The organism is Streptosporangium oxazolinicum (assembly GCF_039537505.1).
Lineage (GTDB): Bacteria > Actinomycetota > Actinomycetes > Streptosporangiales > Streptosporangiaceae > Streptosporangium > Streptosporangium oxazolinicum.
Genome location: NZ_BAABAQ010000014.1, coordinates 229,668 through 287,090, shown reverse-complemented (window position 1 = coordinate 287,090; position 57,423 = coordinate 229,668). Strand labels below are relative to the sequence as shown.

The window sequence follows — 57,423 nt, the reverse complement described above, 5'->3', positions numbered from 1 at the left end:
GTCGCACCTGGGCCGGTTGATCGTCGCGCGAGCCACGTGGGAACAGCATCTGGCCGAGGCCGCCGCCCTGGCAGGCGACCGATATCTGTTTCGGCCCCGGCGTACTACCGCCTATGCAAGACGTGGAGCACCCGTCACAGACCGACCAGCGGCCTGCCGACACTGTCTGCCCGCAGGCTTCGCGCCAGCTGGATCGTGGAACTGCTCAGTGATCCCATCGATCGGCCGTGGTAGCCGCCGCAGCCGGCCTCATCCCGCCCGCGCTGGCCCGCTATCAGCATTTCGTACCTCCCCTGGATGAGGAGACCGCTACCGCGCTACTGCGCGGCCGCCCGTTCCCCGCGCCCTGCCTCAGGCATCATCCTTTGAGGTGTACTGGAGGCATTCGCCGGTGAAGACGGCGGCGAGCTCGGAATCTATGATGGACGCCGCCACGTCGGCCGCGGACACGCCGTTCACGTAGGCGAAGTCCCGGTAGACCTGCATCGAGAGCCCTTCGGTGACGGCGGCGAGGCGGACGGCGGCCGGCCATGGGTCCAGGTCCGCCGCGACCTCCCCGCATTCCTTGCCGTTGTGGACGGCTTGGGCGATGTCACCTCGCAGCACCTGGGCTGCTCGGGCGTCGACGTCGGCCAGGGCGGGGACGTCCAGGGAACGACCGGCGAACACCCTGGAGACACGGAACTCGGTGCGTCGTGTCTCGTCCATGGGGATGAGCTCGGCCATCGCCCCCGCCAGGACCCGGGAGATGGGCCGCCGGTGCTCGACGCCCCCGCTTATCCGCTCCTCGATCCGGCTTCGGATGCGTGCGCTGACGTGCTCGAAGGCGTGCAGGAGCATCCCGTCCTTGGTGGGGAAGTAGTGCTGGACCAACCCGACCGAGATCCCGGCACTCTCGGCGGTGCGGGCGACGGTGACGGCGTCGAGCCCGCCTTCGGAGATGAGCTCGCAGACGGCCACGGCGATCTGACGGCGGCGTCCTTCATGGTCGGCTGTCCTGGGCACTTGATAACCATATCATCATACGGTAATAATCGTATGGCCATACGGTTATTGGTGGCGTCTCGACGAAACACGAGGTCTCTCCCTGTGCGCGTTCTCCTCCGGCATGCCGCCGCGAGCATGGCGGTTCTGTCGTTCTGCATGCTGTTCGGCGCCCCTGTCGCCCCTGTCGCCTCTGCCTCCGCCGAGTCCGACGCACCCGCCGGCGCGAACCGGTACGCCGCGATCGACTCCTACATTCAGGACCGGATGAAGGCCACGCGCGTCCCGGGGCTCTCCTACGCCGTGGTCGGTCTCGACGGCCCGATCCACCAGCGATCGTGGGGCACCGACGGGCACGGAGAGCGGGTCACGGCCGACACCCCGTTCCTGTGGGGGTCGGTCGCCAAACCCGTCGCGGCGACCGGCGTGATGACCCTCGTCCAGTCCGGACGGCTCAGCCTCGACGACCGGGTCGTCGAGCACCTGCCCGCCTTCCGCTTCGGCGGCGCGGCGCACGCGTCCAAGGTCACCGTCCGGCACCTGCTCGACCAGACCGCCGGCATACCCGAGTCGGCCACCTTCAAGGTCACCGACTGCCTGAGCCCGGGCTGCCCCCGACCGGCCGAACGCCTCAGCGCCCTGAACGACCTGAAGCCACTCGGCCCGCCCGGCACCGTATACGTCTACACCAGCGCCAACTACCTGGTGCTGACCGCCGTGGCCGAGGCGGTCACCGGACGCCCGTTCGCCGACCACCTACGCCGGACCGTCCTCGACCCGGCGGGCATGGACGACGCCATCGCCGACGCCGCATCGGCCGGGAAACGCGACCTGCCGCCGGGACACCAGCTTCTGTGGGGCATCCCCGCCGCGGTCGCGGACGGCGTCGACGACCACGGCGCAGGTTACGGCTACCTCGGCGGTGACCTCAACGACCTGGCCGCCTTCGCCTCACTCCACCTCCGCGGGGGAAAGACCACCGACGGCGGCACCGTCCTGACCCCCGAATCGGTGAAGCTCATGCGCCAAGAGGGCAGGCTCCCCGCGGGGACCGGCACCGGCTACGGGCTGGGCTGGCGGATCGGCGGCCTGGACGCGCCGCTCGACGACGCCGTCTGGCATACCGGCGCGACCTTCGGCTACTCGTCGATGTTGTTCCTGCTGCCCGAACGCAACGTTGCCCTGGTCCTGCAACAGAACCTGCACGGGCTGCTGCACGACGGCGCGATTCTGCAGGTCGGCTTTGGAGCCGTCCGGCTCCTCGCCGGCGACCGCGCGCCCGCCGGTACGTCCGCGTCCACCTACCACGTCACCATCTGGGGCATCACGGCCCTGGCCCTGGCGCTGATCCTGGCGGCCGGACGCTCAGCCCTCCTGCTCCGCCACCCCGTCACCCCGCGGCGCCGTACCACCGTGACCGCGGCCTGGATCCTGTTCGGTGTCCTGCCTGGAATCGCCGCGGCATGGCTCATCGCCGAACTGGGCCTGCACCCGCTGAGGAACTGGCTGCCGGACGTGTTCGTCGCCCTGTGCGTCGCAGTCGCCGCCGGCGCCGTCACCGTAGCCCTGCGTCTGGCTCTCGCCCTCCGCGCAGGAGAACTCAAACTTCGACATGGTGATCATCATCGCACCTGAACCGATAGCCACTCGGCAACGCAGAAGGCCGCTCCCGATCTCTCGGAAACGGTCTCCGACCTGGGGGGAGATGAGGGGATTCGAACCCCTGCCCCCTTCGATTTCGATGCGAACCCCGGTGGGGCGTACCGCTTCCGATCAACGGATGCCGTTCGGTGCCGTCAGGTGCCGCGACAGCGACGTCGTTGACCTCTGCCGCGCTCCTGTGTCAGCGAGTCCGCTGACTTTTCGCTGACTCCGCCCAGCCGCCCGACCAGAGGCGACCATGGCTACGGGAAGTTGTGTTTCCCACGGTCTGCCCGAATTTGTCAGTCTTGTACGGCATGATCAGCGCTCGTATTAATACATCCTCCCCGGGAGCGCCATGGCCGTCACCGACAGAGCCGGATAGTCCGGCATGGGCTGGAACGGCTGGACACATCTCGCTCTACTCCATGCCCAGCTCGACGCGGGCGCCGACCCGAATTCGGGAACAGACTTCCGTGGACACCCCCTCCACCAAGCAGCCGAGCGCGGCTCGCCTGAAGCGGCTCTCGCGGTGACTGCCGGGTCAGCCATGATCCAGAGCTCTGTGAACAGCTCAACACGACCGCACACCGCATCAACCTTCCTATACCGATCTCCCGACTCTCGACGAGAACGTCATGACCGCCACGTACAGGAGGCAAGCGTGAAGCTTCTTCTCACTTCCGCCGGCGTCAAGAACCCGAGCATCCACAGCGCGCTGGTCGACTTACTGGGCAAACCGATCGCCGACTCCAACGCCCTCTGTATCCCCACCGCCAGCTACGGGCACCCCCAGGGCAATCCCGGTGGGGCATGGCGTTTCATCAGCGGCCGGTCCTCCACCCCCATGTGCGAGCTGGGGTGGAAGTCTTTGGGAGTGCTGGAACTCACCGCGCTGCCCAGCATCGACAAAGAACGCTGGGTCTCCTGGGTCCGAGAGACAGACGTCCTGCTGGTGAATGGCGGCGACCCCCTGTACCTGTGCCATTGGATGCGGCAGTCGGGGCTGACGGATCTTCTGCCGTCGCTGCGCGAGACGGTCTGGGTGGGACTGAGCGCCGGAAGCATGGTGATGACCCCCCGCATCGGAGCGGACTTCGTCGGTTGGAAACCGCCCGCCGGGGGCGACAGCACACTGGGCATCGTCGACTTCTCTATCTTCCCGCACCTGGATCACGAGCTCCTGCCGGAGAACACCATGGCCTACGCGGAAAGATGGGCGGCCGGAATCCCGGGGCCGGCGTACGCGATCGACGACGAGACCGCCATCAAAGTGACCGAGGGCACCGTCGACGTCGTGTCCGAGGGGCACTGGAGGCTGTTCTCCTGACACCGACAGGGCTCGCACGGTGGTCGCCGACTTTTCGCCGATCCCGGTCCGCGAAGGTCTTAACGAAGCGACCTCATAGCTTCTGAGCAGCAAAAAGGCCCGGTTCCATGATCTGGAATCGGGCCTTTTACCTTGTGGGGTGTTCACGAGTAGGTCTGACCTGGGACGCGAGAGGGGTTGCGAAGATCGCTTCCCGCGCCCAGGGAGATCGCTTCCCGCCAAGAGGGCTTAACAAAATGAGCTCGGCTGTGTTTTGGTCTCTCGCTGTGAACGACTTCGTGGTCTCGCCGTATCGACGTGCTCAGGGTGAGGACGTGGTCGTCCCTCTCGCAGAGGCAGAGGTCTCCGTTCTAGGAGCCGGACTCTTTCGGTGACCGCCTCGGTCAGACGAACATCCAGCAGTAGAGCAGTTGGTCGTGTTCCTTCGCGCGGCGAGCCAGCCCGACAAAATCCTTGACCAGGGACAGCAGGTATTCCCCGTCGTCCGAGGAGTGGGGAGAGAACTCCTCGATCCTCGCCCAGCGTTCCGCCACCGCGGGCAGGGATGAGTCGTCCGCGCCGGCGAGGATGTCACGCGCGTTCACCGGCAACTCGTCGATGACCGCCCCACCCAGGTAGGGGGAGTCCTCGGGCAGGGCATCCCACTCCTCGTCGGTCTGCGGAGCCGGATCGGGATACGAGGGGTACAGGGGCACCGTATCGACCAGGCCGAGGAAGAAGTCGACATCGCCGATGAACGCCACGAGCTGGCCCAGGATCACCTGAGGGTCGACCCATTTGGTCTCCACGGCGTCGAACCCGGCGACTCCGTACTCAGGATCGTCGATCACACGGGAACGGTCCGGTTGGACGGTCGCCGCCGCACGATCCGCAGCCCGGTAGTACTCACAGAAGACGCTCATGCCAGCGATCCTGGTCCGACACGCACAGTAGGGCAACTCCTCAGACATGCCTGCCCGGTGACATGACCAACGCCTTAAAGTTGCTGACCTGCTGCAAACCATCGTCACCAGCCTGATCCTCGCCCCCGTCCGGGCCAAAGGTCGCCGCTATTTCAAGCACTACCAAGGTGACGTCGGCATCGACGCCACCGCCATCCCCACCTGGGCCAAACCACCTCGCGCCAACAGAGGTCTGGCCTCGACCGAGATCACCGCAGGCTGGCATCACAGCGCCGGCAACGACCGGCCCACCTTCGGCTACAGCGCCACCCTCGCCACCGCCACCCGAACCCGCAGCACCTTGGGCACCTACCCGCAACTCGTGCTCGGCCTGGTCATCGACACCCCACACAAACGCGTCGGCCAAAACGCGATCACCACTTTGCATGGCTTTGCCCCACTCGGCCTGCCCGTCGGCGCCCTGGCCGTCGACCGCGCCTACACCGACCAGGCCACCGAGCACTTCGCTCGCCCAGCCCGCGCCCTCGGATACCACCTGACACTCGACCACAAACAAGACCAGCGCGGTCTGCAGGGCAGCGCGCACGGCGCCCTGCTCATCGACGGGAACCTCGCCTGCCCGCTGATGCCCACGCCACTGATCCACGCCACCAAAGACCTGAACGACAAGACCGTCCGCACCCCACCCGAGCAACTGAACGAGCTGATCGCAGCGCGCGAGCCCTACTGGCTCAAGCTCAAACAGAGCGCCGACGCCCAAGGACGGAACGGATACGACTGCAATGTCCAGCCGCGGATCCTTCCCCCTCGGTGACCTGCCCGCGTCTCAACCGCACCCGCCCCACCCCACCTGCCTCGCCCACAGCAGTGGATCTGACCAACGCTCGTCAGCGCGCCGCCCACCTGGCCGCCAAACCCACGATCCAACTGCCCGACAGCGAGAGAAAACGACCCCTTCCTCTGGCCGAGCTGCCACGCATCTGCCAGAAGTCGACCATCACGCTGCGCCCCGACGACCTCTGCATCACAGGATCGGCGCTACCTGACCCCCACCTGGCAGGCCGCTTACAAGAGCATCCGAGCCATCGCCAAAGGCGTCAACGGCAGGATCAAGGGCCACCACATCGATATCGGCGACCCGATGAACCGGCTCGCGCACGGCCGCGTGGCCCAAACGCTGCTGACCGCGCTCATGGTCTTCCTGGGCAACCAGCACATCCTGCTCAGCTGGCGGCAAGTCCACGACCACACCGAGGAGCCCGCGCCTCAGGACACGCCAACGCCTGACGAGCACGACCCCGCCCCGCCCACGGCAGACAGCAGACCACCGCCTCGCGAGTGATCCGCCCCGCCACCAACCGCACAACACCACGACGACCGCTGGGTTTCGCACGCCCACCGGCCGGTCCCACACGCGCTCACAGCGGTCCACCGCCACCAGCGCCCTCCGCCAGGGCCACCGCACGAGCCGAAATCAGCCCGCCCAGCGGCCACAGAGCCTCGGAAACGAGAAAATCCCGCCCGATCAAGCGATCGGACGGGATCTCGTCAACCGTTCCTGAGCTAACTCAAGAACGGCCCCTGGTGGAGATGAGGGGATTCGAACCCCTGACCCCTTCGATGCGAACGAAGTGCGCTACCGGACTGCGCTACATCCCCAAGACGTGGACTAGATTAGCAAACTTCCGGGGGCGCTCGCGCCATCCCGGGCGCGGATCAGTCGCCGACCGCGCGGCGGGGTGTCTCCGCGTACTGGTCGAAGATCTCGTCGCGGTGCGCGGCCAAATCGATGATCTCTGCCACGGGGCGCTGGGCCTCCAGCAGGGCGGCGCGGCGGCGGGCGCGCTTGGCACGTTCCGCGCGAGCCTGGGCGATGGCTCTGCGTCGCTCGGCGTCGATCTGGACCGTGACCCTGAGAATGGACATGTAGCCGCCCAGGAGCACCACCGAGGGGGCCACGCCCCACCAGGGGATCACCTGGACGGCGGCCGTCACCACGGAGGCGAGCAGGAGCAGCACGCACCAGAATGTCAGGCGCCTGCGCTTGGCCACCTGCGTGGCCCGGCGGCGGAGCTCCGCACGGCGGCGCTCGGACGCGGTCCTGCGGGTGGCGGGCCTGCCGGTCGCGGGCTTCTCGGCCGGGGGCCGGGCGGGCGGGGCCTCGGTCCCGGTCTCGGGCGCGGCCTGGGCGCCCGGTGAGGCTTCCTCGGCGCCGGGCGAAGGAACGTCGTCTCCCTGCGGAGACGGCGAGGACGGGGCGGTGGAGGACACCGGCAGGGGCTCGACGAGGGTCTCGGCGGAGTCCTCGTCGATCGCCCGCTCGTCGTAGGCGTACGGCTCGGTGTCCTTGTGGGGCTCGGCGAGGGTGTTGCGGTCGCGGTGCAGCCACATGGGCACGAGCACGCACAGCCACATGACGACAATGGCCAGATAGAGAACGACACCGCTGCTCACGGCCACCTCCGGGCAGCATGAGGGCACGGGTGGTCTCCCGGCGTCCTCAATCTGCTCATGTCACGCACCGTAAGACCGCGTGTCACTGTTTGACGAGCATTCGATGCGGTGTGTCGCGAGATCTTCAAACCTCTTCGTGCGGAGTGCCACCATGGGCGGCCGCCTCACGGGCCCGTCGCCACCGCACGAGCAACCCTCTCGGCGCGTCTTCGACCGTGAGTGCGTAACAGATGTGGTCGCGCCAGGCACCGTCGATGTGCAAATGCCTACGTCTGATGCCCTCTTCCCTGAAACCAAGCTTTTCAACCACTCTGCGGCTCGCGTGATTCTCTGGGCGAATATTGGCCTCGACGCGGTGCAGGCCGGTGGTGAAGAAACAGTGGTCGACGGCCATCGCGACGGCGGTGGGGGTGATCCCGCGACCGGCCAGCGCGCCGTCCACCCAGTAGCCGATCTGGGCCGACCTGGCGGAGCCCCAGACGATGGCGCCCACGGTGAGCTGCCCGGCGAAGGCGCCCTCGTAGGTGACGACCCACGGCAGCGCGAGCCCCTGCCTGGCCTCCCTGCGGAGGGTCCCGGCCATGGAGATGTAGGGACCGAGACCGGTCCTGAAGAGAGGGGTTTCGGGGTTGCTCGGCTCCCAGGGGCGGAGCCAGTTCGCGTTGCGCAGCCGCGATTCCCGCCAGACGCGCACGTCTCGCAGCCGCAGCGGCCGAAGTCCTACCGGGCCTTCCGTCAAGGTCACCGGCCAGCCACGAAGTCGATCCACGCCTTCCATCATCCCCCCAACAGGGCCCGCCGTGCCATGGAAGCCGGGCAGGCGGGTCAGCGGGGGTGATCTCCTCCCCTGATCTGGTCCACGGCGTGCCTCAGCACGGGAGACAGCACGCCCATGCCGTCGCGTACCCCTCCCGAGGAACCCGGCAGGTTGACGATCAACGTGCCGCCTGCCTGCCCGGCGAGCCCGCGGGACAGGATCGAGGTGGGCACCCTGTCCCGGTTGACGTGGCGGATCGCCTCGGCGATGCCGGGGACCTCCCTGTCGATCACCCGCCGGGTCATCTCCGGGGTGAGGTCCATCGGGGTGAGGCCGGTGCCGCCGGTGGTGACGATCACGTCGTATCCCTCGGCGACCCCGGATCGCAGTGCCGCCTCGACCGGATCGCCGTCGGGGACCACCTCCGGGCCGTCCACGTCGCACCCGGCCGCCGCGAGCAGCTCGGCCAGCAGCTTTCCCGAGGTGTCCTCGTACGTCCCGGCGGCGGCGCGGTTGGACGCGGTGATCACCAGAGCTCTCATGGGATCATCCTTTCAGCCTGTCGGGGATCCGGCCTCTTGGAAAACCGTGGAAACGCCGGAAGAGAAGGTCAGGGGCGGGTCCAGATCCCCGTCTTGCCGCCGGTCTTCTCCTCGACGCGGACATCGGTGATCACGGCCGCCGGATCGACCGCCTTGACCATGTCGATCAGGGCGAGCGCGGCGACGGAGACCGCGGTCAGCGCCTCCATCTCGACGCCGGTACGGTCGGCGGTCTTGACCCGTGCCGTGATCTCCACCCCCTCGTCGGCCACGACCAGCTCGACCTTGACCCCGTGCAGCGCGATGGGGTGGCAGAGCGGGATCAGGTCGGGGGTCCGCTTGGCGCCCATGATCCCGGCGATCCGCGCGGTGCCGATCGCGTCGCCCTTGGGGACCTCACCCGACCGCAGCAGCGCCACGGCCCCGGCGGACAGCAGCACCCTGCCGGTGGCGGTCGCCGTACGGAGGGAGACGTCCTTGGACGAGACGTCCACCATGCGCGCGGCGCCGGTCTCGTCGAGGTGGGTGAATCCGGTGTCCCGTTCGTTCACAGGGGGATGACCTCCACGTCCGTACCCTCGGGAAGCTCGGTGACGTCCTCGGGCACCACGATCAGGGCGTTGGCCGAGGCCAGGGCGGCGAGCTGGTGGGAACCCTGCCTGCTCACCGGGCCGACCGTACCGCCGGGACCGAGCACGCCGCGCAGGTAGGAGCGCCTGCCCTCGGGCGAGTGGAGCGGGCCCGTGGTGAGCGCCCGCACGGTCGGCGTGGGCTCCTCGGGCAGGCCGCCCATCTTGCGCAACGCGGGCCGGACGAACAGGACGAACGATACGAACGACGAGACCGGGTTACCGGGCAACGCGAAGATCGGTATCTGGTCCTCGCCGACCACGCCGAAGCCCTGGGGCATGCCCGGCTGCATGGCGACCCGCTCGAAACGGACCGTGCCGAGCGGGCCGAGGGCCTCCTTGACGGGCTCGTACGCGCCCATCGAGACGCCACCGCTGGTGATCACCAGATCGGCCCGCAGGAGCTGCGCGTCGAGCTGGTCGAGGAACCCCGCGGCGTCGTCGCCGACGATTCCCGCCCGGTAGCCCTCGCCGCCCGCCTCGCGGACGGCGGCGACCAGGGCGAAGCTGTTGGACTCCCAGATCTGACCGGCCCCCAGGGGAAGTCCCGGCTCGACCAGCTCGGCTCCCGTGGATATCACGACCACCCTCGGGCGGGGCCGTACGAGAACCCGGCGACGGCCGAGACCCGCCAGCACCCCGAGCTGCGCGGGCCCGATCGGGGTGCCCGCGGGCAGGACGACGTCGCCCGCCCGCACGTCCTCGCCGGACCTGCGGATGGCGTTCCCCTCCCGCACCGGACGGCCGATCGCGACCTGCGCGGTGCCGCCGTCGGTCCACTCGACCGGGACCACCGCGTCGGCCCCGGCGGGCAGCGGGGCCCCGGTCATGATCCGCATGACCATGCCGGGGCCGATGGCCTGCAACCGGCCGTCTCCGGCCGCGATGTCGTCGATCACCGGGAGCGTCACCGGGGCGTCCGCGACGTCCTCGGCCCGCACGGCGTAGCCGTCCATCGCGGAGTTGTCGAACGGAGGCAGCGCGACCGGGGCCGTGACCTCCTCGGCCAGCGTGGTGCCCAGCGCCCGTTCCAGCTCCACTTCGAGCGGGGCGAGCACCCGCACGGTACGCAGGATGTCGGAGAGGTGGTCGTCGACCGATTTCATGGAGCTCATCGCGAGGCCAGGAACTCCTTCAGCCAGGGCATGAACTCGGGTGCCAGGTCGGGACGCTCGGCGGCGAACTGCACCACCGTACGCAGGTAGTCGAGCTTGTCGCCGGTGTCGTAGCGGCGTCCCTTGAACAGCACCCCGTGCACGGGGCCGCCCTCGTCGGCGCCGCGCCCGGCGAGGGTCCGCAGGGCGTCGGTCAGCTGGATCTCGTTGCCGCGTCCCGGCGGGGTGTTCTCCAGGACCTCGAAGACGGCCGGGTCGATCACGTACCGGCCGATGATGGCCCAGTTGGACGGGGCCTCGTCCGCGGGGGGCTTCTCCACGAGGTCGGTCACCCTGACCACGTCGTCCTCGGCGGTGGGCTCGATGGCGGCGCAGCCGTACAGGGAGACCTGCTCCCTGGGGACCTCCATCAGCGCGATGACGCTGCCGCCGTGCGTGCCGCGTACCTCGATCATGCGCTTGAGGAGCTCGTCGCGGTGGTCGATGAGGTCGTCGCCGAGCAGGCAGGCGAAGGGCTGGTCGCCCACGTGCTGCTTGGCGCACAGGACCGCGTGGCCGAGGCCGCGCGGCTTACCCTGCCGTACGTAGTGGAGGATGGCCAGGTCGGCGGGCTCCCGCACCTGGGAGAGGCGCGCGTCGTCGCCCTTGGCCTCCAGGATCTCCTCGAGTTCGAGGGCGCGGTCGAAGTGGTCCTCTATGGAGCGCTTGTTCTTTCCCGTGACCATGAGGACGTCGAGCAGCCCGGCGGAGACGGCCTCCTCGACGACATACTGGATCGCGGGCTTGTCGACGATGGGCAACATCTCCTTGGGGGTCGCCTTGGTCGCCGGAAGAAAACGGGTGCCCAGACCCGCTGCGGGAACGACGGCTTTCGTCACAGCTTCGAAGTCGGCCATAACCGAAACCTTAGTGGAGGGACCTGTGGACAAGCTGACGCTGCGTGCCACGATCGAGGCCGCACGCGCCTCGATCCCCGACGAGCAGCGGCACGCGGCCTCCGTCCGGATCAGGGAATCCCTGATGGAGCGGCCCTGGGTCCAGATGGCCGGGCTGGTCGCGTGCTACTGGTCGATCGGGACGGAACCGGCGACCCACGGGCTGGTCTTCGCCCTGTGGAAACACGGCGCGACCGTGATCCTGCCCGTGCTCCGCGACGACGACGATCTCGACTGGGCGGTGTACGACGGCCCCGACACCCTCGCCCCCGGCCGCTTCGGGATCATGGAACCGGTCGACACCCGGCGCGGGATCGACGCCGTCAGGACCGCCGCCCTGGTGATCGTGCCCGCGCTGGCGGTGGACAGGGCCACCGGGGTACGGCTGGGCCGGGGCGGCGGCTCCTACGACCGGGCGCTGGCGCGGGTCGGCCCGAACGTGCCGACGGTGGCGCTGCTCCACGACGGTGAGCTGCTCGACGGCGTGCCCGCCGAGCCCCACGACATCGCGGTCCGCTACGCGGCGACCCCCGAGGGGATCTTCAAAACCGCCGCTGCGGGGGTGTGACCGACCGGCGGGATCCCTGCCCGGCGCGGGACCGAAGGCGCCGGGACCGTGACAGGGAGTGCGCGCCACCCGTGCGTGGCGGCCCTTCCGAATGCGACACAATGGTCCCCGGAATCAGAGAGGGGACCAGATGGGACTGGACGTCTGGCTGCTTCTCGGTGCCGGAATCGTCATCGCGGCCATCGTCGCGGTGCGTGTCGCCCATCGGAGCGGGCTGCCCAGCCTCCTGATCTTCCTGGGCTTCGGGTTGCTCGTCGGCGAGTCCGGGCTCGGGCTGCAGTTCGAGAACCCGCAGCTCGCGCAGCAGATAGGCCTGATCGCGCTGGCGATCATCCTGGCCGAGGGCGGTCTGACCACTACCTGGAGCCACGTCAAGGGAGCCATCCCCACCGCCCTGGTGCTCGCCACGGTCGGGGTGGGAGTGAGCATCGCGGCCGTCGCGATCCCGGTGCACCTGATCCTCGACCTGGACTGGCGGACCTCGCTCCTGCTCGGCGCGATCCTCGCCTCCACCGACGCCGCCGCCGTCTTCTCCGTGCTGCGCCGCCTGCCCCTGCCGCCGCGCCTCGCGGGCATCCTGGAGGCCGAGTCGGGCCTCAACGACGCGCCCACGGTGATCGCCGTCATGCTGCTGAGCGCCGCGACCTCGCCCAGCCTGGGGGTGGCGCTGTTCGAGGTGCTCTTCGAGCTGGTGGTGGGCGCGGCCGTCGGCCTGGCGGTCGCCCCCCTCGGCGCGTACGCGCTGCGCCGCATCGCGCTGCCCGTCTCCGGCCTGTACCCCATCGCGGTGCTCGCGCTCGCGTTCGTCGCCTACGCGGGGGCGACGCTGCTCCACGGCAGCGGCTTCCTCGCGATCTACCTCGCGGCGTTGGTCATGGGCAACTCGCGGATGCCGCATCGCGCGGCCTCGCGGGGCTTCGCCGAGGGCGTGGCCTGGCTGGCGCAGATCGGCCTGTTCGTCATGCTCGGGATGCTGGCCAGCCCCTCGGAGATGCCGTCCGCGATCGTCCCCGGCCTGGTGGCCGGACTGATCCTGGTCGCGGTGGCCCGCCCTCTGTCGATCGTGGTCTCCGCGCTGCTGACCCGGCTGACGGGCATCGACCGGCTGGGCTGGCGTGAGCAGGCCTTCCTGTCATGGGCCGGGTTGCGCGGCGCGGTGCCCATCGTGCTCGCGACCATCCCCTGGGCGGCCAACTCCGTCGAGGACGGCACCGCCAAGCTCGTGTTCAACGAGGTCTTCGTGATCGTCATCGTCTACACCCTGCTGCAGGGGCCGACGCTGCCGTTCGTGGCGAAACTCCTCAAGCTGACCACGCCCGACGAGGCCCGCGACCTGGAGGTCGAGTCGGCGCCGCTGGAGGAGCTCAACGCCGATCTGCTCCAGGTCAGGGTGCCGCCGACGTCCAAGCTGCACGGTGTGGAGATCTTCGAGTTACGGTTGCCCACGGACGCCCAGGTGACGCTGATCGTCAGGGACGGCCGGACGTTCGTACCCACCGACTCCACGAGAATCAGGATCGACGACCAACTCCTGGTGGTGACCACGGCCGCCTGCCGTGACATGGTGGAGCGCCGAATGCGCGCGATCAGCCGCAAGGGTAAGCTCGCCGGCTGGTTCGGGGAGCGGGGCACCTGACCAGGGGGTCTGGCCGCGTCGGCCTGGAGGTTTGGCCACGTCGGCTTGGAGGTTTGACCGCGTTGGCTTGGAGGTTTGACCGCGTTGGCTTGGAGGTTTGACCGCGTTGGCTTGGAGGTTTGGCCACGTCAGATCGGAGGTTCGGCCACGTTCGATGGGAATTCGGCCACGGAATGCGGGGACTCCGGCTCGCGTTTAAGCTTGTCAGCTGCATACCATTAGCAGTCGCGCCACTAGAGTGCCAATCGGCGCGCGGATCACACGAGGAGGAGAGCGTGCCCACCTACCAGTACGCCTGCACTGCCTGTAACAACCAGTTCGAAATCGTCCAGAAGTTCTCCGACGATGCTCTCACCGAGTGCCCGAGCTGCGCGGGCGACCTGCGCAAGGTGTTCTCCGCGGTCGGCATCGTCTTCAAGGGCTCGGGCTTCTACCGGACCGACAGCCGGTCCTCGTCGTCGAGCACCGTGAGTTCCACGAACGGCTCGTCAAGCTCGTCAAGCTCCTCGGACTCCTCCGGTTCGTCGTCGTCCTCGTCTGGTTCATCTTCATCTTCATCCGATTCGTCGTCGTCTTCGTCGAGCTCGTCGGATTCCAAGGCGGCGAAGGCCGCGAGCAGCCCGGCCACCGCGGCTTCCTGAGCCGTATCCCTACCCCTGCCGCTGCCCCCGTCCTCCGCCCCTTCGCATTCTTCGCCCTCCCGCCCCCTTCCCCCTCTCGCCCCCGAACCCAGCTCTTCAGCCGGCCGTTCATGGGCGGCCACCTGACCGGCCGCCCCGAGCCGTGGCCTTTCACCCCGTCCTTTCACCGGACGGCACGGGACGGACGAGCCCTCCCGCGCCTGTCGCCGGCACCACCGGACGGCCCGCGCGACCTCCGCTCGACGTCCCGCCGCTCCCACAAGGACGACCGGACGATTACCCGGCGAACGCGGTTATCCACAGGCTGTTACCGGGGCTCCTCAGAGACCGGTCCGTGGCGCTAATCTCAGCTTCATGGTCAATCGCGCGGACATCGGGGTCATCGGCGGCTCGGGCTTCTACTCCCTGCTCGACGACGCCACAGAGGTCGAGATCACCACGCCGTACGGCCCGCCAAGCGACGTCGTCACCGTCGGCCGGATCGGGGGGCGCTCGGTCGCCTTCGTTCCCCGCCACGGTCGCGACCACCGCTTCCCACCACACCGCATCCCCTACCGGGCGAACCTGTGGGCACTGCGTTCCCTCGGTGTCCGCCAGGTCCTGGCCCCCAGCGCGGTCGGCTCCTTACGCGCCGAGATCGGTCCCGGCGCCTTGGTCGTCCCCGACCAGCTCGTCGACCGCACCTCCGGTCGCGTGCAGACCTACTACGACGCGGGCGGCGTCGTCCACGTCGCCTTCGCCGATCCCTACTGCCCCTCGGGCCGTACGGCGGCCGTCTCCACCGCGGGTTCCTCCGATTGGGAGGTGGTCGACGGCGGCACCCTCGTGGTCATCGAGGGCCCGCGCTTCTCGACCCGTGCCGAGTCCCGCTGGTTCAGCGGCAACGGCTGGTCGATCGTCGGCATGACCGGCTTCCCCGAGGCCATCCTCGCCCGCGAGCTCGCCCTCTGCTACACCACGATCTCCCTCGTCACCGACCACGACGCCGGGGTCGAGGCGGGCGAGGGGGTCACCCACGAGGAGGTCCTCTCCTTCTTCGCCACCAACGTCAACCGCATGCGCTCCCTCGTCGGCGACGTCGTCGCCGCGCTCCCCGAAGAACGCACCTGCCCCTGCCCGAACGCCCTGGACGGCCTCAAGCTCCCCTTCGACCTCCCCGGTTGATCGTGTCGCGCTAGAGCCTGTTTTGTGGTTCTTTTCGCCTACCGCAGTCGCCCAGGCGGCGCCCCGCGGTGTTGTCGTCGTCGCCCATAACTCCGTTATGGACTCCGTTATGGGCTCCTCCTCCGCCGTGCGGGGCATCCACCTGGATGATCCTCGCCACGGCGAAGATCCACAAAACAGGCCCTGGGCCGGGCGTCACCGCCATGCGCACACCCGGCAGGAAAAGCCGCCCCGCCCGCTTCCCATCCACGCCATCCGGATCCGAATTCGGGCTCGGTTCGAACTTTGAGCTCGGACCAGGACTCGGACTCGGCAAGGATCCCCTGAGTCCTGAGTGGGGTCTTCCCCCATTACCGGCACCAGCACCGCCCCGCCGCCCGGCGGGGCACCCCATCCCCGTCTCCCCGTCCCGCTACCCGGCGGGGCGTCCTCCCACCCGTCACGGGCACCGCGCCGCCCGGCTCCCACCCCTGGAGTCAGCCATGCGCGCTCTGCGCCGCTTTCTCGGTCGCCGTCACCGTCTCATCGCCACCGTCGTCGCCGCCCTGGCGATGGGATGCGCCGTACTGGCGCTGCGCCCGGACACCGCCTCGGTGACCGTCCTGATCGCCGCCAGGGATCTTCCCGGAGGCGCGCTGGAGGCGGCCGATCTGATACCGGCTCCGTTGAGACCCGGTACGGTCCCCGACGGCGTCCTGCGGCCCGGCACGCCGTTCGCGGGAAAGATCCTGACGGGTCCCGCGCGGCGCGGGGAGCCGCTGACCGACGTCCGCCTGCTCGGCCCCGGCCTCCTGGCCGCCCACGGTCAGGGAACGGTCGCCATCCCCGTACGGGTCGCCGATCCCGAGACCGCCCGCCTGCTCTCGCCGGGCGACGTGGTGGACGTGCTCGCCGCCACCTCGACCTGGGACGGCACCGCTCCGGCGACCGTCGTGGCCGAGGACGTCGCGGTCCTCGCCACACCGGGCGGGGAGTCGGAGCGGGGCGCGCTCGTCGTGCTGGCCACCACGTCGGCCCAGGCGACCGAGCTGGCCTCCGCCCAGGCGGGTGGGCGGCTCTCCGTCACAATCGGCCCCCGCACGCGATGACCCGCCGATGGGGTTGCTCAGCTCGGGGGTGACCAGGGTGATCGGCCCCGCGCGCGGTGACCCGCCGATGGGGTTACCCGGCCCGGCGGTGACCAGGGTGATCTGCCCCGCACGCAGTGACCCGCCGATGGGGTTGCTCAGCTCGGGGATGACCAGGGTGATCGGCCCCGCGCACAATGACCCACCGGTGGGATTGCCCGTCTCGGGGGGTGACCAGGGTGATCGACCCCGCGCACGATGACCCTTCTTACCCGCGACAGGACCTACAGCAGGGAGCCGATCTTGGGGTCATACTCCCAGTGCCAGGGCTCGAAGGGGCTGACATAAGCCCATTTAGGGTGGATCCAGCCAAACTTCTTGCCGTTGGTCTCCAGCCAGTTGAACTCGGCCGACCGGAAGCGCTCGACGCCCCCGCACAGGTCGACGGCGAGCCCCAGCCCGTGGTTGCTCCGGCCGGGAACCGCGGCCAGACCGGGCCTGGTGTAGTAGACCGACTGCTGCTCGGCCAGGCTCCGATAGCTGTCGGTCACGCACATCGGCCTGCCGAACTGCCGCTTGTACGACTCGTTCAGGCTGATGAACGCGAGCGCGGCGTCACCCCGCAGCTGGTTGCCCCGCTGCTGGAGCGGGCAGAGGTACGCCTGCGGGATGAGCCCGTTGGGAAACTCGTCCATGGAGGTCGCCCTGGTCGGGTCGCACCCGGCCGCCGGTCGCCCATCCTTGTTGATCTTGACGCCCAGTTTCACCAGCGCCTTGGTCAGGGACTGCACGATCTTCTGCGAGCGCGTCCTGAGCGTCTCGATCTCGGCACCCATCTGCGCCTCCGCGAGGAGATTGCCCGCCCGGAGCTCCTGCGCCTCACCTGCGAGACGCTCCCGCTCCACCTGAAGGCGACTGCTGTCTTCAAGGATCAGGTCCCGCTCGGCGACGAGCTGGGTGACACCGGCCATGGCGCGCAGGGTGTCGGCGCCGGAGTCACCGGACAGGAAACCGGCCACGTCTCCCCCGATGGGCTGCTGGTAGAGGAACCCGACGAGATCCGACAGTGGCTGCCGAACCTGGGCGAAGGCCCTCTCGGCCACCTGCAGCTCCCGCAGCTTGACGGAGAGCTCCTTCTCCGAGGTGCGGATCTGGGTCCGCCGCTGCTCCAGGGCCTTGGTCGCGTCCTCAAGATCCTTCGCGGCCTTCTCCGCCTCGCGACGCAATTCTGTGAGATTCACCGGCTCCGCGGCGACGACGGCCTGAACCTCCGCCGGCGCCCGCTGCGCGGCAGCGGCTCCCGGCAGGAAGGAAGTCATCGTCGCGACGACGGCGATCAGACCCGCTGATCGACGAGGTGGCACGTTCGACCCCTCCGTTTGCGAACTCGTGACCTGGGTCAGGCACGCACGCTACTACAGCTGACCAAGTGCACGGGCCAGACTCTCCACAGCCGCTATGCGCCGAACACCCCTTTTTGTTACCGGACAAGTCAGACTTCTTGCCGCCCGCGCTTCTTGCAGACCTCCCAGAGCCACGTCCCCCTCCACTCCGCCGGACACCCGTCCCGGGGCTCAGGTCGCGCAAGTGGCGGCGTCCGCTTCCCCTGAGGCTCAGGTGCCACAGAGGGCGGCAATGCCACCTTCCGTGACCCTCTGGAGCCTTGCGGACGGGTCTCTATGGGAACGACCGCATCTGGCTCACCCGCATCATCCGTGCCACCGATCTCACGTGGGCCACTCGACCGACCGACCCCACCCGGACTCTCCCCCGCACGGCGTACTCCCGACCTCGCCGCCACGGGCACCCACCCCTCGTACACCCGATCCGGCCGCAACGGCGGAGGCACCAGCCTCGGCCCGAACATCCGGCTCCGCACAGGGCCGACCACGACCGGCACCACGGCCACCGCTTCTCCCCGACCCTCCAGATCCCTGGAGTCCCCCTGCTCCCCCTGACCTTCCTCCTGCCCCTGACCTTGTCCCTGACCCTCCCACTGCCCCTGCCCCTCCCACTGACCTTGGCCCTGGCCCTGGCCCTGGCCTTGGCCCCCGGAGTCTGCCGGGTCTGTGGGCGACTCCTCGTCCGGAGACCCCGCAAGCCCCCCGCCCCCCGGCCGAGACACCGCGCCGCTCCAGGCTTCCCCACTTTCCTGGAATCCCCGCCGCTCCCCGCCTCCCACCCAGAAAGCCTCGTCTTCGTGCAGCCTCTCAGCTACTCCGCTTTCTGCGGCTCCCCCGGCCTCCCCGAACCCCCCGCTTGCCTCTGCCCCCTCGGCATCTCTGACCTTTTCGGCTTCCCCGCCCCTGTCGGCCCTCCCGGCCCCTCCGGCCCCTCCGGCTTCCCCAAGCCCCTCGGGCTCCGCACCGGCGTCGGCCATCTGAACGGCGGCCTCGTAGCCTGTGAGCTCGGCCACCAGTAACCCTCCGGCCAGAAGCGCGGGCGCCAGCATCGCACCACACAGCACCACCGGCCGCAGGGCGCGATGCCCGCGAATGCGCTTCCGTCGCCTGTCGATCACGGACCGTGACACTAACCTCGCCCACCACCGCACACCCACCCACTTGCCGCCCTTTTACTCCAGGCCAGCGAACCGATAACCCACCGTCTGCCCCCAACTCCCCCTCCAAGCGCGCAACCACTCGCCACTTTCGCTACTCTTACTAGGAGCCCCTGCCTCCGTAGCTCAGGGGATAGAGCACCGCTCTCCTAAAGCGGGTGTCGCATGTTCGAATCATGCCGGGGGCACTCTTCTGACCAGTGAAAACGCCTGTTCACCTGGGTTTCGCACGCTCCCCCTCCGCTGGCCGTATGCAATTGGATGCCACTGTAGGTAGGCGCATGTCAGCGGTCATGGAGTACGTACGTGATGATCTTGACTGCGTTTTCGCAGATCGCGGCCGGCGACTCAGGCATCTGTGGAGTGAGTCGTCGCCCTCCGAAGCAGATCATCGTGCTGGACGCTGTGCTTCCAGTGACGCTGGAGTCATTCGCTCGTCGTGAGTACTCATGGCGAGCACGTAGAAGCGGGGCATGTGCCAGTCTGGCCCTCCCCTCGTACCGTGGAGGTTTGGGCCAAGGGGGCGGGTCACGGGAGAGGGTTTTTGGATCTCTGAACCCTGCCGAAGATCAGAGAGCATAGGCCGACCGCGACGGTTACGTCCTGTGTGAAATCCTCACAGAATGATCTCTCAGGACGTCACGACGGTACGGTGTGCCGGTGGGGGACATCTACGAACTCGTGCTGTCGGTGGACATTCGTGCTGGTGTGACCGACGACGAGCTCGCCGAGTTGCGGTGGCATGTGGGGCAGGGGCCACGGCCTGAGCGACTGCCGATCGGCACTGACAGATACGTGGAAACCTATCCACTCGGTGATCCCGACGACCCCGATTGCGAGTGGGAAGACGCGGAGGCGGAGCCCGTGTTCGCGCAGCGCGGCGCTGCCCGATGGGTGGGGGGCGCGCTCGTCGCCGAGTTGGTCGCGCGAGAGCGATCGGACGGCTGGGCGCTGACGGTACGCCAAGAACTCCATCCCGACGACTTCTACCGGCTCCGGACACTGCTGGACTGGCTCGGCCGGTGCTCGGTCGGCGCACATGCCGGCGGTGTCGAATCCTTCGTCGGCTACCTGCGCTTCCACGAGAGCGCTGAGATCGCGTCACTCATTCTCGTGAACGGGCGGATTCGCGTGCCGGAGGACATCGAATCGCATACCCCGCACTGGGAGGACACCACGTGGTGACCGGCCCGGCCCGTGACACGGTGGAGAAGGCAGATGAGATCTGGACGGGCGTGGCGCTACTGGCTGATCTTCGTTCTGAGCGTCGCTCTGGTGCTCACAGTCGGGGTCCATATGGCCAACCGTGACGATCCGGAGAAGGCGAGGCGATCGGTCCCCACGCCTGCCAGGGAAGACGACGCGCCGAACGCGAAGATCATCGACAAGGATCAGCGTATCGAGGTTGACGAGAACAGCCCGTTCTGGCCGCTGATCGAGGAGCTTCGAAGCGCTTCCCCTCACAGTGATTCCACGGCCACGGATTCCAAGAAGGAGTGATCGGAGCGACCGCCGGCCCCAGAGAGGTTACGGAATGATCATGTTCCGGGTGATTATTGATCGAGAGATTCTCGCAGGTCAGAGCAGACACCGTACCGGATGAGTGATCGTTCTCGGCGGCCACGGCACCGGCCGGGAGCACACCGGCGACCACGCCCGCGGCGCGTCGTGCACCCATTGGGAGTTTTCCTTGCTCCGCGGAGCCGACAGGTTCTCGCTTTCCGGAAAGCCTGGTCGCCGGGCTCGACATCGAGAGCTCAGGAAGAGCACGCCGTACAGGAGCGTCACCCGGGTCGGGCCTCCGTGGCGACGTCCTACCCGGGCGCGGGTGGTCGACGGCGTCGAGCACGGTCGCGGGACGCCCGCGTCGCGGGTCGTTCACCGAGAGCCGTGCTCCACGCTCATCCTCCGACATCGCCGCCAGGCCTCACCCCGCTCGCTCAGGTGTCGAGACGGAGAGCACGTCGGGCCGCGTGGCCAGCTCGTGCAACGTGGCACGCGGGTCCGGGAGCAGGCGGCGCGTGGTCAGATCGAGCAGCCCGATCACGCTGTCGATCCGGGCGACCGGAATTCCATCGGGTGTGTGGAAGCGCTGCATGAGCTCGACGAGCTTGCCCTGCCCCCCGCTGATGGTGCAGCCCACGTCGACCTCGTCGCCGGCCCGCAGCTCGCGCTGGAACCGGACGGTGGCCTTGAGCAGCACCGGGCCGATGCCGGCCTCGCCCAGGACGTCCGGGGTGAAGCCGGCGGCTTGCAGGAACTGCCAGCGGGCGTGCTCCGCGTACTGCATGTACACGGCCTGGTTGAGGTGACCCTGCCGATCGAGTTCGTAGCCCCGCACCTGGATGCGGACGCTGAACGGATTCCCCATGTCGGCCCGCCCTTCAGGCCCCGACCGGATCGTCGAAGACGATCCGCCACGTGCCGTCCGGCTGCTGGCGGGACACCACGGTGCCCTTGCCCCTGAGGTCGATCGGCTCGCCGGCCTCGTCCTTTCCCGTGAGGTGCCAGTCGGCGTGCGTCATGGCGATGTCGCCGGACCGCATCGCGCTGGTCAACGTGATGTCGGCCGCCGTGATGACGGTGAACATCGACCTCAGGGACTTGGCGACGGCCTCAAGCCCCACCTCGTGCGTACCGTCCGGCGGCGTGACGAGGATGCCGTCCGGCTCGAACAGGTCAAGCATGGCCTGCGGGTCGTTGGCGTTGAAGGCCGCGGCGATGAGGCCGGGGATTTCTTCCGGGCGTTGTGCCGGCATTGTAGGGTCTCCTTACTGGAGGGAAAGGGTGGGCCGTCGGCGGGTCAGCCGAAGATCCCCTGGCCCGGCGTGAGGATCGAAGCCGGGTCGTATCGGCGCTTCAGGTCGACGAGGTGGCTCCAGCGCGACCCGTAGTGGGCCCGCCAGTCGGTACGGGTCATCGAGGGCACCGAGCCGACGAGATACCGCTTCGCTCCGAGCGCGACGGCCCGGTCGTAGAAGCGGCGGTTCTGCGACAGCAGACCGGGGACGTCCGGGTGGTTCGGGGCCGGGATCCGGATGAGGCTGACCTCGAAGAACTCGTTCGTGTAGCGCTGGGGCAGCATGAAACTGGGCCGGGTGAGCGACCGTGAGTCCATCGGCGAGATCCGGACCGGGCCGGGGCCCATCTGGGTGGCCGTCAGCTCGCCGAGCACGGTGTCGAGGTAGGCCGGGGTGTTGTGGACACCGACGAACATCATGAGCCACGGCTTCTTGCTGCCCCAGAACCCGGCGGCCTTGAGGGCCGCCCAGTTCGGGTCGAAACGCAGCAGCCAGTCACGGAACGGCATGTCGGCCGTCGGGCCGGCGGTCGCCTGGGGCGAGAGCACGGCCTGTACGGCGGCGACGTTGGGCTGGGCGGGCGCCGAGTAGAAGATGCCGAGCGCGAGGCGGTAGGTCCAGCCGCCACCGGGCTTGGGCTCGGCGTAGCCGTTCTGGTCGTTGACCACGCCGGCCCGCATGATGGCCAGCGAGTCCCGCAGGAAGGCCGCCCGGTCGGTGTAGGTGAACTCGAGCGAGCGGGCGGTCGTCTTCGCCGGGATCAGCTTGATGCCGACCCGCACGATGATGGCGAACTGCCCGCCGCCGACGAGGACGGCCTCGAACAGCTCACGGTTCCTGTCGCGGGAGCAGGTGACCAGCTCGCCGGTGCCCGTGACCACCTGGAGCCACTTCACGTTGTCGGCCTGCGAGCCGTAACGCTGGCTGGTGCCGCCGAGGCCGCCGACGCTCAGCGTGCCGCCGATCGACAGGTGGGCGAAGTCGTTGTAGACGGGCAGCGTCTGGCCGGACTCGAGCGCCCGCAGCGCCAGCGTCGACCAGGTGACACCGGCGTCGACGTCGGCGATGCCGTGCGAGACGCTGTGGATCGAGCCGAACGGCTTGGGGTCGATGGCGATGCCGCCGTCGACCAGGGCCTGCCCGTAGTGCGAGTGCGACTCGCGGTCCTCGGTGCCGGTCCCGCTCTGGCCGTTGACGGCCACGGGGATCCGGTTGTGGCGGGCGTAGCGAACGACCTTCTGGACGTCGTTCACCGAACCGGGAGTCAGGACGGCCTGGGGCCGCCGCGTGAACAGGTGGCCGAAGTCCTCGGTGAACGCCGACGGGTCGGCGGGGAGGACGAGCGTGCCGTCGAGGGCGGGAACTGGCTGGACGCCTGCCGTGGAACCGGGGGTGGTGGCCCATGCTTGGGTAGTGGAGTTCCACCCCAGGACCGTCGCGCCCGCTCCAACAACCAGGCCGGACAACATCTTCCGGCGGGTAAGCTCGGTGTGCATGCCTCGTTAGTACGCCCGGAAGCGCAAGGGGAGCGCAAGCCCGCGCCGCGTAGCAGCTACACGCCGGGCATGGCGATGTGGCCGTGGAGCCCATGATCACGCTACCCCGTCGAGGGACCCGATCGGGGTCTCGGCCGGAGGCGGGGAGTAGCCTTCAGAACGGTCTGAGCGCGGCCTGAGCGCGTCTCTGCGTCCGTCGCGCGGTGTGTCCGGCGGACGGGGAGTCACGGGCGCGGATCGCGGACGTCTGGGTGCGCGGGCATGGCATACGGCCGTCGTTGGGGTTGCGCTCGCCCGAGACGGGTGCACCGCGGAGCTCGTGGCGCGCATCGGGTCCGGGCCCGACGAGGTGGGTCTGGCCCCGCGCGGGCATGGGTGTTCCGTAGCAGCGTCGAGCCGTTCGGGGCGGTGCCGTTCCGACACCGGATGCCGGATGCCGGATGCCGGTTGTCTTGGCGCGGCCAAGCAGGGGTTCCCGCGCGAGCCCGGCGTCGGCGAGCACGGCAGCTCGTTCGGCATCGCGCGGTCCGTCGCGCTGGCCGTCGCGGGCCGCCGGGTGGTGATCGAGCGGGCGCTCGCCAATGCCGGGGGCGACCTCGCCGACGCCGAGTGGGTGGTACCGCCGCGCCTCGGGCGCCTCGGGCTCGCCTACGCCAGTACGGCATCGACGAGGCACGTACCGCCTGGGCATGGAACCGCACCGCCGGTCACCTCGGAGAGGCGACCAGAAGGGGAGAACCCAGAGGCGAGACCGCTGCGGGAAAGGGCGGAGGACACGGAGGCGAGACCGCTGCGGGGAAGACCAAGCATCAGCCTCAAACGACGCCTGATGAAATTGAACAGCTCAGGCACCAGCCTCAGGCGACGCTCGGTGGAGCCGAGCAGCCCAGGCACCAGCCTCAAGCAACGCCCGCTGGAACCGAACAACCCACGCACCAACCCCAAGCGACACCCGCTGGAACCGAAGCCGATGGGTCGTGCTCCGATACGACCGGTGTGCGTGCCGAACCCGCTCAGGACACTGTCGCCGGTTGGTCGTCGAGCACGAGATCGTGGCCTTCGCGCCACAGGGCCGCGGCGACCCCGAGAGCCGCGGAACGGTCGGAGTGGTCGGACTGGTCGCCGGGCAGCATGGACAGCACCGCGCTCCTCCCTGTCCGCACCGCGCGTTGCTGGAAGGCGAAAGCGGACAGGACGCGGCCCGGTCCGCACTCGACGAGCAGCCGGTCCCCGCCGTCGAGCAGTGCGGTCAGTGCGGGCCCGAAGCGGACGGTATCGGCTATCTGACGGGCCCAGAATCGCGCGGAGCCCGCGTCGTCCGCCGTGAGCAACCGCCCGGTGTAGCCGGACCTGACGGGGAACCGGGCCGGCCGGGGCGATGCGTCGAACGCCAGCTCGGCCGCCGCGACGGCCGGTTCCATCGCCGGGCTGTGGAACGGGGTGGTGGCCGGGATCGGCCGTACCGTCACCCCGTCGAAGGCGAGGCGGGCCGCCACGACGGCCAGCTCGGCGCTCGGCCCGGCCAGCGTCGTCCGCCGCGCGGCGTTCACGGCCGCCACTCCGACCTGCCCGGACAGGTACGGGACGAGCGTGTCGGCGGACGCGGCCACGGCGAGCATCCCGCCGGGTGGGATCGGTGCGGCGGCACGCACCCGGCCGCGCATCAGTGTGACGGCCTCCGCGACGGTGAACACCCCGGCCAGGGTCGCCGCCACGACCTCGCCCGCGCTGTGCCCCAACGCCTCGACCGGTGTGACGCCCCAGCTCAGGAGCAGCCGGCCCAGCCCGTGGTCGACGGCGAACAGCAGCGGCTGGGCACGGCGTACGTCGTCGATCGGAATACCCGGACCGGTGCCGGTGCCGAGCCAGTCGGCGCGGATCGCCTCGCCCTCGGCCCCCCACGTCTCCAGGACGTCGTCGACGGCGGCCCGGAACACGGGTTCGTCGCGGTACAGCCCGGTCGCCATCCCGTGGTACTGGGACCCTTGGCCGGGCAGCAGCAGGGCGACGGGCCGGGGCCCGTCGACCGGGACCTGCCGTACCGGGGCGGCCGCGAGGTCGTCGAGGGCGCGGGCCGCCGTCGTGACCACCGCCCCGCGCATCGGCCCCGGAACCGGACGGGGCGTCGGAGCCCCGGCGCGCAGCGCGTCGGCGACCCTGGCGCGGGCGGCACGTTCACCTGCCGGGTCGACCCCCGCCCAGCGCAGCAGCCGAGCCGCACCGTGCGCGATGCCGGTGACCGTCATGTCGCTGTCCTCCCTGGCTTTACCGCTCCAAAGCGACCGCCCTAAAGCGACCGCCCTAAAGCGACGGCTCTAAAACGACGGCTCTGAAGCGGCGGCTCTGAAGCGGCGGCTCCAAAGCGACCGTTTCGCCATTTTCAAGCGACCGTTTCTCGCTATAAAGCGACGGCTCTAAAGCGACCGCTTCGCCGCTCTAAAGCGACGGCTCCAAAGTGGCGGCTCTAAAGCCACGGCTTCGCCGTTCTTAAGCGGCCGCGGATGGCGGTCGGCGACGACCGCATCGCCTTTCAGCCGAGGGTGGTACCGGTGGGAATCGACCGCGCCCCTCCCGCCCGCCACGGGGCCTGTGGCGGGGGGCGGCACGGTCGCTTCTCACCGATGTCGATCAAGGTGCCTGATCGACAAGTACGGTCGGAACCGGCTTGCGTCCGCGGCCGAGCCGCACCGGCGAAGCCACCTCCCGCACGGACGGGTGCGCCTCAGGTGAGGGAGATCCCACCGTCGACGCTGAGCACCTGCCCGGTCACGTAGTCGTTGTCCAGGAAGACGCGGATGGCGGGCGCGACCTCCTCGGGGGTGGTCAGCCGGGGTACCGGCAGGTTGGCGGCGAGGTTCTGGCGGAACTTCTCGGTGGCGTTCGCCGTCATCCGCGTCTCCATGAACCCGGGCGAGATGGCGTTCACCGTCACCCCGCGCCGGCCACACTCGGTGGCCAGGGTGCGCGTGAGCGCGATCACCCCGGACTTGGAGGCGGCGTAGGCCGTCTGGCCGGACGTGGCGACCAGGGCCGACGGCGACACCACGTTGATGATCCGCCCCCACCGCCGCTTGACCATGGACGGCACCACGGCACGGCACACGTGGAAGGTACCCATCAGGTTCGTCTGGATGACCTCGCCCCACACCTCGGGCGACTGGCTCATCATCAGCGCGTCCTTGCGGATGGCCGCGTTGCTGACGAGGATGTCGACCTCGCCCAGCTCCTCGACGACCCGGCGGTGGAGGGCGCTGACCGAGTCCCAGCTGCCCACGTTGGCCTGGACGGTGATCGAGTCGTTCGTGAGGCGCTCGCTGACCTCTCGGGCGCCGTCCTCGGCGCTGTTGTAGTGGAGTGCGACGCGGCACCCGAGCCTGTCGAGCTCGATCGCCACGGCGGCGCCGAAGCCCCCGGACGCGCCGGTCACGAGGGCGACCGGCTTCTCCGGGCGCTGCGCCGAGATGGGGCGGGCTCCCGCGGTGGTGTCGGTCATGATCTCCACTCCGTCGGCTCGCCCGCGCCCCACTCGATCAGCGCGCTGACCCATACCATGCCGGCACCGAACGCCGCGAACATGATGCGATCGCCCCGCTGGATGCGCCCGGCGTCGAGCGCCTCGGCGAGCGCGATCGGCATCGATCCCGCCCCGGTGTTCCCGTAGTACTCGATGTTGCTGATCAGGCGGTCCTTGGGCACGTGGCTGTGCTCGAGGATCGAGTCGATGATGCGCATGTTCGCCTGGTGCGGCAACAGGTGGTCGATGTCCTCGGGCCCGAGGTTCGCCGCCTTGAGCGTCCGCTTCAACGAGCCCACGGTGAAGCGGACGGCGTGCAGGTAGATCTCGTTGCCCTTGATCTGCGCGTAGTGCAGGTTCTCGCGGAGCGTCGCCTCGCTCGCCGGCAGCCGGCTGCCACCGGCCGGGATCTTGAGGCTCTCGACCTTCGAGCCGTCGCACCCCATGTCCCACTGCTGCAGCCAGCTGCGGGAGTGGGGGGCCAGGACGACCGCCCCGGCCCCGTCGCCGATGAGCACTCCCAGGTCCCGGTCCTCGGGGTTGACGACGAGCGAGTGCGTGTCGGTCCCGATCAGGAGGATCGGACGGGGGTCGATCGCCATGAGCCCCGCCGCGACCACGAAACCGTAGGCGAAGCTGGCGCACTCGGCGTTCACGTCGTGGGCGCCGCCCGCCGTGCCCAGTTCGCGCTGCACGAACGCGGACGTGGCCGGTGACAGTTGCTCGGGCGTACCCGAGGCGAGGATGAGGTGTGAGATCTCGTCGGGCCGCACGCCTGCGTGCTTGAGCGCCCGCCGACCGGCCTCGACGGCCAGCGAGGCGGTGGTCTCACCCGGTTCGACGATCCGGCGTTCCCGGATGCCGGTGCGCTGCACGATCCAGTCGTCGTCCACGTTGAAGCGCGCGGCGAGCTCCGCGTTGGTGAGCCTGCCCTCGGGCAGGTACTTGCCCCACCCGATGATGCCGATGCCAGACACCGTGGCTCCGTCGTCAGGCGTCGCCGCCGGCCGCGGAGGCGACCGGGGTGACGCCGTGGGCGGCCAGCACCTGCTGGTGGATGGTCCGGAAGGTGACGGTGTCGTTGACCTGCTCGACGATCGACTCGTCCAGCCCCAGGTCCGGGTACCGCTCCTGCATGTCGTAGACCCATTCCATGAGGTCGAGCGAGTCGACTCCGGACGTGGTCAGCGGCGTGTCGGGATCGAAGCCCTCGATCCGGCTCACGGCCACCAACCGGTCGACGAACACCTCGAGTGTGGGAAGCTGCATGGCGCGCTCCTCGTCAGCGTGATCGGTTTGTCGACTGGCAACGTATGAGTGCCGGTGCAAGCGTTTCGCAAACCCGCGACCTCGGATGGCGGGCACGACCCAGGCGGGCGGCTGGTCCGGCGGACGCGTTCGCCCTGGTGAGCCGAGGATGCCCTGGTGGGCGAGGATGCCCGCGAGCGTCCCCGCGTGCGGGCTCACGACGTCGGCGGTGCCCGCCGGGCTCGCGACGGACCCGGCGGCGAGGCCGCCTCGGACGGCCGGGTACGAATACGCCGGTGACCTGCGCGACGACGGGCCGCGCCGGACGCGTCCACGTCCTCGGCCTTGGCCACCGAATCAGTCGTGATCACGTCATAGCGGCGATCGCCGCCATAAGCGCGCAAAAGGCGTGCAAGTCGATGGCGCGGTGGTACCACCACGGTCCCCATGGATTTGCGTTCGGCCCCGGTACCCCGCTGGTACCACCGCGCCGGATCCTGCCCCCACAGGCATTTCCAAACTGGGGGGTAACTTTCATGGATTCCGAGATCGAATTATTAGGGCCCATCGCCGTACGCCACGCCGGAAACGTGCAGCACCTTCAGAGCGCACAGGCCCGGGTGGCGTTCGCACGCCTCGTCCTCGCCGGTCCCGAAGGGGTGACGCGGGACGAGCTGGCCGACGTCATCTGGCCGGGGAGCCTCCCACCCACATGGGCGTCCGCCCTGCGCACGCTGGTCAGCCGGCTGCGGGCGTTCGTGGGCGCGCTGCAGGCCGAGCCGGTGAACTCGCTGGTCAAACGAGGTGGTCGTTACGTGCTCGCGCTGGGCGAGGGCGTGCTGGTCGACGTGGAGGACGCGACCCGGTCGGTGGCCGCGGCCCACGAGGCGCTCAACGCGGGCAACGTGGCCGTCGCCGACCGGCTGGCCACCCGGGCGGCGGATCGGCTGCGCTTCCCGTTCCTGTCCGAGCACGAGGGCGGCTGGGTCGCCGAGCGGCGCGAGCACCTGACCGAGTATCTGGTCACGGCTCTTGAGATCGCCAGCCGGGCGGCGATGTGGTCGGGGGACCACGCGCGGGCCGCCCTTCTCGCCGAGGAAGCGACGGCTCGGGCCCCCGAGCGCGAGAGCGCCCACCGCTGCCTCATGGCGGTGCGCGAGGCCATGGGGAACCGAGGCGAGGCTCTGCGGGCGTACCAGCGGCTGCGCCGATATCTCGCCGAGGAACTGGGCGTCGACCCGTCGCCCGAGACCGAGGCCGCCTACCTGGCGCTGCTCGGCCCGTCGTCGGTGTCGGCCGCGCCCAGTGGCGGTTCCGCCGCCGGGCACCGTCCGGTCCCGTTCGTGGGACGCCACCGCGAGATGGCGACGGTGGCCGACGCCTGGGCCAGGGCCGCACGCGGCCGCCGGCAGTTCGTGCTGGTCACGGGTGAGTCGGGCATCGGCAAGACGCGTCTGCTGCGTGAGGCCGGGGCGATGATGGCCGCCGAGGGCGGGCTGCTGCTGGTCGGCCGGTGCGACGAGGGCGCGATGGCCCCGTACCAGCCCATCGTGGAGGCGCTGGACAACTACGTCGCCGCCTCGCCCGACGACCCGCTCGACGCCGTCGGCCCCGCGGCCAGGGGCCCGCTGCGCCAGCTGCTCCCCTCGCTCGGGGGGCCGTGCCTGCCCGGCGAACTGCCCGAGCAGCCGGTCCTGTTCGCGGCGCTGACCCAGCTGCTGCTGGCGGCGGCGAGCGAGCAGCCCTGCGCCATCCTGATCGACGACGCCCACTGGGCCGACCCGCAGACGGTGGCGCTGCTCCGGCACCTGCTGCGCACCACCACCGACGCCCGGCTGTGCGTCGTCGTCGCCGCCAGGAACGACCTGCCGACATCCGCCCGGCGGCGGGTGCGGGCCGGTCTGGACGAGGCGATGCTCCCGGTCGAGCACGCCGGCGACGGGACCGAGGTGGCGCTCGGCGGCCTCGACCTCGACTCCACCCGGACGCTCGTGCACAAGCTGGGGACCGGCGCCGTCACCGACGCCACGGACGCCGACCCGGCCCGCCGGGCGTACTCCCGCAGTGGCGGAAACCCGTTCATGCTCCTCGAGATGCTGCGGTACCAGGCCGGGCTCAACGCGGTACCACCGGCCGTCGCCCGGATGGTGGCCGCCAAGCAGGCCGCCATCGGCCGGGACGCCGCCCGCCTGCTCCAGGTCGCGGCCGTCACCGGCCCGTCCGTCACCTTCGACGCGGTGGCGGGCGCCGCCGGCCTGGACGTGCTGGCGGCCCTGGACGCGCTCGAGGCGCTGCTGGAGGTCGGGATCCTCACCGAGGTGACCGCCGCGGGTTCCCAGCACCCCGACCGGCCGGCGATTTATGAGTTTCGCCACGCCGTCGTTCGCCAGGCGGTCTACGAACAGGTGAGCGACGCCCGGCGCCGCCACGTCACTTCTCGTCAGCGGACGGCATCCGGGCCACGCTACGATACCGACCTCAGTTCGTGTTAATCTTCGTCGGACTAAGTCTCCATTTCAGCTGACATGAGAGGAGACAGCCTCTATGGCTCGATTACCTTTCGTTCCGCGTCAGCGGCTTGTAGAAGAGATAATCAATGCGAGGCACTCAGTCCTCATCGAGGCGGGCGGAGGGTTTGGCAAAAGCGTCCTGGTCGGGCAGGTCCGCGCGGGCGCCGGGGGTGGCCTCGAAGTGCGCCTGCCGCGCGACCATCCGGTCACGGTCGACGAGCTGACATCCGCCATTCTCGACGCGGCCAAACAGCGGACCGGCTGGCCGCGGACCCCGGCCCCCGGCTCCGCCGGACGGGTCGGCGAGTTGCTGACAGCGTCGACGGGGCCGGGCCTCCTGATCGTCGACAACGCCGAAGTCCTCACCGACGACGCCGCGGCCTGGCTGGCCGACCTCGCACAGGACGGTACGCCACCCCTGCGCATTCTGATAAGCAGCCGTCTGCTGCCCGCGCCACTCGCGGCCATGGAGTTCCGTGGCACCGCCGAGCGCTTCAACACCCAGGACCTGCGCCTCACGCAGGAGGAGGCCACCGCCCTCGCCCGCCTTGAGATCGGCGACGAGGACGGCGAGCGGCTCGCCGCCACCCTGCACGACCTGTCGGGCGGCTGGGTGGCGCTGCTGCTCGTGATGCTCCGCAGGATCGCCCGAGCGTCCGACCGCATGGAGGCCGCCACGGTACTGCTCCGGTACCCCGGCCTCATCCGTCAGCTGATGGACCACTACGCCGCCGACCTCGAACCGGCCGACCGCTACCTGCTGACCCAGGTGGCCGCGTTCCCACTGGTCAACGACAGCCTCGTCGAGGGGCTGGGCGAGCCGGGGCTGCTACGTCGCCTCATAAGAGCAGGCGTCCCGTTCGCCGTCGGCGCCGACGGCTGGTCGCGGCTCTGCATCGAGCTGAAGGAGACGCTGGCCTCGCTCGCACCGCTCGACCCGGCCATCGCCCGGAGGGCCGCCCCGCTGCTGATATCCCAGGGCGCCGAACTGGCCGCGGCAAGCCTGCTGGTCGACTGCGGCGACCCCGAGCAGGCGGCCACCCTCATCGCCGAGCTGCCCACCTCGCGCATCAACCAGCTCGACCCTGTCGAGTTCATCCACCTGATGGCCCGCCTCGGGCCCGCGGCCCAGGCCGCGCCCCAGGTGTTGCTGCACCTGGCCCGCACCCACCGCAACGTCGGCCAGCTCGCCGAGGAGGGCGAGGTCATCGGCCGGGCCCTGCGCGTCGTACGCGAGCAGAACACCGACGACGATCTCGCCGTCGAGGTCGAGGGCGAGTGGTTGATCCAGCGGGCGCTGCTGCACGACCCGGACGTACTCACCCAGGTCGAGCGGCTCCTCGACACGACCGCCGAGGGCACCCGCGCCCAGGCCAGCCTGCTCGAAGCCCTGGGTGTGGCCCTGTCCGACCACCCCGACGGGCCGAGCCTGCGCCGGGCCGAGAACGCCATGCGCCAGGCCGCCATCACGTGGGGGGAGCTGGGCGAGCCCGCCCGCGTCGCCGCGGTCCAGCGGGGCCTCGCCACCCAGGTCCTGTCCGCCCTGGGCAAGACCGGCGAGGGCGCCCTGCTGCTGCGCCGGCTCGGCACCACCAGCGACACGCAGTTCGACCGCATGCTGTGCCTGGTCATGGAGGCCCGGCTGCTGGCGCTCGGCGGCGAGTCCGAACGGGCGCTCGCCATCCTCGACGACGCCATGCCGCTCGCCCAGCTGCTGCGCATCGACTGGGTGACCGGCCACGCCGCCTGGACCCGCCTGATCGTGGCGGCCAACAACCACGACGCGTCCGGAGTGCTCGAACAGCTGGCCAGAGCCGAGGCCCATCTCGGCCAGATGATGATCCACGACGGCGGCGGTCTGCTGTTCCTGTGCGAGGCCGCCGACGCCTGCGCCGTGGTCGGGGCCGACGCGCCCGCGGCCCGGCTGCTCGCCGCCGCCCGCGAGCACCGCATCGAGAACCCGGTGACCCTGGCGCTGACCGAGGCGTTCATCGGCGCTCGCCGGGGCGAGCCCGAGGCGGCCGACGTCCTGCAGCGCATGCTCGAGGACGGCGAGATCGCCCCCCGCCTGCGGTGGAAGGCCGAACTGCTGACGGGCTACGTCCGCCACGCCGCCGGTGACATCGACGCCGCCAACCAGTGCCTGCTGGTCGCCCTCGATCGGGCGGCCAGCCTCGGCCACCCCGACCTGCTCGACCGCCGTGAGCGTCGCGTGGTCGGCATCCTGCGGTCGGCCATCCGGCTGCCCCCTGCGGTCGTGACCGGCATCTCCATCAACGGTGCCTCCAGTAACGGCGTCGGCAACGGCTCCTCCCCCAACGGCACCTTCGGCACCGGCGTCTCCGCCAATGGCGCCTCCACCAACGGTGCTTCCAACGGCTCTTCCACCAACCGCGCTTTCCGCAACGGCTCCTTCGCCGGCGGCGCCTCCACCAACAGCACCTCCAGCAACGGCACCTCTGCCAATGGCGGCGGCTACGAGGTGCGGGTGCTGGGCGGGTTCGAGGTCCGCCAGGGCCACGGTGTGCTCCACGGAGCCGGCCGGGCCAGCCAACTGGTGAAGCACCTCGTGCTCGCGGGCGGGCCCGTCCGGGTCGAGACCGTGGTCGAGACGCTGTGGCCGGGCGAGAAGCCAGGGCTCGGACAGCGCCGCCTCAAGAACGTCCTGGCCCGTGCCCGCGCCACCTACGGCTCGCTCGTCATCCGCAGGGGACAGATGCTGTGCCTGTCCCCGTGCAAGGTCGACCTGCACTCGTTCGAGGACCTGGCTCGGGCCGCCGCCGCCACGCAGGACAACGAGCGTGTCTCCCGTGCCCGCATCGCCGTCGCCGCCTTCGCCGGGCCGCTGCTGCCCGACGACCTCTACGACGACCTCATCGCCCAGCGCCGCGAGGTCGTCCGCCGCCGGGCACTCGGCCTGATCGACGTCCTGCTGACGGCCGCCCACGAGGCGGGCGACATGGAGGAGGCGATGAACCGGCTCGAGTCGGCCATGAAACTCGACCCGTACGACCAGGAGCGACCCTTGCGGGTCGCCCGTGCCCTGGTCGCGGATCGGCGGTATCTGGAGGCCAACGACCTCACCGCCCGGGTGATCGCCGCCGCCGACGAACTGGGGGTTCCCTCCGCCGTCGAGTGGAACGAGCTGTCGCTCAGCCCACTCGACGGGGCGCGGACGACGCGTGACGGAGGTCGTCCAGCTCCTCACACCATGACTCGAGGCGGTCGGCCCGCAGCAGGTGGGTCCCTACCAGCAGTCCGGCGTAGCCGGCGTTGAGCAGCTCGGCGGCCACCCCCGGGTCGTCGATACCGCTGGCGCTGACGGGGCACGACGACCCCGTCCGCCGTACGGCGGGCAGCAGCCGGCGGCTACGGCCCACGTCGGCGTCCCCGCGCTCGCGGACGCGGATGTCCTTGTTGTTGACGGCCACCACGCACCCCTCGCACGACGGGAGGGCCTCGACCTCCTCGGGGCCGGCCACCTCGATGAACGGGGTGAGGCCGAGCGCGAGGGCGCGCTCGGCCAGCCGCGCCAGCGCGACCTTGGGCAGCAGCGCGGCCGTGAGCAGCACCGCGGACGCGCCGAGGTCGCTCGCCACCCGCAGCTGGCCGGTGTTGGTGACGAAGTCCTTCTGCAGGACGGGCAGCTCGGTGCACCCGACCACCTCGGCCAGCAGGCCGACGTCGCCCCCGAACCAGCGGCCGGTGACGACCGACAGGCAGGGGGCTCCGGCGGCCTCGTAGCGGGCCACGATCTCGGCGGGCGACCGGCCGCGGAACAGGTCCTCGCCGTCGGCCGAGCGGGGCTTCAGCTCCATGATCACGGGGCGGCGGGCACCCGTCAGGGCGTCCACGAACGACGACGCCATCAGACGACCTCCTCCACCTCGGGAACGGCACGCCAGTGGTGCCGGATATCGCTGACGCTGTCGGCGCAGAACGCCCCCGTCTCGTCCCGTGCCGCCGTGTCGACGTCGACACCGACGAAGCGGGGGTGGGCGGCGACCTTCTCGTAGCGCAGGCGGTTGGCGGCCGAGATGCCCCCGGCGACGAGGAACGGCCGGGTGGTCGCCTCGGCCAGGTCGATCACCACGTCGGGATCGAGCGACAGGCCGGTGCTCCCGACCCGCCCACCGGCGCTCGTCGCGTCGAACAGGAACACGTCGGTCCCCGCCCGCTCGTACGAGGCCAGCAGCGGGCGCTCGACGCAGACGTCGCCGGTGACGTGGAGGACCTTGACCACCGTCGCCTCCGGCCACCCCCGCTTGAGCGCCGCCACCACGCCCGGGGGCTGGTAGCCGTGCAGCTGCAGCCATCGCACGCCCGCGGCGCGGGCGGCGTCGAGGATGGCCGCCGGGTCCCGCAGGAACGTGACCAGCATCGGATCCGGTGCCGGCCGCGCCGCCGTCACCTCGGCGGTGCGGCACGCCTCCGCCAGGTCGGCGAAGCGGCTGAGGGAAAGGTCGGCGGGGCCGCCCGGAACCCCGTACCACAGGCCGATCAGGTCGGCGCCCGCGGTCCCGAGCAGGGCGACGTCGTCGCGGCTGGTGGCGCCGCACACCTTGAGCAGCATGGTCACAACCCCAGCATCGAGGAGATCCGGTTGTACTGGATCTCCGTCGTGCCCGAGTAGATGGTGCTGCCCACCGCGTTGGCCAGCTCGCGGTCGAGGCCGTACTCCGACATGTAGCCGTTGCCTCCGAAGATCTGGATGGCCGCCAGCCCCGAGGCCACGTTGGCCTCGCTGGTCAGCAGCTTGCTGATCGCCACGTCCATCGTGATGTTCTCGCCGGCGACGAGACGCTCGGCGGTGTCGTAGAGCCACCGGCGCGCCGTCTCGAGCCGGATGCGCATGTCGACCAGCTTGTGGGAGATCGCCTGGTACGAGCCGATCGGCTTGCCGAACTGCGTGCGCGTCCGGGCGTATTCGAGGCAGCGCTCGAACCGGTGCTGCATCTCCCCGACGTTGATGATGAAGGAGCAGAGGATCTCCCACTTCATGACGTGTTCGAGCAGCATGAACCCTCGCCCGATGCCGCCGATGGCCCGGTCGGCGGGCACCCGGCAGTCGTCGAAGTACAGCTCGCTCATCGGCGAGGACGCGAGGCCCATCTTCTTGAGCGGCTGACCGGCAGAGAAGCCGGGGGTGTTCGTGTCGACCAGGAAGGCGGTGATGCCGAGCGGTCCGCCCTCGGGCCGGGTGCGGGCGTAGACGACGACCACATCGGCGATGGGGCCGTTGCTCACGAAGCTCTTGCTGCCGTTGAGCACGAAGTGGTCGCCGTCCCGGACGGCCATCGTCCGCATGCCCAGGGCGTCCGACCCCGTGTCGGGTTCGCTGATGGCGTGGGCGCCGATCAGCTCGCCCGAGCACACACCGGGCAGGTACCGGTCCTTCTGCTCCTTGGTCCCGAAGTGCTGGAGCGGGACCCCCGTGCTGCAGATGGAGGTGGCGACGGAGAAGCTCAGCCCCCCGTCGCGGCACCCTTCGCCCAGGGTCTCCAGTACGAACATGGTGGTGAGCAGGTCGACGCCGGCCCCGCCCCAGGCGGGGTCGAACGGCAGGCCGAGTATCCCCGACGAGCGGACCAGCTTCCACGCGTCCCACGAAAAACCGGTTCCGGCGGCGTCGTGCTCGGTGACGGCGAGGTCGCGGCACCACCGCTCCATGCCCTCGCGCAGTGCGAGCTGATCCTCGTCCCAGGTACGCATGCCAGCGGCCTCAGTACGCGGAGGGGCCGGCGGCGTCGAGGCTGTGCCGCTCGTCGCCCCGGAGGGCGGGCGAGAACACGCACACGAGGCGCAGGTCGGCTTCCGGGTCGGCGATGAGGTAGTGGGCGTCGTGCTGGTCGAGCGCGTAGAGGGTGCCCGGGGTGATGCGGTGCGTCGTGCCGTCGAGGGAGACGACCTCGCCGGAGCCGTCGATGCAGTAGCAGGCCTCCAGGTGGCTGCGGTACTCGAGCAGCGACTTGGTACCGGCCAGCACCGTGGTGTCGGTGACGGTGTAGCCGAGGCCGTCGGCCTCCAGCAGGAAGCGGCGGCTGAGGCCGTTACCCCAGTCGACGGTGGTGACGCTGTCCAGGCTGCGAACGATCATCGGATTGTTCCTCTCAGAAGTGGGGAACCGGCCGGAGGGACCGGGGACGGTGGTTGGGACGGAGGTCGGAGACGAGGGTGGCGAGGTCGGCGACGACGTCGCCACCGCCGGTGAACGACGCCTCGGCGCGGGCGACGACGGTGCTGCCGACGACGGCGGCGTCGGCACCGGCCGCGTGCACCCGCTCGACGTCGGCCGCCGTACGCACCCCGAAACCGGCGGCGATCGGCGCGCCGGTCAGGGCCCGCAGGGCGTCGACGGGGGCACGGAGCGCTCCCGGGTCGGGCGCCGGACCGGCGCCGCTGGGGCCGTAGTGCGTCACCAGGTACACATAGGCCGAGGCGTGAGCCGCCGCCTCCGCCACGACCTCGGGCGACGAGGACGCGTAGCACGTGGTGACGACGGGCAGCCCGGCGGCACCGGCCCGGTCGTAGAAGTCCGGGCGGACCCGGGGCGGCGCGCCGTGGAGCAGCGCCCCGGCCGCCCCGGACTCGGCGATGGCCGTGACGACCCGCGCCATCGAGCGGGGGCGGACCGTGTGCGCCCAGTCGGCGAGGACGACCACCCGCAGGTGGCGGTGCCTGCTCCGGGAGCGTTCGACGAAGGCGAGGGCGTCCTGGAGATCGGTACCGGCCGCGAGCGCCCGGTCGGCGGACCGGCGGATCACCGGCCCGTCGCTGATCGAGTCGGGGAACGGCACGCCCAGCTCCAGGACGTCGACCTCGTGGTCGTCCAGCATGTCGGCGATGTCTTCGAGCACGTCGAACGGCGGGTCGCCCGCGTTGAGGAACACGGCCAGGCCCGGCGGGCGGGGGAACATGTCACTCACCGGACGCCCCCTCGCTCACCAGCGGTGACGGTGCCGACTCACCGGCTCGCACGGCGTCGACCAGGTCGCGCACCGCGCCGTCCCGCATCGCCGCCATCGCCGAGGCCATGGCGGGGCGCCACTCCGTCTCCCGCTCGGCCGCGATCACCAGGGCGGCGGCGTTGAGGGCGACGGTCTGGGTGGCCACCTCCCCCGCCCGCCCGGACACGACGTCCAGGAAGTAGTCGACGACCCGGTCGGGCTCGGGCACCGCCGCCAGGTCCGACAGGGTGCCGTCGGCCGTGCCCAGGTCTCGGCGGCTCAGCTGGAACTCGGGCGCGCCCGCACCGGGGTGGACGACGTTGTCGGCGAAGCTGATCAGCTCGTCGGCACCGACGTCGTTGGTGCACAGCCAGACCTCGCGGTCGTCGACCGCCGCCGCCAGCTTTCTGGCCAGCGGCAGAAGCCCGGGGCTCGACAGGCCCGTGAGCTGGCGTGTCCCCGGCAGCGCGGGCAGGAACGGGCCCAGCGTGTTGAGCACCCGGCCGTAGGGCCGCATGGGCAGCGGCATGATGCGCCGGGCCAGCACGGTCAACTCGACCGGGTACACGAAGTAACCGGCGAAGGCGATGCCGTGGCGGGCCAGCGACGCCGCCGTCTCGTCGTACGACTTCGTGAGCGGGATGCCGAGCCGGACGAGCAGGTCGATCGAGCCGTACTTGCTGCTGTAGGCCCGCGACCCGGTCTTCACGATCTGCGCCCCGAGCGCGGCGGCGACGAAGGCGGCGGCGGTGGAGATGTTGAACGTCGATACGCCGCCGCCCGTGCCGACCACGTTGACCGCCCCGGGGAAGGGGCGGACCGGCCCGGTGCGGCGCGCGTGCAGCGACCGCACCAGGTCGGTGAGCGTCTCGGGGGTGACCGCGTCGAGGCTGAGGGCCGCCATGAGCGACGCCGGCTCGCCGGGGTCCAGCGTGTCGGCGCTCAGCTCGTCCCAGAAGGACGACCATGTCGCGGTGTCGACCGGTCGCCCGGCCAGCAGGGCGGCGAACGCGTCGTGCATGGGTCAGCTCGCCTCGACCGGGACCGACACCCGCGCCACGAAGGCGTCGATGGCGTCGACCGTGCGGAAGTTGTCCGGGTCGAGGGCTGCGTCGTCGACGGTGATGTCGAACTCGGTCTCGATCCAGGCGATGAGCTTGAGCAGCCCGAGGCTGTCGACCACGCCGTTGGTGAGCAGGTCGTAATCGTTGGCGAGCTCCGACGCCTCGACGTCGGGCATGAATTCCTTGATCAGGTAGCTCTTGATGAGGGCTTCGTTCTTCATCGTGCCGTTTCCTTTCTGGCGACGGTCGCCTCGGGGCGAGGGGACCTGAGGGTCTGTTCGAGGGACTGCCGGTCGACCTTGCCGGTGGACGTACGGGGCAGGGGGCTCTCGGACAGGTGGAGGGTGGCCGGGATGGCCGCCGTGGGCAGGTGCTGGGCGCAGTGCTGGCGGAGACCGAGCGTCCTGACGGTCGCCCCCGGCACCCGGCGCAGGACCGCGTGCAGCAGGTGGCCCGCGACGGGGTCGGGGACGGCGAGGACCACGGCCTCGGCGACCTCGTCGTGGTCGAGCAGCACCTGCTCGACCACCGCGGTGTTCACCCGGGTGCCGCGCACCTTCACCTGGAAGTCGTTGCGCCCTTCGAGGTGGAGGACGCCGGTGTCGTCGCGGCGTACGACGTCACCGGTCCGGTAGAAGCGGGCGGGGGCGCCCGGCGGACGGCCCGCGGGGGCGTCCACGAACGGGCCGGGCGCCGCCGGGTCGGCACCGAGGTACCCGGCGGACTGGAACGGCGTGGCGACGACCAGCTCGCCCCGCCCCGGTCCCGTGACCACGGCGCCGTCCTCGTCGAGGACGACCGCCTCGACGCCGGGCAGCGGCGTGCCGAGCGGGACGCCGTCGGCCGGCAGCGCGTCCCGGTCCACCTCGTGCAGGAAGCTGTCGTTCGTCTCGGTGCAGCCGTAGACGTTGTAGAAGCGGCCGCCGGGGAACACGGCGGGCAGCCGGGCCAGGCAGCGGGCGGGCATGTGGTCGCCGGTGAACAGGACGTGGCGGACCGACGTGAGCTGCCGGGCCGGATCGCCTGCGGCGTCGACCAGCAGCTGGTGGGCCATCGGCACGGCCTGCACGACCGTCACGGCGTTGTCGGCGATGGCGTCGAACAGGTGGCGCCCGTTGGTGGCGACGTCCGGGTCCACGAGGACGACCCGGCCACCGTGGTGGAGCGTGGCCCAGACGTCGAGGAAGCAGAGGTCGAAGTTCAGCGGGGCGTAGTTGAGAACCGAGGACTCGGGGCCCAGGTCGAACTGGGCGGCGGCCCAGTCGGCGAAGCGCTCGACCGCTCCCGCGGTGAGCGGCACCAGCTTGGGGATGCCCGTGGACCCCGACGTCGTGAGCACGAAGGCGGTGTCGCCGGGGTTCACGGGGGTGGCGGGTGCCGGTGCCGGGGCCGGTACGGCACCGGTCTGGGTGGGGCCGGCGTCGTCGGCGCTGACGACGTGGCGGCACCCGGCCCGGGTCAGGAGGCGTTGCAGGGTGGCTTCGGGCAGGGTGGCCGAGGGAAGCACCACCGGGAGGCCCGCCCGCAGGCACGCCAGCACCAGGGCGATGGTCCGGGGCGTCTTCACGGCGGGTACGCCGATCGGCTCGCCACCGGTCGTGTCGAGCCGGTCGAGGTGGGCCGAGGCCTCGTCCACGAGGTCGGCCAGTTCGCCGTAGGAGATGTGCCTGCCTTTCGCCACCAGGGCCGTGGCGTCGGGGCGGGCGTCCACCTGCCGGGCGAACGACGTCCAGAGCTGAGTAGGTTTCATCACCGGAATCGTGCGGGTGTCCCCGCAACATCACCGCAAAGCCGTCCCGCCTCCGTGCTTGCGGGGTGGCGTCACCGGGGCCGCTGCCGGGGTGTGGCCACGAACGTTCACCGGGTCCGCACGGCCCTGGACCAGGGTCTCGGCGAAGTCGTCACGGGATGGCGTGGGCGTTCGGAGATCGACCGGTGTCGCGGGCGCGGTGGCGTGGCCCGGCGGCGATGTCGACGACGCCCGGCAGCCGCGGCGCGTTGATCGCCGGTGTCCCGCGTCGGAAATTCGAGGATCTCTTCGGCGGTTCCCCGGGAAATCCCGCGTCGGCGTGTATCGAGAACGTCGGCTCCAGCCGCGCGTGATACGCGGGCGCACGCCGTTTCCGCACCCGGCCGGGTCGCCGGAGCGCCGCGCGGTCTCCCGGGAGTGGTCGCACTCGACCGGGGCGGCCGCACTCGACCGGGGGCGGGTCCACCATCCGCGCGTCATTCGGTCCGCGGGCTCGTGTCGCGGGCCAGGGCGGCGATCAACCACTCCGGGGTTGGTGCGCCTGTCGTAGCCCGGCTGTCGAAGCAGGCGGGGGAACAGGTGACGCGGATCCTGACGGGCGGGGCGCACCCACCGGGCCTCGCCGCGTCACCGTCGGCGTGATCAGTTCGGCATCGGCGATCGACGGGCTCGAACCCGACCGTGGAACGCCGCAGCGAGATCTTCGACGGACCGTCGATCCGTGCGCGAAACGCGTTGCGAGGGTGTCCAGGTCAGCGTTCAAGAGCCTTCTGCTCTCGCCGGGGTGGCAACGCCGATCCTGGACACCCTCCGCTCTCACCGACGCGCGCCGCGCCGCGCCGCGTCGAGACCTTGGATCGGTCGTCCGGGCGCGATGCCGGTGACTCGATCCGTTTCCGCAGCCGGTGCCGCGACAGCTGAGCGGCACCCACTGGCGTCGTATCGCAGTGGTCGGACATCTGCTGTCATCAGAGCCCCTCGGTGCGCCTGCGACCCGCACAGCGCGGGGTGCGTGAAACACCATCTCCATGGGGCCTTGGAACGGGCTCTGACCTGCGACAACAGGCGCCAGGTCACCGGTGTCGCGACTAGATGGCTTTCCACACGCCGGTGGGGGCCACCTCCGCCACCCAGTCCGCGAAGTCGCGGGGCTTCCGGTTGAGGGCACGCTCGACGCCGTCGGCCAGCGAGCTGTTCCGGCCGTCGAAGAACTCGGAGATGAGCGTGGCCAGCGGCTCGGCGAACTCGCGCGGGGCACCGTCGTCGACGATGGCGTCGGCGAACTGCTGCCGGGTGATCGGCTCGTAGCGGAGCTCGCGGCCCGTCGCGCGGGCGATCTCGGCGACGCCCTCGGCGAAGGTCCACAGGCGGGGGCCCGTCAGCTCGTAGCGCTCGCCCACGTGGCCGTCCTCGGTGAGGGCCGCCACCACGACGTCGGCGATGTCGTCGGCGTCGATGAACGGGTCGGCGTTGTCACCGGCGGGCAGGGCCAGCACGCCCTGGCGCAGCGGCTCAAGGAACACGCCCTCGTCGAAGTTCTGGTTGAACGAGGCCGGGGCGACGATGGTCCATTCGACCGGGAGGCTCGTCACGGCGTCCTCGCACCGGACGGCCTCGTCCTGGTTGCGGGCGGACAGGAGGACCAGGCGGTCGACACCGGCGTCCACCGCGAGCCGGGCCACGGCGCCGATGGCGTCGCTGGCGCCCGGCCACTCGACCTCGGGGTAGTACATCAGGTAGGCCGACTTGACACCGGTGACGGCACCGGCCCAGGTGGAGGGGTTCTCCCAGTCGAACGGGGGCTCGCCGGTGCGGGAACCGACCCGCACGTTCACGCCTCGCTCGACCAGTCTCTGGGTCACCCGGCGGCCGACTCGACCGGTACCACCGAGGACTAACGTTGTGTGCTCGTTTGTTGTCATGGCTTCAGTTTGAGGGCCACTATTTGGATGGTCCATGGCCGAGATGCCGGAATGCATATCCGGTCGTCTACACTTGGGGAGTGGACGCACTCTCTGGATTACTCGAAGGGCCTCGGGCCAGTGGCGCCTTCCTCCTCCGCATCGTGCTGGACCCCCCATGGTCGATCCGGGTCCAGGACAGGTCTCCGCTGTGCCTCGCCGTCATGCTCAGCGGCGAAGCGTGCTTCGAGCCCGACCACGGCAAGCCGGTGTGGCTGCGGCCGGGCGACGTCGCCATCGTCCGCGGGCCGGACCCCTACGTGATGAGCGACGACATCGCGACCCCACCGCAGGTCATCGTGCACCCCGGCCAGCAGTGCCTCTCGCCCGACGGCGTCGAGCTGCGCGAGCGGATGTCGCTGGGGGTGCGCACGTGGGGCAGCGCTCCCGACGGGTCGGTGCAGATGCTGCTCGGCGTGTACGAGGAGGTCGGCGCCGTCGGCCAGCGCCTGCTCGACGTGCTGCCGCCGCTGCTGGTCGTGTCCGAGGACACGTGGGACTCGACGCTCCTCCCGGTGCTGGCCAGCGAGGTCACCAAACAGGGGCCGGCCCAGGGCGTCGTGCTCGACCGCCTGCTCGACCTGCTGCTCATCTCGGTGCTGCGGGTGTGGTTCGACCGGCCCGAGACCGAGGCCCCGGCCTGGTACCAGGCCCACACCCACCCGGTGGCCGGCGAGGCGCTGCGCCTGTTCCACGAGGACCCGGCGAACGACTGGACGCTGGCGCGGGTCGCCGCCGAGGTCGGCGTGTCACGGGCGACGCTGGCCGAGTCCTTCCGCAACGCCGTCGGCACGCCGCCGATGACCTACCTGACCGAGTGGCGCCTCGCCCTCGCCGCCGACCTGCTGCGCCAGTCCGACGCCACGCTGAACGCCGTCGCCCGGCAGGTCGGCTACGGCAGCGGGTTCGCCCTCAGCTCGGCGTTCAAGCGGGTGTACGGCATCAGCCCGCAGGAGCATCGCAGCGCCGCGCTGGCACAGTAGGCGCGGGGTCACCACCCCGGCGTGCGTCGTCCGCCCGACGGCCGAACCGCCCCACGCGGCGGCCGTACGGGCGGACGACACCGAGCGGGGGTGTCCGTTGGTGGACGAATGGTCGTGACGAACCGCGCGAGGACGTTACCGCGGGTTCTCCGGAAGAGCGGACGATCGCGTGCTCTCCTCGCCGCTTTCCCGCACCGCCCCCTAAGCCACGGCTCGCGTGGCCGGCATGATCATGCCGGTGGGTCTCTCCTTCGGCTCGGCCGCCAGCTGACGCTGCATCTGGGATATCTCGGCATGCTTGGCGTCTCGCACCTTGCGGGCGAACACCGCGACCCCCTTGTGCCGCGGGTACCCGTGTCTGATCAGTCGCTGGGACATCATCACCGCCGCCTTGTGGTGCGGGATCATGCCTTTCAGGAACGTCCTGTCCAGCGTGTCGCCCGACAGCTTCGACAGATCACGCATCATCGGCTGGTAGCCGACCCTCGTGGAGCGCCCCGGGTACCACTTGGCCAGCCACGCCTTCATCGTCGCGATCTCGGCGGTCTGCGTGGCCACGATCTCCTCGCCCAGCCGGCGCATTTTCGGTGCGCTGGAGCGCCGAAGCTGCGTCGCGGCGGTGACGGCCTCCCGATCATGGGAGATCATCTGCGTCAGGTAGTCGAACTCGCTGTTCACGGCCTTGTCGTCCACCCATCCCATCGACTGCCCGTCCGAGTCCGCCGGAGCGTGGGGCTGCTGGACCAACGAGATCCGATCCTCGATCGCAGCCGCCACGGTGATGCCCACCGATGCCACGGTCACCATGACTGATCCGAACAGGATCGTCCTTATCTCCGGCCTCATGTCTCCTCCCCGGACAGCGATACGGTTCTCCCCATATGCCAGGATGATTCAGCTCCTATCGGTAAAACCAGGGCTGTTTGGCGCACTGGCTCAGGACCAAAGTCCCTCGGCCGTGCTCTCAAGGCGATCATGAGGCTGTCCCGCCGGGTGAGCGGGGAGGAGCGGCCGCATCCAGGCGGGGCCCGAACGGTCAGCTCACGCGTACACACCCTTGGAGCGGGATCGGCCAGTGCGCGATGTCCGTGTCCGCCGAATCCCGCAGGCTGCGCCGGTAGGCCGCTGGGGGTATGCCGTACGCGGCGCGGAATGCCCGGTTGAAGTGTGATTCGCTGCCGAAACCCCAGCGGGCGGCGACGGCGCGGACCGGCAGGGCGTCCAGTACGGGATCGGCCAGGTCGCGTCGGCAGCGTTCGAGCTGGCGCTGCCGGATCCAGCGCGCGACGCTGAGGTCCTGCTCCTCGAACAGCCTGTGCAGGTGCCGGGTGGAGAGGTGGTGGGCGGAGGCGATCATCGAAGGGGACAGGTCCGCGGTTCCCAGGTTCCGCTCGATGAACGCCTGGATGCGCATGACCATGAGCCCTCGTGAATCGTCCGGCGACATCGCCGCGCGCGCGTCGAGGTCCTGGGTCAGCAGGGTCGCGAGGAGGTCGAGGATGATCGTGGAGATCCGGATCGCCTCCTGGGGCGGGAACGGATCACGTTGCCGGACCAGTTGGAGGAGAAACCCGGACAGCAGCGCGCCGACTCCCTCCCGCGCCGGCAGCCGTACCCCCAGGAGTCGTTCGACCTCGGCGCGGGGGACCGGGAGGACCTCGGAGGGGAACTGCAGGATGATCAGGCTGTCAGCCGGGTTCGCCGGACGTCCGCCCGGGATGGGCCCCCCGAGGCCGCCCGGCATCCAGGCGTGGAAGGGGCGGGAGGTGTCGTACAGCAGCAGTTCCGCCGACCCGAGATCGGCTTCATGGCCTTGCCACCGCGCTCCCGGCCGGGCCCTGAGGGTCAGCGAGAGCTGGTACACGCCGGGGCCGGATTGACAGGTCCGGTGCTGGGCGCGCCGTGCCTCGAATGACGTGCATCGCACCCGTGACAGTCGCGTGATCCCGAGGTCGATGAGTTTCACCTCGGCCCAGAGGTCGTCGGCCTCGTGAGTGGGTCCGCCAAGGGAGATCACCGATTGCGCGACCGCCTCCCGCCAGTTGAGACGCCTACCGGCGGGCAATTCGTAAAGCCGTTTCATGTAAGAAAGCCCCCACCTTCCCGCATTAACGTTCAAGAGATGGCACGCCAAAGGCCGAGAGGGTCGGCGGGCCGTTCCCGGCGACCGGCCACGACGGCGTGTGATCGTTCGGCCGTTGCGACAATGCGTCACCTCCCGCGTCCCCCACCGTCACCCCGTCGCTCCCTCGTCCCCAGCGGATGGGAAAAGGATGCTTCGAGCCTGTATATCTTCGGTATATCGACTTACCGAAACTCTGAATGACCAGCGGCGGGTAACTCCCCGGTTTCGCACCGCGACTCCTCCGCCGTCAGGGAGCGGTACGGGGATGGCTGTCCGCGAGGGCGCCGGGGCACCGAACCCTCTCCTGACCAGGCGATATACAGCCGCTATATACACGGTGGATATGGTCGGCGCATTGTTCCGGCGAATACCGGCCAAGGGGAAACGGACCGTAACCGGCTGTTCTTCCGGCAACAGCCGTGCCGGTCACGTCGCTTACCGATGTTCGGCATCTTCTGGTTTTCATCGGGAACGATTGCGGCCGGTCCGACGAGTCCCGTCGCACGGGAACGCGGGAACGCGCGAAAGCGGGAACGTCGGAAAGCGGGCTGAGCGGTCGTCGCTCGGGTACGTTGGGGTCGATGAACGATCAGCACGCGGAGGTTTCACGGCCGGAGCGTGGCCACCGGCCGAGTGGGCGGACGACGCCCGTGCGACCGGACGCCTCGGGAGACAGGTCGCCGGGCGTGCGCACGGGCCGGTCGCGCGGGAGGCCGATGGTCGCCTCGCTCGTCGGCCTCGTCGTCGCGATCTCCGGCTGCGCCACCTCGCAAAGCGCCGCCTCGCAAGGCTCTGCCGCACAAGACTCCGCCTCGCAAGGTTCCGCCGCGCAAGGCGCCTTACAGGAGGCCGCCCCATCGGCCGTCCCCGGGCAGGGGACGACACCGCCGTCGGAGACGTCACCGGCGAAGGAGTCCGCGCACCAGACGACGCCCGCGGGTCAGGTGCCCGCCCTGCCCTCCCCCGACGCGGCGATCCCCACCGATCCGTCGAGGCTGGCCCGTTCCCTGACCACGACCACCACCGAGCTCCGGCGCGCCATCGACGCCTGGAGGCGCGACGGCGATCCCGGCAGGGGAAGTCCTCCTGAGCCGGTGGTGCTGCTGGCCCTGCACCAGCAGCGCATCTACCGCTACCTGGTCCTCAACCCCAAGGTCGCCTCCCGCACCTACGCCAGGCTGCCGAAGGCCCTTGCCGGGCAGGCGAAGGACAACGTGACGGCCGGCCGGGATCTGCGCTCCCTCGTCCGGCCCATCAGCGGGGCGGTGAAGTTCCGTGTCCAGCCGCCCAAGCCCGCCGACTTCCTGCTCGGCCACTTCCGGCACGCCGAGCGGCGGTTCGGCGTGGAGTGGGAGGTGCTCGCGGCGGTGATGTTCGTCGAGACCAAGTTCGGCCGCGTGCGGTCACCGAGCCACACGGGCGCCAAGGGCCCCATGCAGTTCATGCCGGGAACGTGGGCCGCCTACGGCATGGGCGGCGACATCCAGGACACCCGCGACTCCCTGCTCGCCGCCGCCAACTATCTGCGCGCGTCGGGGGCACCGCGCGACTACCGGCGCGCGCTGTACGCGTACAACCACTCCCAGGCGTACGTCGACGCGGTGTTGCTGCACACGCGCCAGATCAAGCAGGACATCAGAAACTACTACGCCTACTACAACTGGCAGGTGTTCGTGGTCACCACCCGTGGGGACCGCCGCCTCACCGGCCCCTGACCCCACACGGAGGCCGTCCGCACGATCGGGACGTCACCGGGGACGGCGGGCGAGGTACACCAGGGCGGGTGGCAGGTTGCGCCACACCGTCCGGCTGAGCACGACCTCCTCGAACGTCGTACGGAGGTCGCGGAGGTGCTCCCGCGCGGGGGGCGCCCATCGCGTCCAGCGGTAGGCGAACTGGGTGAACACCCCACCGGGGGAGAGCGAACCGGCCACCAGCGGCAGCAACCGCACGCCCTCCACCGGCCGGAACGCCACCCAGGGCAGCCCGCTGACCACGACATCGGCGGACAGGCCGCGTTCGGCCATCAACCGGGGCAGGTCGGCCGCGTGGGCGTGCACGACCTCGACCTCGGGGAAGCGGCGGTCGAGGAGCCCGGCGAGGCGCGGGTTGAGCTCAACGGCCAAATGACGGCCCCTGCCCCCCAGGCGATCCTGGATGACCCGGGTGAACGCCCCGGTGCCCGGCCCCAGCTCCACGATCGTCGGTTCTCCGCGTTCGGGGATCGGCACGACCATCTGCGCGCCGAGCCGTCGCGAGCTCGGAGCGACCGTGGCGGTCAGCAGCGGGGAGCGCAGGAACTCGCGGAGCAGGGAGGTGCCGCCGGAAACGTCGGCGACAGGGCTGGTCGGTCTCACCGTGCGTGCTCCAGGGTCGTGGCTTCCCGTTCTCGCCCGCTCATGCTCTCAACCGTTCGCCTCCCGTCGTCATGTGGCCGGGATGAACAGTGAGGGACATCTCCCGGTCGGCGTCCCCTCTCGCGGGGGGGCTGGAACCGGCTCCGCCCCCGGCCCGCGAGGGGGCCGGGGGCGGAGGCTTCCCTCACCGGGGTGCTGTGCCGGTCAGGGGTTCGACGGGCGCCACATCGGGAGCATCGGCGGGCCGTCGGGCATGAGGATCGGGTCGCCGAGGTCCCGGTAGCCGTGGCGCAGGTAGAGCGCCCGGCTGCGGGTGCTGCTGGCCTCCAGGTACGCGGGTATCCCCGCCTCGTCGAGCCCGCGATGGTACTCCTCGAGCAGCCGGGTCCCCGTCCTCCGCCCCTGGTGCCCGGGGAGCACGGCGAGGAACGCCAGGTAGTGGTGCGGGTCGTGGGGGTGGCGCTTGTCCATCTCCTCCCCCATCCGCTCGATGCGCTCCAGGTGCGGACCGGCGAACGCCTTCACCCGGGCAGCCCGGTCCGGGATCTCGGGAAGCGGCTCGACGCCCTTGTGGAACCACACGGCCACGGCGGACATGTCGGCCGTCGCGTGGACCTCACCGTGGACGAGGGCACTCTCGCTCATCATGGAGAAGAAGGGGGGCATCACCCGGCGGCGGTCATCGTCCGGCGGGATCATCCAGGCCGAGATCTCCTGCTCGTGGAAGGAGGTGGCGATGATCGCGCCGATGGTGTCGGCGGCTCCGGGGGTGTTCCGGACGCGAATGATCTCGGTCATTCGGTCCCTCCCACGGCCGCCTGGGCGCCCAGCCCGATGTTGGAGTACACCTTCGGCCGGTTGGCCCGCAGCCTGAGTCCCCACATGACGCCGAACCCCGCGGCGACGAAGTAGACGGCGGGCATGATCCAGCGGAGCGGGGAGTCGGGGGCCACGCCGAGCACGATGTCGAAGTTGGCCATGACGAGCACGATGACCACGACCAGCAGGACCGAGGAGATTGCTGGGGCGATCCTGGTCCGCCAGGCGTTCTCCTCGTGGGGGTTCTTGGCGAAGAAGACCAGCACGGAGATCGAGGTGGCCGCCAGCATCATGAGCAGCCCCAGGCCGCCGAACGATCCGACGGTGAAGAACAGCTGGACGACCGGGTCCAGGCCGAAGAACGCGTACACGACGATCGTGACCAGCCCGATGACGCTCTGCGCCACCGAGCCGTTGACCGGGGCGCCGGTCCGGGGGGAGGTACGGCCGAAGGTCGCGGGCAGGACCCTCTCCCTGCCGAGGGCGAAGACGTAGCGGGAGATCGTGTTGTGGAAGGCGATCAGCGCGGCGAAGAGGCTCGTCACGAACAGGAGGGAGCCGATGGTGGCGATGGTCGACCCCAGGTGCTGTCCGGCCAGGTTGAACAGGAGGGCCGGGCCCTGCTCCCGCGAGGTCTCGACGATCTTGTCCGAGCCGATCGGCACGGTCATCGCCCAGGACGACAGGGCGTAGAGGCCGGAGATGACGGCGAGCGCGATGTAGGTCGCGATCGGCACCGTGCGCCTCGGGTCCTTGGTCTCCTCGGAGAACACCACCGACGACTCGAAGCCCGCGAAGGATGCGATGCAGATCGCGATCACCGCGCCCAGTGCGGGGCCGAAGAGGCTCCCCGGGGCGAAGACGTCGAGGCTGTAGCCCGAGGCCGCCGGGTTGATCAGGTCCGCGATGTCGAACACGACGACGACGGCTATCTCCGTCAGCAGCAGGACCGACAGGACCTTGCCGTTCACGTCGACCCGCATCAGGCCGAGCACCCCGGTCAGCAGCCAGGCGACCAGCCCGATGACCCACCAGGGCGGGGAGCTTCCGAACCAGTCGGCGATCAGCGGCTCGCCCGCCGAGCCGATCATGCCGTAGAGACCCACCTGGAGCGCGTTGTAGGCCAGCAGCGCGACCCACGCGGTCGCCACCCCCACCGGCCTGCCGAGCCCTTTCGCGGTGTACGCGTAGAACGCCCCGGCGTTGACGACGTGGCGGGCCATCGTCACGTACCCGACGGCGAACAGGCCCAGGATGGCTCCGAGCAGGATGAAGGCCAGCGGAACGCCGGTCACACCGGTCGCGGCGTAGGCGGCGGTCACCGAGCCCGCGATGACGGTCAGCGGTGCCGCCGCCGAGATGACGAAGAACACCACCGACGGCACACCGAGGCGGTCCTGGGCGAGCGCCTCGGAGACGGCGCTGACCCTTCGTTCTGTCACGGACATGGGGGGATCCTTGCGATGGGGGAGGTGGGTTCAGCGGCGGCTGATGACGGAGTCACCTACGGCAGCCTCGGTCTGGGCGATCAGTTCCTGGAGCGGCGCCGGAAGGGTGGCGATCGCGTCGGAGAGGTATTTCGGGTTCTGCTCCCACAGGACGAGCTGGTTGCCGCCGGTCGCGACGAGCAGTCCCAGCAGGACGCGGTCCTGGACGTGGAGTGGCTCACGGCGTTGGATCGCCAGGTTGACGCGTCCGCCGGGCCAGGCCGCGATGTTCACGTCGACCGGCACCCGCCTCCGCGACAGGCGTCTGCCGGGCGGGCGCAGCAGCCCGTCGGCGGTCATCCGGGCGGCCACGTCGGCGAGTGCCGTACGGGCGAGGAAATGCAGCCAGGTCCGGAAGCGGTGCGAGGGTTCGGCGACGATGTGGTCCAGGGCGGTCCTGGTGAGCGCGTCCTCCGGCGGTGTCGCGTCGAGGGCGACGAGCCGTATCTGTCCGGCCGCCAGCCCCACGGTCACCCGTCCGGCGAGCATCAGTTCTCCCAGGACGGCGGCGGCCAGCCCCAGATCGGTCAGGCGGGCGTGAAGCCTCATCCGGCCGGTCGCGTTGTCATGCATGACAAAAAACAGATCGTTGGCCAATCGGGTTCCTGAAAGATCAACTCCAACCACGAACGGCGATCGTATAGCTAAATCATTAAATTTGTCATTACGCGAACAAAGTTCTAGCGCTGGACATAGATCGACTAGACGAAAACCGAATAAACAGACAGATAGCCGACAACCTGGAGCTATGAGGAGAGGCGTTCCGACGACTCCGGCGAATCCAAGAATTTACCTATTTTTGGCCAACCGCAAGCGGGTGCCGGGAAGCGCCCCATCAAGGATCACCGGAGCCGGAACAACCCCGGTCAGGCGACTTCCGAAAGCACGGCCCCGCGAATCCCCACCGGGTTTTGATACGGTCATTTTTGACAGTTTGGGACTGACATAATGCCGCGCGGGCTTCCCTCTCTCCCGCCACGGTGGTAGCGGGCGAGGGCCGCGCCTTCGAAGCCGCCGTCCCAGCCGGAGCGGACGGGCATGTCGAACGCCCGCCCGTGACGGGCCGCGACGGTGTACAGGGCTCCGCCGCTCGTCGCGTAAGCGGGCCTCCGGTGACCGAGAACCCGCGCACGGGGACTTCGGGGTCGTCGGCGGCCGAATACCAGCTCATTCCGGGTCTTCCAGTTTGATCATCAGACGCGTCACCAGCCGGTCCTGTGGCGTGGTGGCGGGGTTGGAGACGTAAACCTCGCGCAGCGGGCCGCCGGGCGTGTGCCCGCGCTCGCCCACCCACGCGAGCAGCGCGTGCACGGTGAGCGGGATCTGGTCGTACGCCCCGATGTGGGTCGCCGACGCGTACCGGCCGCCCGGCAGGACGTCCCGGGACGTCCCCGGGACGTCCTCGGACGTCTCCAGCGCGACGGCCACGGTCACCTCTTCCGCGAGGTCGAGGGGGAACAGGCCGACCAGGAGCCCGTCCGGCGCGCCCGCCGCCGCGAGCAACCGGGCCACACACGCAGAGGTGACGGGGCCGATGCGTTCCAGCGGCGCGGTGTCCCGTACGACGGCCACCCTCCGGGCGGGCTCGCGGACGACGGTCACCTCCGGCCGGGGCAGGCCCTCGGAGAGGATGCGCTCCAGCGCGGCGACATTACGCTCGCGGCGCGCCAGGTCGGCCTCCATGCGGTCGCGTACACCGCCGAGCACGCCCGCCTCGCCGGACAGCACCCGCCCGATCGAGGGCAGGGGGACGTCGAGGGAGCGCAGCAGGCCGATCAGCATCGCGGCGCGTGCCTGGTCCGGCCGGTAGTAGCGGTAGCCGGTGTCCGGATCGACGTGGGCCGGGGTCAGCAGGCCCAGCTCGTCGTAGTGGCGCAGTTGCTTGACGCTGAGCCGGCACAGCCGGGCGAACCGCCCGATCGGCAGGTGTCCCTCGTTCACGTCATCAGCATGGCCCCTCCCGATCTCCCCGTGGGCGCCGGGACCGGTCACGGGACAGCGGGGAGGACCCGGCCGTGTGCCGGGATCGCGGCGTTTCCCGTGATGGGAGACCTGTCCGCAGCGGGCGTGGCCGGGACCCTTGTCGCGGGTCCGGGCCACGCCGGAGTTCTTTCTCGATCGGGGTCGCCGTCACCTCACGGTCAGCGGCGACACCGGTTGTCCCCTGCCACCTCGCGTCGCTCCGACGGCCGTCAGCAGCCCCGGGCGGCGAAGGCCAGGAACTGGGTGACCTCGTCGCTGTCGAAGTTGTCGTCGGAGCCGATCACCAGCGTGCACTCGCCGCCGCGCAGGCGCGGCCCCCAGGCGAGGCTCTCCAGGTTCTGTACCGGTGGCCGCACCGTGCTGAGGTCGGAGACGAGCCGCTTGGAAACCGGGCGGTAGGGGCGTCCGGTGGCCAGGCTGTCGCGGGCCAGCACGTTCGTGGCGCCGCGCAGGTCGATCTCGTACAGCTTGGCCCTGTAGCCGACCCCCTCGATCCAGGAGCGCTCAAGGGCGAGGTGGCGGTTGTCGTCGATCGCGAGGATCTCCGAGACGCCGCTGTCGGACTTGCCGTTCGCCGGGATCGGCGCCGCCGGGAGCTTGTCGATCGGGTAGGCGTACTGGCCGCGCGGGCGTCCGTCGCGGTCCCACACGGTGATGCGGGCCGGGGCGCCCTGGGCGACGGTCGGCGGCGCGCCGTCCTCGTACCTCGGCCCCTCCGTGACGGCCGCGATGGTCCGCTCCGTGGAGGTCAGCCCCTCGAACCCGAGGTTGCGCCGGGGGCCGCTGGTGGTGCCGGTCATCTTCAGGTTGCGGGGAATCCGCAGTTCCCCGAGGTGACGGCCCTCGGTGCCGGTCCAGCTCACCGACAGGTCGGAGACCGGGATGCTGGGATTCTCCGTGTCCGGCCGGTCGCCCTCGTTGGCCCACAGCAGCCTGCGGCTCCACCGGTCGTAGCGGATCGTCTCGGGATCGGCGGACCTGGGCCGCCCGTAGGCCGGGTAGGAGCTCCCGCCGGGACGTCGCAGGGTGGTGACCCCGGTGAGGTTCACCCCGGTGAACGCTCCGGTGACCGGGTTGATGTCGAGACGGCCGGTGTAGAAGCGGGCCGGGTTGTAGCGCCACCGGTCGTCGGAGATGAAGTACCAGGTGCCGGTGCGCGGGTCACGGTCGAGACCGGAGAGGCCGCCGACGGTGGTCCCCCGGAAGCGCATCTTGTGCGGCAGGCGCTGCTCGCCGAGAAAGCGGGTGATCCGGAGCCCCTGCGGCGGAGCCGCGACCTCCGCCGGGGACTGTGCGGCCGCTGTCGAGGGTCGCGCGACCGCCGTCGACGTCTGCGCGCCGACGATCCCGAGGCTGACCGCCGTCGCGAGTGCGGCCGCGAGTGCCGTCATTCTTCGCGAATTGGTCATATGACTCTCCTCTTCCCAGAAATGATCCCGAAAGAACTGGCTGGAATATGAGATCGCGGATTGCCGAGAATTTCCATGAGAATCAACATCTCAATGCCCGTTGGCCGCTCAATGACAGGGCAGAACACATCATTTGTCATGCGTTCACCGCCATTAAGTCGACGATCGGGGCAAGGCACTTCAAAGCCTGCGGGCACGGACGTCAGGGACAGCGCCGTACGAGCAGCTCGCGCCTCGAACGCCCACGCGCACGGGGATCCGGCGGCACCCGCGACCGCCGTGCCCCGGGGCGGGTCCCGCCGGGCGGAACGTGCCCGCACGACGGCGGAGCGCCATTTCCCCGGCGCGTGAATCGCACCGGAATGGATGGCGATCGGCCTGTCATGACACGGAGAGGTCATCGTGACGCACGAAAGCCTATTGCGGGGTTTATTTCTCGATCGCGGTAACGCGTGCACGAATGCAAGACACCGGGGGCGATCCGGCTTACTGGCCTCCTTGTCCAGATTCAGGGAGTTAAGGGTGGCTTCCAGCGTGAGGGGTACGTTCGAGGGGACGCCGACAACTCCGCCGGGTCTACTCCATACGGGCACCTGGACGGCGAAAACATGGCGAATATCAAACACACGTACGAGCCGCACCTGCGGATCTCCGGTCAGCCCCGCGACCTGACGCCGCGCCCGCACGGCTCCAGGCTCACCGAGAACGGGCCCCGGGTCACTGAAACGGCCGGGCGGACACCTCACACCATGCCGGTGAATTTCGGCAGCGCGGTTTTTGCCGGGTTCTGTCCTTACCAGTCCGGTAGAGGGGTGAATCTGTGAGATTGAGAGAAGACCGGAAACGGGCCCGCACCGGATCCGGTGGCCGGTGAACACGGCCCCGGCGAAGGCGAACCCAATGAAGACGGACCCGGTGAAGACGGACCCGGTGAAGACGGACCCGGTGAAGACGGACCCGGTGAAGACGGCATCAGCGAAAACGGCCCAGCCGGAGACGGCCCGACCGGAGGCGGCTCACCCGGCGTCGCGGGTGACCCCGCTGAGGGTGGCCCTGCTGGGGCCGATCGCCTGGCGTACGCCGCCGCGCCACTACGGGCCGTGGGAGCAGGTCACCGGCCTGCTCGCCGAGGGACTGACCGCCAGGGGTGTCGACGTGACGCTCTTCGCCACCCTCGACTCGATCACCTCGGGGACGCTCGACGGGGTCTGCCCCACCGGGTACGCCGAGGATCCGTCCCTCGACGGCCGGGTGTGGGAGGCGATGCACGTCGCGCACGCGCTGGGGCGTTCCGCCGACTTCGACCTCGTCCACAGCCATCTCGACTGGCTGCCCCTGGCCTTCGCGGACCACTGCCGCGCCCCGCTGCTCACCACGGTCCACGGGTTCTCCGGGGCGGGGATCCTGCCCGCCTACGCCCGTGCCCGGTCGGCCTACGTCTCCATCTCCGACGCCGACCGCTCCCCCGAGCTCGACTACGTCGCCACGGTCCACCACGGCATCGACCTGGGCCTCCTGCCCTTCGACCCCCGTGGCGGCCGGGGGCTGGTCGTCTTCGGCCGGGTCCATCCCGACAAGGGGACGCACGCGGCGATCGAGATCGCGCGGCGGGCCGGGCTGCCGCTGACCGTCTGCGGGATCGTCCAGGACCGGGACTACTTCGAGGAGCGGGTCGCCCCGCACGTCGACGGCGAGCGGGTCAGGTTCCTCGGCTCGGTCGGGCCCGAGCGGCGCGCGGAGATCCTCGGCGGAAGCGCGGCCCTGCTGCATCCCGTCGCGTTCGACGAGCCCTTCGGCCTGTCGGTGGTCGAGTCGATGGCCTGCGGCACCCCCGTGGTCGCCTACCGGCGCGGGTCGATGGCCGAGGTCGTGGACCCGGGGGTGACGGGCTTCCTGGTGGACACCGTGGAGGAGGCGGTCTCCGCGGTTTCGCGCGTCGGAACGATCGACCGGGCGGGTTGCCGTGCCCAGGCCGAACACAGATTCGGCGTGGACAGAATGGTGACCAACTATTTACGCATCTACCGCGACATAGTGGACCGAGCGTAATCCCCTGATACTGTCGGAGTGACGTAGCCCCCGCGATCCTTCTGCGGGGTCGCGGCAGCCGGGCCCCGACGAGGACGGCCCCCGGCGCCAGGCTTCGGTTCCATCCGTCATCACGCTGACCGATGGACGTCGTCACCGCGTGAGGTCCGCGTCCGTGAGCCGGAGCGGCCGATGACCGGAAGGCTTGGCAGTTGGCCCGTACATATGGATTTCTCAGCACCCACCCGCCCACACAGTGCGGGCTGGCCACCTTCAACTCCGCCCTGGCCGCCCACCTCACCGAGGGGGGCACCCGCGGCGGGATCGTCCGCGTCACCACGGACGCCGACGACGAACGCCCCGCGCCCGGGGTCGTGCACACCTGGGCACCCGGGAGGAACGAGAGCTGGAAGGCGGCGGCCTCCGCCCTGGAACGGTTCGACGTCGCGGTGATCCAGCACGAGTACGGCATCTACCCCGGCACCGACGGCCAGGACGTCCTGCCGCTGCTGCGGCATCTCACGGTGCCCAGCATCGTGGTCCTGCACACCGTGCTGACCCGGCCGACCCTCCGGCAGCGAAGGCTGCTCGAACAGATCGTGGACGCCGCCGGCGCGGTGGTCACCATGACCGGTACCGCCCGCGACCGGCTGCTCGCGGGCTACCACGTCAACGCTGCCAAGGTGTCCGTCATCCCGCACGGCGCCGCCGACCACATGCGCGTCCCGGCCGAGCGCCGCCCCCGGCCGCACCTGCTCACCTGGGGGCTGATCGGCCCCGGCAAGGGCATCGAGTGGGCGTTGCGGGCGCTCGCCCTGCTGGGGGACCTCTCGCCCTCGCCCACGTACACGATCGCGGGCAAGACCCACCCCAAGGTGCTCGAACAGCACGGGGAGGCCTACCGCACCCGGCTGCAGCGGATGGGGGCGCGGCTCGGCGTGTCCGGCTCCGTGCGGTACGACCCGGTCTACCGCGATCAGGCCTCGCTGATCCGGCTGGTCCGTTCGGCCGACGTGGTCGTGCTGCCGTACGACTCGCACGAGCAGGTCACCTCCGGCGTCCTGATCGAGGCGGTGGCGGCCGGGGTCCCGGTCGTCGCCACGTCCTTCCCGCACGCCGTGGAACTGCTCACCGACGGGCCCGGCCTGCTCGTACCCCACGAGGACCCCGCGGCGCTCGCCTCGGCCGTACGCCGGATCCTCACCGAGCCCGGTCTGGCCGAGGACCTCGGGAACCGTACCCACGCCCTGGTCCCGACCCTGCTGTGGCCCGCCGTCGCGGCGCGCTACGAGGACCTCGCCCGGGGCCTCCTCGCCGGACGCCCGGCACCCGTGGCGGTGGCCCTGCCGTGACCCCCGCCCCCCACGCGCCCCCCTCGGTCGCCTCCGCCGTGCCCGGCTTCGGGCACCTGGCACGGCTGAGCGACGACACCGGCCTGTTCGAGCACGCCCGGCACGCCGTCGTCCGCCGCCAGCACGGCTACTGCACCGACGACGTCGCCCGCGGGCTCGTCGTGACCAGCCGCGAACCGGCGCCGACCCTCCGGGTCCGGCGGCTCGCGGAGTGCTACCTGGCCTTCCTCACGCACGCGCAGGACGGCTCCGGCGCGTTCCACAACCGTCTCTCCCACGACCGGCGCTGGACCGACGAACCCGGCCTCGGCGACTGGTGGGGACGGGCGCTGTGGGGCCTGGGCACCGCGGCGGCCCGCAACCCCGCCCCGTGGATCCGCGACGAGGCCCTGATCTCCTTCGCCCTCGGCGCCACCAGGCGGTCCCCGCACCCGCGCGCCATGGCGTTCGCCGGGCTCGGCGCGGCGGAGGTCCTGCGCGTCCTGCCGGGCGACGCCCCGGCCAAGGCCCTGCTCGCGGACGCCGCCCTCGCGGTCGGCGTCCCCTCCGCCGATCCGGACTGGCCGTGGCCGCAGCCGCGGTTGACGTACGCCAACGCCGCCCTCGCCGAGGTGCTCATCGCGGCGGGCCACCTCGGCGGGGACACCGCGATGCTCGCCGACGG

Annotated in this window: 51 protein-coding genes, 2 tRNA genes and 2 pseudogenes (1 of these 55 cut by a window edge); 19 read left to right on the top strand and 36 right to left on the bottom strand. The window is 70.3% G+C overall.

The window, feature by feature from the left end; all coding sequences use genetic code 11:
• Positions 1-134 precede the first annotated feature (134 nt).
• Together ABD817_RS32390 and ABD817_RS32385 are read right to left on the bottom strand one after the other, a co-directional pair.
• Positions 135-281 (bottom strand): hypothetical protein, encoded by a 147-nt coding sequence (locus ABD817_RS32390; protein WP_344922081.1) that lies wholly within the window; start codon positions 279-281, stop codon positions 135-137.
• Between the two features lie 70 nt (positions 282-351).
• Positions 352-1,005, bottom strand: a complete 654-nt coding sequence (locus ABD817_RS32385) for a TetR/AcrR family transcriptional regulator (protein ID WP_344922080.1) — start codon at positions 1,003-1,005, stop codon at positions 352-354.
• 84 nt (positions 1,006-1,089) lie between these two features.
• On the opposite strand from ABD817_RS32385, the gene ABD817_RS32380 reads away from it, so the two are divergent.
• Both ABD817_RS32380 and ABD817_RS32375 read left to right on the top strand, forming a co-directional pair.
• A complete protein-coding gene (locus ABD817_RS32380; protein ID WP_344922079.1) occupies positions 1,090-2,619 on the top strand; it encodes a serine hydrolase domain-containing protein in 1,530 nt (509 codons plus the stop codon).
• Positions 2,620-3,289: 670 nt separating this feature from the next.
• A complete protein-coding gene (locus tag ABD817_RS32375; RefSeq protein ID WP_344922077.1) occupies positions 3,290-3,955 on the top strand; it encodes a Type 1 glutamine amidotransferase-like domain-containing protein in 666 nt (221 codons plus the stop codon).
• A 383-nt stretch (positions 3,956-4,338) separates the two neighbouring features.
• Here the strand turns inward: ABD817_RS32375 and ABD817_RS32370 are convergent, their stop codons facing one another.
• Positions 4,339-4,785, bottom strand: coding sequence for a hypothetical protein (locus tag ABD817_RS32370; RefSeq protein WP_344922076.1), 447 nt, complete (start codon positions 4,783-4,785; stop codon positions 4,339-4,341).
• A gap of 433 nt (positions 4,786-5,218) precedes the next feature.
• Between ABD817_RS32370 and ABD817_RS32365 the strand changes: the two genes are divergently transcribed.
• Complete coding sequence (locus ABD817_RS32365) at positions 5,219-5,671, top strand: hypothetical protein (RefSeq protein WP_344922075.1); 453 nt, start codon at positions 5,219-5,221, stop codon at positions 5,669-5,671.
• Between the two features lie 327 nt (positions 5,672-5,998).
• Complete coding sequence (locus tag ABD817_RS32360) at positions 5,999-6,199, top strand: hypothetical protein (protein WP_344922074.1); 201 nt, start codon at positions 5,999-6,001, stop codon at positions 6,197-6,199.
• 240 nt (positions 6,200-6,439) lie between these two features.
• Here ABD817_RS32360 and ABD817_RS32355 read toward each other — a convergent pair.
• The 7 genes from ABD817_RS32355 to galU form a co-directional block, all read right to left on the bottom strand.
• Positions 6,440-6,516: transfer RNA gene (locus ABD817_RS32355), tRNA-Ala, on the bottom strand.
• 57 nt (positions 6,517-6,573) lie between these two features.
• The gene (sepX, locus tag ABD817_RS32350; protein ID WP_344922073.1) at positions 6,574-7,311 is read right to left on the bottom strand and encodes a divisome protein SepX/GlpR; all 738 of its coding nucleotides are present in this window, start codon (positions 7,309-7,311) and stop codon (positions 6,574-6,576) included.
• Between the two features lie 124 nt (positions 7,312-7,435).
• On the bottom strand, positions 7,436-8,089 hold the full coding sequence (locus ABD817_RS32345) for a GNAT family N-acetyltransferase (protein WP_329093706.1): 654 nt from the start codon (positions 8,087-8,089) through the stop codon (positions 7,436-7,438).
• A gap of 47 nt (positions 8,090-8,136) precedes the next feature.
• Positions 8,137-8,610, bottom strand: a complete 474-nt coding sequence (locus ABD817_RS32340; RefSeq protein WP_344922071.1) for a MogA/MoaB family molybdenum cofactor biosynthesis protein — start codon at positions 8,608-8,610, stop codon at positions 8,137-8,139.
• A 68-nt stretch (positions 8,611-8,678) separates the two neighbouring features.
• Positions 8,679-9,161 (bottom strand): cyclic pyranopterin monophosphate synthase MoaC, encoded by a 483-nt coding sequence (gene moaC / locus ABD817_RS32335; protein WP_344922070.1) that lies wholly within the window; start codon positions 9,159-9,161, stop codon positions 8,679-8,681.
• The gene (glp, locus tag ABD817_RS32330) at positions 9,158-10,345 is read right to left on the bottom strand and encodes a molybdotransferase-like divisome protein Glp (protein WP_344922109.1); all 1,188 of its coding nucleotides are present in this window, start codon (positions 10,343-10,345) and stop codon (positions 9,158-9,160) included. Before glp ends, moaC begins: the two co-directional genes overlap by 4 nt.
• Before the next feature lie 5 nt (positions 10,346-10,350).
• Positions 10,351-11,250, bottom strand: coding sequence for a UTP--glucose-1-phosphate uridylyltransferase GalU (galU, locus tag ABD817_RS32325; protein WP_344922068.1), 900 nt, complete (start codon positions 11,248-11,250; stop codon positions 10,351-10,353).
• Positions 11,251-11,275: 25 nt separating this feature from the next.
• Here galU and ABD817_RS32320 point away from each other — a divergent pair, with 25 nt between their 5' ends.
• The 5 genes from ABD817_RS32320 to ABD817_RS32300 all read left to right on the top strand — a co-directional run bounded on the left by ABD817_RS32320 (position 11,276) and on the right by ABD817_RS32300 (position 16,386).
• Positions 11,276-11,857 (top strand): 5-formyltetrahydrofolate cyclo-ligase, encoded by a 582-nt coding sequence (locus ABD817_RS32320; RefSeq protein ID WP_344922067.1) that lies wholly within the window; start codon positions 11,276-11,278, stop codon positions 11,855-11,857.
• A gap of 130 nt (positions 11,858-11,987) precedes the next feature.
• A complete protein-coding gene (locus tag ABD817_RS32315; RefSeq protein WP_344922066.1) occupies positions 11,988-13,493 on the top strand; it encodes a potassium/proton antiporter in 1,506 nt (501 codons plus the stop codon).
• A 275-nt stretch (positions 13,494-13,768) separates the two neighbouring features.
• Positions 13,769-14,134, top strand: coding sequence for an FmdB family zinc ribbon protein (locus tag ABD817_RS32310; RefSeq protein WP_344922065.1), 366 nt, complete (start codon positions 13,769-13,771; stop codon positions 14,132-14,134).
• Positions 14,135-14,488: 354 nt separating this feature from the next.
• The gene (locus ABD817_RS32305; protein WP_344922064.1) at positions 14,489-15,298 is read left to right on the top strand and encodes an S-methyl-5'-thioadenosine phosphorylase; all 810 of its coding nucleotides are present in this window, start codon (positions 14,489-14,491) and stop codon (positions 15,296-15,298) included.
• A gap of 482 nt (positions 15,299-15,780) precedes the next feature.
• Positions 15,781-16,386 (top strand): RcpC/CpaB family pilus assembly protein, encoded by a 606-nt coding sequence (locus ABD817_RS32300; protein ID WP_344922063.1) that lies wholly within the window; start codon positions 15,781-15,783, stop codon positions 16,384-16,386.
• A gap of 263 nt (positions 16,387-16,649) precedes the next feature.
• Here ABD817_RS32300 and ABD817_RS32295 read toward each other — a convergent pair whose 3' ends face one another.
• The gene (locus ABD817_RS32295; protein WP_344922062.1) at positions 16,650-17,684 is read right to left on the bottom strand and encodes a D-alanyl-D-alanine carboxypeptidase family protein; all 1,035 of its coding nucleotides are present in this window, start codon (positions 17,682-17,684) and stop codon (positions 16,650-16,652) included.
• Positions 17,685-19,040: 1,356 nt separating this feature from the next.
• Here ABD817_RS32295 and ABD817_RS32290 point away from each other — a divergent pair.
• From ABD817_RS32290 to ABD817_RS32280, 3 genes are all read left to right on the top strand, one after another.
• Positions 19,041-19,113, top strand: a tRNA-Arg gene (locus ABD817_RS32290).
• Positions 19,114-19,585: 472 nt separating this feature from the next.
• A complete protein-coding gene (locus ABD817_RS32285) occupies positions 19,586-20,110 on the top strand; it encodes a hypothetical protein (RefSeq protein WP_344922061.1) in 525 nt (174 codons plus the stop codon).
• Positions 20,111-20,143: 33 nt separating this feature from the next.
• Positions 20,144-20,425 (top strand): hypothetical protein, encoded by a 282-nt coding sequence (locus tag ABD817_RS32280; protein ID WP_344922060.1) that lies wholly within the window; start codon positions 20,144-20,146, stop codon positions 20,423-20,425.
• 427 nt (positions 20,426-20,852) lie between these two features.
• Here ABD817_RS32280 and ABD817_RS32275 read toward each other — a convergent pair whose 3' ends face one another.
• From ABD817_RS32275 to ABD817_RS32245, 7 genes are all read right to left on the bottom strand, one after another.
• Entirely contained in the window at positions 20,853-21,296 is a 444-nt protein-coding gene (locus ABD817_RS32275; RefSeq protein WP_344922059.1) for an acyl-CoA thioesterase, read from the bottom strand.
• Between the two features lie 13 nt (positions 21,297-21,309).
• The gene (locus ABD817_RS32270) at positions 21,310-21,684 is read right to left on the bottom strand and encodes a YybH family protein (protein WP_344922058.1); all 375 of its coding nucleotides are present in this window, start codon (positions 21,682-21,684) and stop codon (positions 21,310-21,312) included.
• A 44-nt stretch (positions 21,685-21,728) separates the two neighbouring features.
• Positions 21,729-23,222 carry an FAD-binding protein gene (locus tag ABD817_RS32265; RefSeq protein WP_344922057.1) on the bottom strand — a complete coding sequence of 498 codons (1,494 nt, stop codon included), beginning with the start codon at positions 23,220-23,222 and terminating at the stop codon, positions 21,729-21,731.
• Positions 23,223-24,235: 1,013 nt separating this feature from the next.
• Positions 24,236-25,468, bottom strand: a complete 1,233-nt coding sequence (locus tag ABD817_RS32260) for an acyltransferase domain-containing protein (RefSeq protein WP_344922056.1) — start codon at positions 25,466-25,468, stop codon at positions 24,236-24,238.
• A gap of 476 nt (positions 25,469-25,944) precedes the next feature.
• Positions 25,945-26,715: a 3-oxoacyl-ACP reductase family protein gene (locus ABD817_RS32255; protein WP_344922055.1), complete on the bottom strand. Its 771-nt coding sequence runs from the start codon at positions 26,713-26,715 to the stop codon at positions 25,945-25,947.
• A complete protein-coding gene (locus ABD817_RS32250) occupies positions 26,712-27,713 on the bottom strand; it encodes a 3-oxoacyl-ACP synthase III family protein (protein ID WP_344922054.1) in 1,002 nt (333 codons plus the stop codon). The genes ABD817_RS32255 and ABD817_RS32250 overlap by 4 nt, the downstream gene beginning before the upstream one ends.
• Positions 27,714-27,726: 13 nt before the next feature.
• On the bottom strand, positions 27,727-28,005 hold the full coding sequence (locus ABD817_RS32245; protein WP_344922053.1) for a phosphopantetheine-binding protein: 279 nt from the start codon (positions 28,003-28,005) through the stop codon (positions 27,727-27,729).
• A 515-nt stretch (positions 28,006-28,520) separates the two neighbouring features.
• On the opposite strand from ABD817_RS32245, the gene ABD817_RS32240 reads away from it, so the two are divergent.
• Both ABD817_RS32240 and ABD817_RS32235 read left to right on the top strand, forming a co-directional pair.
• Positions 28,521-30,476, top strand: coding sequence for an ATP-binding protein (locus ABD817_RS32240; protein ID WP_344922052.1), 1,956 nt, complete (start codon positions 28,521-28,523; stop codon positions 30,474-30,476).
• Positions 30,477-30,960: 484 nt separating this feature from the next.
• Positions 30,961-33,561 (top strand): annotated as a pseudogene (locus ABD817_RS32235) (AfsR/SARP family transcriptional regulator); the annotation flags it as partial.
• An 85-nt stretch (positions 33,562-33,646) separates the two neighbouring features.
• On the opposite strand, the gene ABD817_RS32230 reads toward ABD817_RS32235, so the two are convergent.
• The 9 genes from ABD817_RS32230 to ABD817_RS32190 form a co-directional block, all read right to left on the bottom strand.
• A complete protein-coding gene (locus ABD817_RS32230; protein ID WP_344922051.1) occupies positions 33,647-34,363 on the bottom strand; it encodes a beta/alpha barrel domain-containing protein in 717 nt (238 codons plus the stop codon).
• Positions 34,363-35,067 carry a phosphoribosylanthranilate isomerase gene (gene trpF / locus ABD817_RS32225; RefSeq protein WP_344922108.1) on the bottom strand — a complete coding sequence of 235 codons (705 nt, stop codon included), beginning with the start codon at positions 35,065-35,067 and terminating at the stop codon, positions 34,363-34,365. Before trpF ends, ABD817_RS32230 begins: the two co-directional genes overlap by 1 nt.
• A gap of 2 nt (positions 35,068-35,069) precedes the next feature.
• A complete protein-coding gene (locus ABD817_RS32220) occupies positions 35,070-36,206 on the bottom strand; it encodes an acyl-CoA dehydrogenase family protein (protein ID WP_344922050.1) in 1,137 nt (378 codons plus the stop codon).
• A 10-nt stretch (positions 36,207-36,216) separates the two neighbouring features.
• On the bottom strand, positions 36,217-36,591 hold the full coding sequence (locus ABD817_RS32215; protein ID WP_344922049.1) for an ectoine synthase: 375 nt from the start codon (positions 36,589-36,591) through the stop codon (positions 36,217-36,219).
• A 13-nt stretch (positions 36,592-36,604) separates the two neighbouring features.
• Positions 36,605-37,411, bottom strand: coding sequence for a tryptophan synthase subunit alpha (trpA, locus tag ABD817_RS32210; RefSeq protein WP_344922107.1), 807 nt, complete (start codon positions 37,409-37,411; stop codon positions 36,605-36,607).
• A 1-nt stretch (position 37,412) separates the two neighbouring features.
• Entirely contained in the window at positions 37,413-38,462 is a 1,050-nt protein-coding gene (locus ABD817_RS32205) for a hypothetical protein (protein ID WP_344922047.1), read from the bottom strand.
• A gap of 3 nt (positions 38,463-38,465) precedes the next feature.
• Complete coding sequence (locus ABD817_RS32200) at positions 38,466-38,726, bottom strand: phosphopantetheine-binding protein (RefSeq protein WP_344922046.1); 261 nt, start codon at positions 38,724-38,726, stop codon at positions 38,466-38,468.
• The gene (locus ABD817_RS32195; protein WP_344922045.1) at positions 38,723-40,255 is read right to left on the bottom strand and encodes an AMP-binding protein; all 1,533 of its coding nucleotides are present in this window, start codon (positions 40,253-40,255) and stop codon (positions 38,723-38,725) included. The genes ABD817_RS32200 and ABD817_RS32195 overlap by 4 nt, the downstream gene beginning before the upstream one ends.
• A gap of 1,088 nt (positions 40,256-41,343) precedes the next feature.
• Positions 41,344-42,117, bottom strand: a complete 774-nt coding sequence (locus ABD817_RS32190; RefSeq protein ID WP_344922044.1) for an NmrA family NAD(P)-binding protein — start codon at positions 42,115-42,117, stop codon at positions 41,344-41,346.
• A 140-nt stretch (positions 42,118-42,257) separates the two neighbouring features.
• Between ABD817_RS32190 and ABD817_RS32185 the strand changes: the two genes are divergently transcribed.
• Complete coding sequence (locus tag ABD817_RS32185) at positions 42,258-43,199, top strand: AraC family transcriptional regulator (RefSeq protein WP_344922043.1); 942 nt, start codon at positions 42,258-42,260, stop codon at positions 43,197-43,199.
• Positions 43,200-43,400: 201 nt separating this feature from the next.
• On the opposite strand, the gene ABD817_RS32180 is transcribed toward ABD817_RS32185, so the two are convergent.
• The gene (locus ABD817_RS32180; protein ID WP_344922042.1) at positions 43,401-43,988 is read right to left on the bottom strand and encodes a DUF305 domain-containing protein; all 588 of its coding nucleotides are present in this window, start codon (positions 43,986-43,988) and stop codon (positions 43,401-43,403) included.
• A 247-nt stretch (positions 43,989-44,235) separates the two neighbouring features.
• Positions 44,236-45,282, bottom strand: a complete 1,047-nt coding sequence (locus ABD817_RS32175) for a helix-turn-helix domain-containing protein (RefSeq protein ID WP_344922041.1) — start codon at positions 45,280-45,282, stop codon at positions 44,236-44,238.
• Positions 45,283-45,905: 623 nt separating this feature from the next.
• Here ABD817_RS32175 and ABD817_RS32170 point away from each other — a divergent pair.
• Positions 45,906-47,039 (top strand): lytic transglycosylase domain-containing protein, encoded by a 1,134-nt coding sequence (locus ABD817_RS32170; RefSeq protein ID WP_344922040.1) that lies wholly within the window; start codon positions 45,906-45,908, stop codon positions 47,037-47,039.
• Positions 47,040-47,072: 33 nt separating this feature from the next.
• Here ABD817_RS32170 and ABD817_RS32165 read toward each other — a convergent pair whose 3' ends face one another.
• The 7 genes and pseudogenes from ABD817_RS32165 to ABD817_RS39675 form a co-directional block, all read right to left on the bottom strand.
• The gene (locus ABD817_RS32165; RefSeq protein ID WP_344922039.1) at positions 47,073-47,681 is read right to left on the bottom strand and encodes a class I SAM-dependent methyltransferase; all 609 of its coding nucleotides are present in this window, start codon (positions 47,679-47,681) and stop codon (positions 47,073-47,075) included.
• A gap of 204 nt (positions 47,682-47,885) precedes the next feature.
• Entirely contained in the window at positions 47,886-48,479 is a 594-nt protein-coding gene (locus tag ABD817_RS32160) for a GNAT family N-acetyltransferase (protein ID WP_344922038.1), read from the bottom strand.
• Positions 48,476-49,948, bottom strand: coding sequence for an APC family permease (locus ABD817_RS32155; protein WP_344922037.1), 1,473 nt, complete (start codon positions 49,946-49,948; stop codon positions 48,476-48,478). Before ABD817_RS32155 ends, ABD817_RS32160 begins: the two co-directional genes overlap by 4 nt.
• 30 nt (positions 49,949-49,978) lie before the next feature.
• A complete protein-coding gene (locus ABD817_RS32150; RefSeq protein WP_344922036.1) occupies positions 49,979-50,614 on the bottom strand; it encodes a GOLPH3/VPS74 family protein in 636 nt (211 codons plus the stop codon).
• Positions 50,615-51,154: 540 nt separating this feature from the next.
• A complete protein-coding gene (locus tag ABD817_RS32145) occupies positions 51,155-51,928 on the bottom strand; it encodes a MerR family transcriptional regulator (protein WP_344922035.1) in 774 nt (257 codons plus the stop codon).
• A 251-nt stretch (positions 51,929-52,179) separates the two neighbouring features.
• Positions 52,180-53,379 (bottom strand): esterase-like activity of phytase family protein, encoded by a 1,200-nt coding sequence (locus ABD817_RS32140; RefSeq protein WP_344922034.1) that lies wholly within the window; start codon positions 53,377-53,379, stop codon positions 52,180-52,182.
• Positions 53,376-54,308 (bottom strand): annotated as a pseudogene (locus ABD817_RS39675) (hypothetical protein); the annotation flags it as partial. The gene ABD817_RS32140 and the pseudogene ABD817_RS39675, both read right to left, overlap by 4 nt.
• On the opposite strand from ABD817_RS39675, the gene ABD817_RS32135 reads away from it, so the two are divergent.
• From ABD817_RS32135 to ABD817_RS32125, 3 genes are all read left to right on the top strand, one after another.
• Positions 54,280-55,428, top strand: coding sequence for a glycosyltransferase family 4 protein (locus ABD817_RS32135; protein ID WP_344922033.1), 1,149 nt, complete (start codon positions 54,280-54,282; stop codon positions 55,426-55,428). The pseudogene ABD817_RS39675 and the gene ABD817_RS32135 overlap by 29 nt on opposite strands.
• A 191-nt stretch (positions 55,429-55,619) precedes the next feature.
• A complete protein-coding gene (locus ABD817_RS32130; protein WP_344922032.1) occupies positions 55,620-56,759 on the top strand; it encodes a glycosyltransferase in 1,140 nt (379 codons plus the stop codon).
• Positions 56,756-57,423 carry the 5' portion of a glycosyltransferase gene (locus ABD817_RS32125; RefSeq protein ID WP_344922031.1) on the top strand. The gene runs 388 nt beyond the window's last position, so the window shows 668 of its 1,056 coding nt (coding positions 1-668); it begins with the start codon at positions 56,756-56,758; its stop codon lies off the right edge, out of view. Before ABD817_RS32130 ends, ABD817_RS32125 begins: the two co-directional genes overlap by 4 nt.

Excerpts from the sequence above, each read along its gene's own strand:
- ABD817_RS32390 (WP_344922081.1), bottom strand. The coding sequence starts at position 281 with ATGCTGATAGCGGGCCAGCGCGGGCGGGATGAGGCCGGCTGCGGCGGC.
- ABD817_RS32360 (WP_344922074.1), top strand. The coding sequence starts at position 5,999 with ATGAACCGGCTCGCGCACGGCCGCGTGGCCCAAACGCTGCTGACCGCG.
- ABD817_RS32345 (WP_329093706.1), bottom strand. The coding sequence starts at position 8,089 with ATGGAAGGCGTGGATCGACTTCGTGGCTGGCCGGTGACCTTGACGGAA.
- ABD817_RS32340 (WP_344922071.1), bottom strand. The coding sequence starts at position 8,610 with ATGAGAGCTCTGGTGATCACCGCGTCCAACCGCGCCGCCGCCGGGACG.
- glp (WP_344922109.1), bottom strand. The coding sequence starts at position 10,345 with ATGAAATCGGTCGACGACCACCTCTCCGACATCCTGCGTACCGTGCGG.
- galU (WP_344922068.1), bottom strand. The coding sequence starts at position 11,250 with ATGGCCGACTTCGAAGCTGTGACGAAAGCCGTCGTTCCCGCAGCGGGT.
- ABD817_RS32315 (WP_344922066.1), top strand. The coding sequence starts at position 11,988 with ATGGGACTGGACGTCTGGCTGCTTCTCGGTGCCGGAATCGTCATCGCG.
- ABD817_RS32305 (WP_344922064.1), top strand. The coding sequence starts at position 14,489 with ATGGTCAATCGCGCGGACATCGGGGTCATCGGCGGCTCGGGCTTCTAC.
- ABD817_RS32300 (WP_344922063.1), top strand. The coding sequence starts at position 15,781 with ATGCGCGCTCTGCGCCGCTTTCTCGGTCGCCGTCACCGTCTCATCGCC.
- ABD817_RS32295 (WP_344922062.1), bottom strand. The coding sequence starts at position 17,684 with ATGACTTCCTTCCTGCCGGGAGCCGCTGCCGCGCAGCGGGCGCCGGCG.
- ABD817_RS32280 (WP_344922060.1), top strand. The coding sequence starts at position 20,144 with ATGAGATCTGGACGGGCGTGGCGCTACTGGCTGATCTTCGTTCTGAGC.
- ABD817_RS32275 (WP_344922059.1), bottom strand. The coding sequence starts at position 21,296 with ATGGGGAATCCGTTCAGCGTCCGCATCCAGGTGCGGGGCTACGAACTC.
- ABD817_RS32270 (WP_344922058.1), bottom strand. The coding sequence starts at position 21,684 with ATGCCGGCACAACGCCCGGAAGAAATCCCCGGCCTCATCGCCGCGGCC.
- ABD817_RS32265 (WP_344922057.1), bottom strand. The coding sequence starts at position 23,222 with ATGCACACCGAGCTTACCCGCCGGAAGATGTTGTCCGGCCTGGTTGTT.
- ABD817_RS32260 (WP_344922056.1), bottom strand. The coding sequence starts at position 25,468 with ATGACGGTCACCGGCATCGCGCACGGTGCGGCTCGGCTGCTGCGCTGG.
- ABD817_RS32255 (WP_344922055.1), bottom strand. The coding sequence starts at position 26,715 with ATGACCGACACCACCGCGGGAGCCCGCCCCATCTCGGCGCAGCGCCCG.
- ABD817_RS32245 (WP_344922053.1), bottom strand. The coding sequence starts at position 28,005 with ATGCAGCTTCCCACACTCGAGGTGTTCGTCGACCGGTTGGTGGCCGTG.
- ABD817_RS32240 (WP_344922052.1), top strand. The coding sequence starts at position 28,521 with ATGGATTCCGAGATCGAATTATTAGGGCCCATCGCCGTACGCCACGCC.
- ABD817_RS32230 (WP_344922051.1), bottom strand. The coding sequence starts at position 34,363 with ATGGCGTCGTCGTTCGTGGACGCCCTGACGGGTGCCCGCCGCCCCGTG.
- trpF (WP_344922108.1), bottom strand. The coding sequence starts at position 35,067 with ATGCTGCTCAAGGTGTGCGGCGCCACCAGCCGCGACGACGTCGCCCTG.
- ABD817_RS32220 (WP_344922050.1), bottom strand. The coding sequence starts at position 36,206 with ATGCGTACCTGGGACGAGGATCAGCTCGCACTGCGCGAGGGCATGGAG.
- ABD817_RS32215 (WP_344922049.1), bottom strand. The coding sequence starts at position 36,591 with ATGATCGTTCGCAGCCTGGACAGCGTCACCACCGTCGACTGGGGTAAC.
- trpA (WP_344922107.1), bottom strand. The coding sequence starts at position 37,411 with ATGTTCCCCCGCCCGCCGGGCCTGGCCGTGTTCCTCAACGCGGGCGAC.
- ABD817_RS32205 (WP_344922047.1), bottom strand. The coding sequence starts at position 38,462 with ATGCACGACGCGTTCGCCGCCCTGCTGGCCGGGCGACCGGTCGACACC.
- ABD817_RS32200 (WP_344922046.1), bottom strand. The coding sequence starts at position 38,726 with ATGAAGAACGAAGCCCTCATCAAGAGCTACCTGATCAAGGAATTCATG.
- ABD817_RS32195 (WP_344922045.1), bottom strand. The coding sequence starts at position 40,255 with ATGAAACCTACTCAGCTCTGGACGTCGTTCGCCCGGCAGGTGGACGCC.
- ABD817_RS32175 (WP_344922041.1), bottom strand. The coding sequence starts at position 45,282 with ATGAAACGGCTTTACGAATTGCCCGCCGGTAGGCGTCTCAACTGGCGG.
- ABD817_RS32170 (WP_344922040.1), top strand. The coding sequence starts at position 45,906 with ATGAACGATCAGCACGCGGAGGTTTCACGGCCGGAGCGTGGCCACCGG.
- ABD817_RS32160 (WP_344922038.1), bottom strand. The coding sequence starts at position 48,479 with ATGACCGAGATCATTCGCGTCCGGAACACCCCCGGAGCCGCCGACACC.
- ABD817_RS32155 (WP_344922037.1), bottom strand. The coding sequence starts at position 49,948 with ATGTCCGTGACAGAACGAAGGGTCAGCGCCGTCTCCGAGGCGCTCGCC.
- ABD817_RS32140 (WP_344922034.1), bottom strand. The coding sequence starts at position 53,379 with ATGACCAATTCGCGAAGAATGACGGCACTCGCGGCCGCACTCGCGACG.
- ABD817_RS32135 (WP_344922033.1), top strand. The coding sequence starts at position 54,280 with ATGAAGACGGACCCGGTGAAGACGGACCCGGTGAAGACGGACCCGGTG.